Source organism: Streptomyces sp. NPDC093261, from assembly GCF_044753645.1.
Taxonomy (GTDB): Bacteria; Actinomycetota; Actinomycetes; order Streptomycetales; family Streptomycetaceae; genus Streptomyces.
Map to the genome: position 1 here is coordinate 128,836 of NZ_JBIVNO010000012.1, position 56,600 is coordinate 185,435.

The 56,600-nt window shown below is 70.7% G+C and carries 48 protein-coding genes and 2 pseudogenes (1 of these 50 running past the window's edge); 25 read left to right on the forward strand and 25 right to left on the reverse strand.

What is annotated here, in order from left to right:
- The 3 genes from ACIP94_RS24555 to ftsH form a co-directional block, all read left to right on the forward strand.
- Positions 1-2,767: Pls/PosA family non-ribosomal peptide synthetase (locus tag ACIP94_RS24555; RefSeq protein WP_402429435.1), on the forward strand; the 2,767-nt coding region annotated here is incomplete at its 5' end.
- Positions 2,764-3,450: a hypothetical protein gene (locus ACIP94_RS24560; RefSeq protein ID WP_402429438.1), complete on the forward strand. Its 687-nt coding sequence runs from the start codon at positions 2,764-2,766 to the stop codon at positions 3,448-3,450. The genes ACIP94_RS24555 and ACIP94_RS24560, both read left to right, overlap by 4 nt.
- Before the next feature lie 204 nt (positions 3,451-3,654).
- Positions 3,655-5,724 (forward strand): ATP-dependent zinc metalloprotease FtsH, encoded by a 2,070-nt coding sequence (gene ftsH / locus ACIP94_RS24565; protein WP_402429441.1) that lies wholly within the window; start codon positions 3,655-3,657, stop codon positions 5,722-5,724.
- Positions 5,725-5,813: 89 nt separating this feature from the next.
- Here ftsH and ACIP94_RS24570 read toward each other — a convergent pair.
- Positions 5,814-5,951 (reverse strand): annotated as a pseudogene (locus ACIP94_RS24570) (universal stress protein); the annotation flags it as partial.
- A 259-nt stretch (positions 5,952-6,210) separates the two neighbouring features.
- Between ACIP94_RS24570 and ACIP94_RS24575 the strand changes: the two are divergent.
- On the forward strand, positions 6,211-7,848 hold the full coding sequence (locus ACIP94_RS24575; RefSeq protein ID WP_402429444.1) for an APC family permease: 1,638 nt from the start codon (positions 6,211-6,213) through the stop codon (positions 7,846-7,848).
- Between the two features lie 75 nt (positions 7,849-7,923).
- Here ACIP94_RS24575 and ACIP94_RS24580 read toward each other — a convergent pair whose 3' ends face one another.
- A complete protein-coding gene (locus tag ACIP94_RS24580) occupies positions 7,924-8,253 on the reverse strand; it encodes an antibiotic biosynthesis monooxygenase family protein (protein ID WP_402429447.1) in 330 nt (109 codons plus the stop codon).
- Positions 8,254-8,402: 149 nt separating this feature from the next.
- Between ACIP94_RS24580 and ACIP94_RS24585 the strand changes: the two genes are divergently transcribed.
- Positions 8,403-8,627, forward strand: a complete 225-nt coding sequence (locus tag ACIP94_RS24585) for a hypothetical protein (protein ID WP_402429450.1) — start codon at positions 8,403-8,405, stop codon at positions 8,625-8,627.
- Between the two features lie 29 nt (positions 8,628-8,656).
- Here ACIP94_RS24585 and ACIP94_RS24590 read toward each other — a convergent pair whose 3' ends face one another.
- Complete coding sequence (locus ACIP94_RS24590; RefSeq protein ID WP_402429452.1) at positions 8,657-9,496, reverse strand: LLM class F420-dependent oxidoreductase; 840 nt, start codon at positions 9,494-9,496, stop codon at positions 8,657-8,659.
- Between the two features lie 367 nt (positions 9,497-9,863).
- Between ACIP94_RS24590 and ACIP94_RS24595 the strand changes: the two genes are divergently transcribed.
- Complete coding sequence (locus ACIP94_RS24595) at positions 9,864-11,780, forward strand: glycoside hydrolase family 5 protein (protein ID WP_402429455.1); 1,917 nt, start codon at positions 9,864-9,866, stop codon at positions 11,778-11,780.
- A gap of 130 nt (positions 11,781-11,910) precedes the next feature.
- Here the strand turns inward: ACIP94_RS24595 and ACIP94_RS24600 are convergent, their stop codons facing one another.
- A complete protein-coding gene (locus tag ACIP94_RS24600) occupies positions 11,911-12,756 on the reverse strand; it encodes an RNA polymerase sigma factor SigF (protein WP_402429700.1) in 846 nt (281 codons plus the stop codon).
- Between the two features lie 612 nt (positions 12,757-13,368).
- On the opposite strand from ACIP94_RS24600, the gene ACIP94_RS24605 reads away from it, so the two are divergent.
- From ACIP94_RS24605 to ACIP94_RS24615, 3 genes are all read left to right on the forward strand, one after another.
- Positions 13,369-14,301 (forward strand): NADP-dependent oxidoreductase, encoded by a 933-nt coding sequence (locus ACIP94_RS24605; protein WP_402429458.1) that lies wholly within the window; start codon positions 13,369-13,371, stop codon positions 14,299-14,301.
- Between the two features lie 195 nt (positions 14,302-14,496).
- Positions 14,497-15,264, forward strand: a complete 768-nt coding sequence (locus ACIP94_RS24610) for a DUF4328 domain-containing protein (RefSeq protein WP_402429461.1) — start codon at positions 14,497-14,499, stop codon at positions 15,262-15,264.
- 233 nt (positions 15,265-15,497) lie between these two features.
- Positions 15,498-16,334, forward strand: a complete 837-nt coding sequence (locus tag ACIP94_RS24615) for a maleylpyruvate isomerase family mycothiol-dependent enzyme (protein WP_402429463.1) — start codon at positions 15,498-15,500, stop codon at positions 16,332-16,334.
- A gap of 91 nt (positions 16,335-16,425) precedes the next feature.
- On the opposite strand, the gene ACIP94_RS24620 is transcribed toward ACIP94_RS24615, so the two are convergent.
- Complete coding sequence (locus ACIP94_RS24620; RefSeq protein WP_402429466.1) at positions 16,426-16,824, reverse strand: hypothetical protein; 399 nt, start codon at positions 16,822-16,824, stop codon at positions 16,426-16,428.
- A 748-nt stretch (positions 16,825-17,572) separates the two neighbouring features.
- On the opposite strand from ACIP94_RS24620, the gene ACIP94_RS24625 reads away from it, so the two are divergent.
- On the forward strand, positions 17,573-18,223 hold the full coding sequence (locus ACIP94_RS24625) for a hypothetical protein (RefSeq protein WP_402429469.1): 651 nt from the start codon (positions 17,573-17,575) through the stop codon (positions 18,221-18,223).
- 149 nt (positions 18,224-18,372) lie between these two features.
- On the forward strand, positions 18,373-19,548 hold the full coding sequence (locus ACIP94_RS24630; RefSeq protein ID WP_402429472.1) for a DUF6545 domain-containing protein: 1,176 nt from the start codon (positions 18,373-18,375) through the stop codon (positions 19,546-19,548).
- Between the two features lie 29 nt (positions 19,549-19,577).
- On the opposite strand, the gene ACIP94_RS24635 is transcribed toward ACIP94_RS24630, so the two are convergent.
- The gene (locus ACIP94_RS24635) at positions 19,578-20,417 is read right to left on the reverse strand and encodes an SDR family oxidoreductase (protein ID WP_402429475.1); all 840 of its coding nucleotides are present in this window, start codon (positions 20,415-20,417) and stop codon (positions 19,578-19,580) included.
- A 118-nt stretch (positions 20,418-20,535) separates the two neighbouring features.
- On the opposite strand from ACIP94_RS24635, the gene ACIP94_RS24640 reads away from it, so the two are divergent.
- Together ACIP94_RS24640 and ACIP94_RS24645 are read left to right on the forward strand one after the other, a co-directional pair.
- Entirely contained in the window at positions 20,536-20,967 is a 432-nt protein-coding gene (locus tag ACIP94_RS24640) for a MarR family winged helix-turn-helix transcriptional regulator (protein WP_402429477.1), read from the forward strand.
- 134 nt (positions 20,968-21,101) lie between these two features.
- Positions 21,102-21,237, forward strand: a pseudogene (locus ACIP94_RS24645) (SUMF1/EgtB/PvdO family nonheme iron enzyme); the annotation flags it as partial.
- Here the strand turns inward: ACIP94_RS24645 and ACIP94_RS24650 are convergent.
- The gene (locus tag ACIP94_RS24650) at positions 21,226-22,665 is read right to left on the reverse strand and encodes an NAD(P)/FAD-dependent oxidoreductase (RefSeq protein WP_402429480.1); all 1,440 of its coding nucleotides are present in this window, start codon (positions 22,663-22,665) and stop codon (positions 21,226-21,228) included. The pseudogene ACIP94_RS24645 and the gene ACIP94_RS24650 sit on opposite strands and share 12 nt — an antisense overlap.
- A gap of 409 nt (positions 22,666-23,074) precedes the next feature.
- On the opposite strand from ACIP94_RS24650, the gene ACIP94_RS24655 reads away from it, so the two are divergent.
- Positions 23,075-24,469 (forward strand): histidine-type phosphatase, encoded by a 1,395-nt coding sequence (locus tag ACIP94_RS24655; protein WP_402429483.1) that lies wholly within the window; start codon positions 23,075-23,077, stop codon positions 24,467-24,469.
- 60 nt (positions 24,470-24,529) lie between these two features.
- On the opposite strand, the gene ACIP94_RS24660 is transcribed toward ACIP94_RS24655, so the two are convergent.
- The gene (locus ACIP94_RS24660) at positions 24,530-24,883 is read right to left on the reverse strand and encodes a DUF805 domain-containing protein (RefSeq protein ID WP_402429486.1); all 354 of its coding nucleotides are present in this window, start codon (positions 24,881-24,883) and stop codon (positions 24,530-24,532) included.
- A 486-nt stretch (positions 24,884-25,369) separates the two neighbouring features.
- Between ACIP94_RS24660 and ACIP94_RS24665 the strand changes: the two genes are divergently transcribed.
- The 3 genes from ACIP94_RS24665 (at position 25,370) to ACIP94_RS24675 (ending at position 27,827) form a co-directional block, all read left to right on the forward strand.
- The gene (locus ACIP94_RS24665) at positions 25,370-25,558 is read left to right on the forward strand and encodes a hypothetical protein (RefSeq protein WP_402429703.1); all 189 of its coding nucleotides are present in this window, start codon (positions 25,370-25,372) and stop codon (positions 25,556-25,558) included.
- A gap of 170 nt (positions 25,559-25,728) precedes the next feature.
- A complete protein-coding gene (gene lexA / locus ACIP94_RS24670) occupies positions 25,729-26,400 on the forward strand; it encodes a transcriptional repressor LexA (RefSeq protein WP_402429488.1) in 672 nt (223 codons plus the stop codon).
- A 428-nt stretch (positions 26,401-26,828) separates the two neighbouring features.
- Positions 26,829-27,827 (forward strand): helix-turn-helix domain-containing protein, encoded by a 999-nt coding sequence (locus tag ACIP94_RS24675; RefSeq protein WP_402429492.1) that lies wholly within the window; start codon positions 26,829-26,831, stop codon positions 27,825-27,827.
- Between the two features lie 102 nt (positions 27,828-27,929).
- On the opposite strand, the gene ACIP94_RS24680 is transcribed toward ACIP94_RS24675, so the two are convergent.
- Positions 27,930-28,781 (reverse strand): NmrA/HSCARG family protein, encoded by an 852-nt coding sequence (locus ACIP94_RS24680; protein ID WP_402429495.1) that lies wholly within the window; start codon positions 28,779-28,781, stop codon positions 27,930-27,932.
- Positions 28,782-29,773: 992 nt separating this feature from the next.
- Here ACIP94_RS24680 and ACIP94_RS24685 point away from each other — a divergent pair.
- From ACIP94_RS24685 to ACIP94_RS24695, 3 genes are all read left to right on the forward strand, one after another.
- A complete protein-coding gene (locus ACIP94_RS24685; protein WP_402429498.1) occupies positions 29,774-30,991 on the forward strand; it encodes a hypothetical protein in 1,218 nt (405 codons plus the stop codon).
- Positions 30,988-33,072 (forward strand): tetratricopeptide repeat protein, encoded by a 2,085-nt coding sequence (locus ACIP94_RS24690; protein ID WP_402429501.1) that lies wholly within the window; start codon positions 30,988-30,990, stop codon positions 33,070-33,072. The genes ACIP94_RS24685 and ACIP94_RS24690 overlap by 4 nt, the downstream gene beginning before the upstream one ends.
- Positions 33,073-33,231: 159 nt before the next feature.
- Positions 33,232-33,705, forward strand: a complete 474-nt coding sequence (locus ACIP94_RS24695) for a GNAT family N-acetyltransferase (protein ID WP_402429504.1) — start codon at positions 33,232-33,234, stop codon at positions 33,703-33,705.
- Between the two features lie 82 nt (positions 33,706-33,787).
- On the opposite strand, the gene ACIP94_RS24700 is transcribed toward ACIP94_RS24695, so the two are convergent.
- From ACIP94_RS24700 to ACIP94_RS24725, 6 genes are all read right to left on the reverse strand, one after another.
- Positions 33,788-34,648 carry a hypothetical protein gene (locus tag ACIP94_RS24700; protein ID WP_402429507.1) on the reverse strand — a complete coding sequence of 287 codons (861 nt, stop codon included), beginning with the start codon at positions 34,646-34,648 and terminating at the stop codon, positions 33,788-33,790.
- Positions 34,649-34,968: 320 nt separating this feature from the next.
- Complete coding sequence (locus tag ACIP94_RS24705) at positions 34,969-36,027, reverse strand: medium chain dehydrogenase/reductase family protein (protein ID WP_402429510.1); 1,059 nt, start codon at positions 36,025-36,027, stop codon at positions 34,969-34,971.
- A 170-nt stretch (positions 36,028-36,197) separates the two neighbouring features.
- Positions 36,198-36,533 (reverse strand): macro domain-containing protein, encoded by a 336-nt coding sequence (locus tag ACIP94_RS24710; RefSeq protein WP_402429706.1) that lies wholly within the window; start codon positions 36,531-36,533, stop codon positions 36,198-36,200.
- Positions 36,530-36,943, reverse strand: coding sequence for an SRPBCC family protein (locus ACIP94_RS24715; protein ID WP_402429512.1), 414 nt, complete (start codon positions 36,941-36,943; stop codon positions 36,530-36,532). Before ACIP94_RS24715 ends, ACIP94_RS24710 begins: the two co-directional genes overlap by 4 nt.
- A 232-nt stretch (positions 36,944-37,175) precedes the next feature.
- Entirely contained in the window at positions 37,176-37,970 is a 795-nt protein-coding gene (locus tag ACIP94_RS24720; RefSeq protein WP_402429516.1) for a polysaccharide deacetylase family protein, read from the reverse strand.
- Positions 37,971-38,163: 193 nt separating this feature from the next.
- On the reverse strand, positions 38,164-38,508 hold the full coding sequence (locus tag ACIP94_RS24725) for a cupin domain-containing protein (RefSeq protein ID WP_402429519.1): 345 nt from the start codon (positions 38,506-38,508) through the stop codon (positions 38,164-38,166).
- 311 nt (positions 38,509-38,819) lie between these two features.
- On the opposite strand from ACIP94_RS24725, the gene ACIP94_RS24730 reads away from it, so the two are divergent.
- Positions 38,820-39,719 carry a polysaccharide deacetylase family protein gene (locus ACIP94_RS24730; protein WP_402429522.1) on the forward strand — a complete coding sequence of 300 codons (900 nt, stop codon included), beginning with the start codon at positions 38,820-38,822 and terminating at the stop codon, positions 39,717-39,719.
- 30 nt (positions 39,720-39,749) lie between these two features.
- Here ACIP94_RS24730 and ACIP94_RS24735 read toward each other — a convergent pair whose 3' ends face one another.
- Together ACIP94_RS24735 and ACIP94_RS24740 are read right to left on the reverse strand one after the other, a co-directional pair.
- Positions 39,750-40,139 carry a TraR/DksA family transcriptional regulator gene (locus ACIP94_RS24735; RefSeq protein ID WP_402429526.1) on the reverse strand — a complete coding sequence of 130 codons (390 nt, stop codon included), beginning with the start codon at positions 40,137-40,139 and terminating at the stop codon, positions 39,750-39,752.
- 248 nt (positions 40,140-40,387) lie between these two features.
- Positions 40,388-40,690: a hypothetical protein gene (locus ACIP94_RS24740; RefSeq protein ID WP_402429529.1), complete on the reverse strand. Its 303-nt coding sequence runs from the start codon at positions 40,688-40,690 to the stop codon at positions 40,388-40,390.
- Positions 40,691-41,151: 461 nt separating this feature from the next.
- On the opposite strand from ACIP94_RS24740, the gene ACIP94_RS24745 reads away from it, so the two are divergent.
- The 3 genes from ACIP94_RS24745 to ACIP94_RS24755 all read left to right on the forward strand — a co-directional run bounded on the left by ACIP94_RS24745 (position 41,152) and on the right by ACIP94_RS24755 (position 44,104).
- Positions 41,152-41,841, forward strand: coding sequence for a hypothetical protein (locus tag ACIP94_RS24745; RefSeq protein WP_402429532.1), 690 nt, complete (start codon positions 41,152-41,154; stop codon positions 41,839-41,841).
- Complete coding sequence (locus ACIP94_RS24750) at positions 41,838-43,346, forward strand: hypothetical protein (RefSeq protein WP_402429535.1); 1,509 nt, start codon at positions 41,838-41,840, stop codon at positions 43,344-43,346. The genes ACIP94_RS24745 and ACIP94_RS24750 overlap by 4 nt, the downstream gene beginning before the upstream one ends.
- A 407-nt stretch (positions 43,347-43,753) precedes the next feature.
- Entirely contained in the window at positions 43,754-44,104 is a 351-nt protein-coding gene (locus ACIP94_RS24755; RefSeq protein WP_402429537.1) for a DUF1330 domain-containing protein, read from the forward strand.
- A 132-nt stretch (positions 44,105-44,236) separates the two neighbouring features.
- Here the strand turns inward: ACIP94_RS24755 and ACIP94_RS24760 are convergent, their stop codons facing one another.
- The 3 genes from ACIP94_RS24760 to ACIP94_RS24770 form a co-directional block, all read right to left on the reverse strand.
- Positions 44,237-45,229, reverse strand: coding sequence for a phospholipase D-like domain-containing protein (locus tag ACIP94_RS24760; RefSeq protein ID WP_402429540.1), 993 nt, complete (start codon positions 45,227-45,229; stop codon positions 44,237-44,239).
- Between the two features lie 412 nt (positions 45,230-45,641).
- Complete coding sequence (locus tag ACIP94_RS24765; RefSeq protein WP_402429543.1) at positions 45,642-46,817, reverse strand: GDSL-type esterase/lipase family protein; 1,176 nt, start codon at positions 46,815-46,817, stop codon at positions 45,642-45,644.
- A 133-nt stretch (positions 46,818-46,950) separates the two neighbouring features.
- Complete coding sequence (locus ACIP94_RS24770; RefSeq protein ID WP_402429547.1) at positions 46,951-47,520, reverse strand: TetR/AcrR family transcriptional regulator; 570 nt, start codon at positions 47,518-47,520, stop codon at positions 46,951-46,953.
- A gap of 454 nt (positions 47,521-47,974) precedes the next feature.
- On the opposite strand from ACIP94_RS24770, the gene ACIP94_RS24775 reads away from it, so the two are divergent.
- A complete protein-coding gene (locus tag ACIP94_RS24775) occupies positions 47,975-48,754 on the forward strand; it encodes an Fpg/Nei family DNA glycosylase (RefSeq protein WP_402429550.1) in 780 nt (259 codons plus the stop codon).
- A gap of 77 nt (positions 48,755-48,831) precedes the next feature.
- Here ACIP94_RS24775 and ACIP94_RS24780 read toward each other — a convergent pair whose 3' ends face one another.
- The 5 genes from ACIP94_RS24780 to ACIP94_RS24800 all read right to left on the reverse strand — a co-directional run.
- Positions 48,832-49,941 (reverse strand): enolase C-terminal domain-like protein, encoded by a 1,110-nt coding sequence (locus ACIP94_RS24780; protein ID WP_402429553.1) that lies wholly within the window; start codon positions 49,939-49,941, stop codon positions 48,832-48,834.
- The gene (locus ACIP94_RS24785; protein WP_402429555.1) at positions 49,938-51,740 is read right to left on the reverse strand and encodes a thiamine pyrophosphate-requiring protein; all 1,803 of its coding nucleotides are present in this window, start codon (positions 51,738-51,740) and stop codon (positions 49,938-49,940) included. Before ACIP94_RS24785 ends, ACIP94_RS24780 begins: the two co-directional genes overlap by 4 nt.
- Before the next feature lie 30 nt (positions 51,741-51,770).
- Entirely contained in the window at positions 51,771-54,824 is a 3,054-nt protein-coding gene (locus ACIP94_RS24790) for an FAD-binding and (Fe-S)-binding domain-containing protein (protein ID WP_402429558.1), read from the reverse strand.
- Between the two features lie 239 nt (positions 54,825-55,063).
- Positions 55,064-55,633, reverse strand: coding sequence for a cysteine hydrolase family protein (locus tag ACIP94_RS24795; protein ID WP_402429562.1), 570 nt, complete (start codon positions 55,631-55,633; stop codon positions 55,064-55,066).
- 49 nt (positions 55,634-55,682) lie between these two features.
- A protein-coding gene (locus ACIP94_RS24800; RefSeq protein ID WP_402429565.1) for an LLM class F420-dependent oxidoreductase crosses the window boundary here: on the reverse strand, positions 55,683-56,600 show its 3' portion. It continues 39 nt past the right edge of the window; only the last 918 of its 957 coding nucleotides appear in the window; its start codon lies beyond the right edge, outside the window — the gene reads right to left on this strand; it ends in the stop codon at positions 55,683-55,685.

Genomic DNA, 56,600 nt, shown 5'->3' on the forward strand with positions numbered 1-56,600 from the left:
TACGGGCCGGGACGCGCCCGACGGTGAGCACGGCCAGGACGCGCACGACGACGGCGAGTACGGCAAGACCCTCGCCGCCTACGTCGTACCCGTCCCGGAGCCCCCCACCCCCGGCACCCCCGGCGACGACGGCCTCGCCGCGCGGCTGCACGAGCGCCTGCGCCGCACCCTGCCCGCCTACATGGTGCCGTCGTACCTGGACGTCCTCGACCGGCTTCCCGCCATGCCCAGCGGCAAGGTCGACCGCAGACGGCTGCCCGCCCCGACCGGCCGTCTGCTCGGGGGCACCGGGCCGGTGGCGCCCGCGCGCGGCGCATGGGAGACACGGGTGCGGGACGTCTGGGCGCAGGTGCTGGGCATTCCCCCCGACCAGCTGTCGGCCGAGGCGGACTTCTTCACCGACCTGGGCGGCCACTCCCTGCTGGCCGCCCGGGTCGTGTCGCTGCTGCGGGGCAGGGACGGCGAGGCCGGCCCCACGCTGCGCGACCTCTACGGACACCCCACCGTGCGGACGTTCGCGGCGCGGCTGCGCACCGCGGCCGCCACCGCACCCTCGGTCGCAGCGCCCCGGCCGGAACCCCTCCGCCACGGCGGCGGCCGGATCGCGCTGGCCGGGCTGGTCCAGATGGCGGCGCTCTACCTCGTGCTGCTCTTGTTCACTCTGCCGGTCGCCGTGTACGCCGCCGAGCACAACGGCATCTCGGAATGGTCGCCCGTGGAACTGGCCGGCATCGCGCTGGCCGGGTACGGCGTCGCGCGCTGGGTCGTGCCCTTCATCCTGGTGCGCCCGCTCGCGGCGGGCATCCGCCCGGGCCGCTACCCGCTGTGGGGAGCGACCTATCTGCGGCTGTGGGGAGTGAGCCTGCTGCTGGGCCTCAGCCCGCTGCGGACGCTCAGCGGCTCCCCGATGATGGCCCCCTGCCTGCGGCTGCTCGGAGCGCGTGTCGGAGCCCGCACCACCATCGCCACCGGCATGGTCCCGCTGCCGGGACTGCTGACCATCGGCAGTGACGCCGCCATCGGCTACGGGGCCTCGCTGCGCTCCTGGCAGGTCGCGGACGGATGGGTGACGGTCGCCCCGATCACGATCGGGCAGGGGGCGTTCGTCGGTGCCAACGCGGTGCTCGCACCCGGCGCCCGTATGGGAGCCCGGTCCGGGCTCGGTGAACAGTCCGTCCTCGCCCCGGACGAGGTGGTCCCCGACGGGGCGCGCCGGGCCGGATCCCCCGCACGCCCGGTCGAGGCCCTCGCGCCGGCCGTCGAGGCCATGCTGCGCGAACGCGGCGACACGGACCGATGGCGGCCTCGGCAACTGACCGCCGCGCTGCTCGGCCTCGTCCTCCTGGAGTCGGCCGTGCCGGCCATGGGTCTGCCGTGTCTGGCGCTGTTCTGGTTCGCGTGGGCGCACTGGGGCACGGGAGCGGTACCGGCGGCCATGGCGCTCGTGGGCCCGCTCTGGGTGGTGACGGTGTGCTGCGTGGTCGCCGTCGGCAAACGTGCGGTCCTGCCCGGGCTGCCCGTCGGCATCCATCCGGCCCGCTCCTCGCTCGGTGTGCGCAAGTGGATCGCGGACAAGCTGCTGGAGTCCAGTCTCGCCTTCACCAACTCCCTCTACGCCACCCTCTACACCGTGCCCTGGCTGCGGGTGCTCGGCGCGCGCGTCGGCCGGGGCGCCGAGGTCTCCACCGCCGCCCATATCGACCCGGACCTGCTCACGCTGGGGGAGAGCAGCTTCGTGGCGGACATGGCGAGCGTCGGCTCCGCCGCCTTCGCGGCCGACCGGGTGGCGTTCGGACCCACCGACGTGGGCAGCCGCGCCTTCGTCGGCAACGCGGCGCTCATCCCGGCGGGAACCGAGCTGGGGGCGGGCTCGCTGGTCGGCGTGGGGACCGTCCCGCCACCGGACCGGGTGCCCGACGGCACCACCTGGCTGGGCTCGCCCGCCCTGCGGTTGCCGGTGCGCCAGAGCAGCGGCTCGTACCCCGAGGAACTGACCTACCGGCCGACCCGCAGGGCGGTCCTGGTCCGCCTCGCCATCGAGTTCCTCCGCGCCACCGTGCCGCCCGCCGTGCTGGCGGCCGGCGTCTACCTCTATCTGACGGCGCTGTCCGCGGTGGCCCGGCGTGTGGGTCCGGCGGCGGTGCTCGTGTCGCCGTTCCTGGCCATGGCGGGGTCCCTCGCCGTCATCGCGTTCTGCGTGGTCGTCAAGCGCGTCGTCGTGGGCAGCTACCGGCCGCGTGTCGAGCCGCTGTGGAGCCTGTTCGTCCGGCGTACGGAGTTCGTCACGGGCGTCTTCGAGGCAGCCGCGGTCCCCGCCGGGGTGGGTACGCTGGTGGGCACACCGTTCCTGCCACCGGTGCTTCGTCTCTTCGGTGCCCGCATCGGCCGGCGCACCTGGATCGGCACCACCTACCTCACCGAGTTCGACCTGGTGGAGGTGGGTGACGACGCCATGATCGACACCAACGTCTCGCTGCAAACGCACCTGTTCGAGGACCGCGTCATGAAGATGTCCAAGGTGACCGTCCACGCCGGTGCGAGCATCGGAACGCGAGCGATCGTGCTCTACGACGCGGTGGTGGGCGAGGGCGTCCGGCTCGGACCGCTGTCGCTCGTCATGAAGGGCGAACGCCTGACGCCGGGCACGAGATGGCGCGGACTGCCCGCCGAGGGACTGGTCGAGCGTCCCACCACGGAGCCGCAGGAACGGCCGCCCGTCCGCGCGGGATGCGCGGAGCACGACGAAGGGGTGGCGAACAGGACATGACCCCCAACGAGAGTCCCGGCGGCGGGCAGCGCCCCCTCGCGCTCGTCTACCGGGGACCCGCCTCGCTGCCCGGCTGCCCCGAGGCGGTCGCCGCACTCCTCGCCGAGGGACCCTGGAACCTCGACGTGCGCTTCACCGGCCCCCACGAGGAGCTCCCGCTGTCGGCCGAGTCGCTGTCCCGGGCCCGGGTGTACGCCCAGCCGGGCGGCGGCACGCTCCGCCCGGCCTACTGGAGGCTGCGGCGACGGCGTGGCGCGATCCGTGACTTCGTCCAGGGCGGCGGCCGCTACCTGGGCTTCTGCCTGGGCGGCTATCTGGCCGGGGCGACCCCCGGATTCGGTCTGCTGCCCGGCGACACCGACCAGTACATCTCCTCGCCCGGGTCCTCGGTCCACGACGAGAGCAACACCCTGGTCGGGGTGGAGTGGCGTGGCCGGCCCCGCACCGTGTTCTTCCAGGACGGGCCGTACTTCGTCCTCGACAAGGACGCGGACGCCAGGGTCCTGGCCACCTACGACAACGGCACGCCCGCCGCGGTGGTGTCCCGGTTCGGCGCGGGGCGCGTCGGCGTCACCGGTCCCCACCCGGAGGCCACGGAGGACTGGTACACCGACTACGGCCTGCCGCTTCAGTACACCCTCGACCTGGCGCGGGACCTGGTGGAGTCGACCCTGGAGCCGTGACCGGGGCGTGCCGTGCCGAAGCGGGGACCCGGTCCCGAACCGGCGCCCGCGGGACACCTCGGCCACGGGAAGTCGGAGGGACCATGGGAGGAGGAGGCCGGGGGCGCGTGTGCCACGGACGGCCGATGGTGCCGGCCCGCCCCACCCCGGACCGGCGCCGCACGCCGGTGCCACGGGGAGGCCTCCCGAAGGAGGCGGTGCACGGTGATCACGCGAGTGCGGATGCCGCACCGGCATCTCACGCCGCCGGCCAAGTCCGGACCCCCACGGGTACCGCCGAGGCCGCCCACCCAGCCGCCCCGGGCGGGCTGGGCGTGGTGGATCATGCCGCTGGTCTGGGTGCTCTTCCTGGTCGTCCTCACGCTTGTCCGTGCCCCGTCCGGCACCCCGCCCGCCCACCTCACCTACAGCGACTTCGTCGGCAAGGTGGGCGTGGGCCAGGTGAAGGCCGTCGACATCAACGACAAGGGAGCGGTCAGCGGCACCCTGAAGAACGGCACCAAGTTCACCACCCAGCTTCCGACGGCGCTCGGCACCGGACCGCTCCAGCAGCAACTTCAGTCGCACCATGTGCAGATCACCGCGTCCCAGAGCAAAGGCGGCGGCAACGCGTTGACATCGATCCTGTCCGGGCTCCTGCCGGTGCTGCTCCTCATCGGCGTCTTCTTCTGGATCGGCCGCCGCGCCGCGCGTTCCATGACGGGCGGGCTCAGCGCCATAGGCCGCTCCCGAGCGAAGATCATCGAGGCGGAGCGCCCGACCACCCGGTTCGGCGATGTGGCCGGCTACGACGGCGTCAAGCAGGAGATCAGCGAGGTCGTCGACTTCCTCCGCAACCCGGCCCGCTACGCCGCCGCGGGTGCCAAGGGCCCGCGCGGTGTGATCATGGTGGGGCCGCCCGGCACCGGCAAGACGCTCTTCGCCCGCGCCGTCGCCGGAGAGGCCGATGTGCCGTTCCTGTCGGTGACCGGATCCGCCTTCGTCGAGATGTTCGTCGGGGTGGGCGCGTCCCGGGTGCGTGACCTGTTCGACGAGGCCCGCAAGCGTGCGCCGTCCATCGTCTTCATCGACGAGATCGACGCCGTCGGTGCCCGGCGTGCGGGCACCGGGCGGATCGGGGGCAACGACGAACGCGAACAGACCCTCAACCAGATGCTGGCCGAGATGGACGGCTTCGACCAGTCCACCGGGATCGTCGTCCTCGCCGCCACCAACCGGCCCGAGGCCCTCGACCCCGCGCTGCTGCGCCCGGGGCGCTTCGACCGCCAGGTCACCGTCCCGCTGCCCAACCAGGCGGAACGGGCCGCCATCCTCCGGGTCCACGCCCGAGGCAAGACCCTCGCCTCCGACGTCGACCTCGACATCGTCGCCCGGGCCACACCCGGATTCTCCGGCGCGGACCTCGCCAACCTCGTCAACGAGGCCGCCATCAACGCCGTCCGGGCCGACCGCACCCTCATCGAGCCCGACGACCTCGACGCCGCACGCGACCGCGTCCTGCTCGGCCGCCGCGAGGCCTCCAACGCCCTGCTGCCCGAGGAGCGCCACGCCGTCGCCGTACACGAGTCGGGTCACGCCCTGGTCGCCGCGCTGTGCGAGCACGCCGACCCCGTCGCCAAGGTCACCGTCCTGCCGTCGGGCATGACGCTCGGGGTGACCGAGCAACTGCCCGAGGCCGAGCGCCATCTGTACAGCGAGGGCTATCTCACCGACCTGCTCGCGGTCCGGCTCGGCGGCCGGGCCGCGGAACTCGTCGTCTTCGGCGAGGGGTCCAGCGGCGCGGCGAACGACCTGGCCGGCGCCACCCACATCGCCACGCGGATGGTCCGTGACTTCGGCCTCTCGCCCGCCGTCGGGCCGGTCGGCTACGCGACCGCTCATCCGAGCCAACTGGGCGAGACCGGCGAGGAGCCCGCCGCGCAGCCGTACTCGCAGCAGACGCAGCGGATCATCGACCAGGAAACCGCCCGTCTGCTCCGTGAGGCCGAGGAGCGGGCCATGGGACTGCTGCGGGAACACCGCCGGGCCCTGGACCGGCTCAGCGATCTGCTCGTCGTACGGGAGACCGTCGACGGCTCCGCGGTCCTCGACGTGCTCCGGCAGGAGGAGCGGGAGCGGCGGGACGCCAACGGCGGACCCGGTGACCATGCCTCCGGTGACCTGCGGCCCCTGCCGCCACGGGCCCGCGTCCCCGGCGAGGAGGACCGCTCCGCCGGAGCGGCGGCGGACCACGAGGCACCGGGCGCCGACGGCTCACCGCACGGTTCGGCCTGACGGCCCGAGGGGACCGCGGGCTTCCGGCCCGCCCTCGGCCATGCCCCGGCCGGCACCTCCCAGCAGCGCAGCTCGGTCGTGGGCACGCTCTCGACGTGGACCAGACGCAGTGGAATCCCGCGCCGTTCGGCCTCGTCGGCCGCCCAGGCCAGCACCGTCCGCCGCGCTGGGTCGGGGTCGACACCGACCACGATCGGCCGGCGGGCATCCGATCGGGACATCGTCATCTCCAGCGGTTCGGGCTCCGTGCGTCGAGATTTCCGACGGTCCGTTGCCGCAGACAGCTTGTCTTACACTCTTCTAACATTCCGCAACTGAATAGAGACATTCTGTCACCCCGGATGACCTGCGCAAAGAGTATGCAAAGGAAGCATCTGTGAAAGGGTCAAATTTCGGCCATCGCTCTTCTGCTGGAGCCTCTCGATTCCTAGTGTGAGCCGCCATTGAGCGTTAATTCGGTGTTCAGATAGTGAGAGGCCCCTTGACATGGCGAAACTCGACCATGCCGTCCCCGATGTCACACGGGACCGTACCGCGCTACGGCGAGATGTCGGTCTCATCGGACTGATGTGGGCCTCGGTCGGTTCCATCATCGGATCCGGCTGGCTCTACGGCGCCGAGAAGGCCGTTGTGGCGGCCGGCCCCGCAGCGATCATCTCCTGGCTGATCGGCACGGTGGCCATCGTTCTCCTGGCACTCGTGCACGCCGAACTCGGCGGCATGTTCCCGGTGGCGGGCGGCACGGCCCGCTACCCGCACTACGCCTTCGGTGGCCTGGCCGGTATGTCCTTCGGCTGGTTCTCCTGGCTGCAGGCCGCCACCGTGGCCCCGATCGAGGTCGAGGCCATGATCGGCTACGCCGGCCACTGGCAGTGGGCCAAGGGGCTGCAGCACAGCGACAGCACGCTGACCACCAGCGGCTTCCTCGTCGCGGTCTTCCTGATGGCCGTCTTCGTCGTGGTCAACTTCCTAGGCGTCCGCGTCCTCGCCCACACCAACAGCGCGGCCACCTGGTGGAAGATAGCCGTCCCGCTGGCCGCCATCTTCATCATCGCGGTGGGCAACTTCCACCCGCACAACTTCACCGCCCACGGCTTCGCCCCGTTCGGCGCGAAGGGCGTCCTCGGCGCCATCAGCGGCAGCGGCATCATCTTCGCCCTGCTCGGCTTCGAGCAGGCGATCCAGCTGGCCGGCGAGAGCCGCAACCCCAAGCGTGACCTGCCGCGCGCCACGCTCGGCTCGGTCGCCATCGGCGCGGCCATCTACGTGCTCCTTCAGGTCGTCTTCATCGGCGCGCTGCCGCTCAGCTCCTTCGCCCACGGCTGGGACAAGCTCGACTTCCCGGGCATCAGCGGTCCCTGGGCGGGCCTCGCGACGCTGGTGGGCCTCGGCTGGCTGGGCGTGGTGCTGTACATCGACGCGGTGATCTCCCCCGGAGGCACCGGCCTGATCTACACCACCGCGACCTCGCGCGTCTCCTACGGCCTGTCCAGGAACGGCTACGCGCCCAAGCTCTTCGAGAAGACCGACGCCCGTGGCGTGCCGTGGTTCGGTCTCGCCATCTCGTTCGTCACCGGCGTGATCTGCTTCCTGCCCTTCCCGAGCTGGCAGGAGCTGGTCGGCTTCATCACCTCCGCCAGTGTCCTGATGTACGCCGGCGCGCCGCTGGCCTACGGCGTCTTCGCCGACCGGCTGCCGCAGCTCGAGCGCCCCTACCGCCTGCCCGCCGGCAAGACGATCGCGCCGCTGTCCTTCGTCGTCGCCAACCTCATCATCTACTGGGCCGGCTGGGACACGCTGTGGCGCCTGGGCGTGGCGATCATCCTCGGCTATGTGCTCCTCGGCGGCTACGCCTGGTACGCCACCGCCAAGAACCTGCCGGACGCTCCCCGGATGGACTGGAGGGCCGCCCAGTGGCTGCCCGCCTATCTGGTGGGGCTGGGCCTGATCTCCTGGCAGGGCGGCTTCGGCGGCCAGGGCCACATCGGCCTGTGGTGGGACATGCTGGTCATCGCGGCCTTCTCCCTGGTCATCTACTACTGGGCCAAGGCCACCGCGTCGCGTCCCCAGGAGATCGAGCGGAGCATCGAGGAGGTCGCCGTCACCGACGCACCCGCCCACTGACCCCGATCCCCGAGGTGTCCCGTCAGCCGCGGCCGTCCGGCCGTGGCCGACGGGACACCGTCATGTCCGGGCCCGCTACGCGGTCTTCGGCGCCGCCTGCTGCACGACCTCGAAGGACCACAGCGTGGACGCGCTCGCCGCCGGCTTGGGGCGCTCGCCGCTCTCCGTGCCACCGCCCTGGTGGGCCGCCTTCATGGGACCCTCCATCCACGCCTGGAAGGACTCCTCGTCACGCCACCGCGTGTACACGAGGTAGGCGTCGGTCCCTTCGACCGGCCTGAGGAGTTCGAACCACTCGAACCCGTCGGAGCCCTCCACGGCGTGGGCCCGGGAGGCGAAGCGCTTTTCCAGCGTCTCCCGCTGCTCGGCAGGAACGCTCAGTACGTTGATCTTGACTACGCTCATGGACCCATCCTGCCGCACACCGGACGGCGCGCAGCGAGCGGCTCGTCCCACGCGCGGCCGCACGGCCGCCCCGGTCGGCGGCCCGGGGGCGCGGAGCGACGGCCATGGCCCGACGTGCGCGGACCCGTCCCGGGCGAGAGGGTGAAGGTATGAGCGACCCGCGCGTGATCGTGTCCGCGCCCTCGGAGACCGGTGGCCGACGCGTCCGGTCCGACGGCGAGATCCTCGGGATGGCGTACAGCCTGCATGACGTGGCCGTGCTGCTGCAACGGGCCGGCCTGGAGGGCTGGGACGAGGTGGACGTGGCCGAGTCACCGTTGATCGAGTGGCACGGCGGGGGACCGGAGGTCTGGCCCAGGAACCGCCCGGGCTAGCGACCGGCGGGGCTGCCCGCGGGGCTCGCTCACGACCGCGCAGTGTGCCCGTAGCGGCGCGCCACGTCGGCCAGCCGGTCGAGTTCCTTCAGCGTGGCGTCTTCCGGCGTCGTGGGCAGATAGAACAGCAGCCGTTCGATCCCCAGCGCCATGTATCCCTCGATCTGCTCGGGATCGGCGGGCGCCGCGTACACCGTCACAGGAACGTCCCGGCCGGCCAGGGAGCGCAGCCGCTCCATCTGCGGGCCGAGCTCGTCGGGCGGCATGCTGTTCGCCAGCCATGCGTCGCCCAGCCCGGCCACCCGGGGGAACGCCGCCTCGCCTCCGCCGACGTAGATCGGCGGATGGGGCTGCTGGACGGGCTTCGGCCAGGAGAAGACTGGATCGAAGTCCACGAACTCGCCGTGGAACTCGGCCTTCTCCTTCGTCCACAGCTCCCGTATGGCGCGCAGCCGCTCATCGGTGAGCCGGCCGCGGGTGGAGGGATCGGCGCCGTGGTTCCTCATCTCCTCACGGTTCCAGCCGACGCCGATGCCGAAGATCGCACGACCGCCCGAGACCAGATCCAGTGAGGCCACCTCCTTGGCCGTGAGGATCGGGTCGCGCTGGGGGATCAGCGCGATGCCGGTCCCCAGCAGCAACCGCTCGGTCACCTGGCTGATCGCGCTCAGGGCCACGAACGGGTCGAGGGTGCGGTAGTAGATCTCCGGCAACTCACCGCCGCCCGGATACGGGGACTCGCGGTTCACCGGTATGTGCGAGTGCTCGGCGATGAACAGCGAGTCGAAGGCTCGCTCCTCCAGCGCCTTGCCGAGAGGGGCCGGGCGGATGCCCTGGTCGGTGATGAAGGTGGCGATTCCGAATTTCACGGCGACTCCGTCGGGGTTCATATGGGGCGGACACCGGGTGGTACGAACCTCACGGGTACCCAGCCCGGGCGATGCCAACGAACGCGACGGGCGCCGTCGAGCCCGCCCACCCGGCGGGTGGCGGAGCCCGGACCGGCGCCCTCTCTCGCGGAGACCCCACGTCCAAGCGGCAGTGTCCGCTCGCTCGCACCGGTTTTCGCGTACGAGGAGCCGGCGACGGCCGTTCCTCCGTACACTGACGGCCGTCGCCCGCCGACGGCCGAGTCCGGCCGCCCTGCGGGATCCGCCGACGGGCACCCCGCACTGCGGCGTCCGCCGGCCGCGCCACCCCCCATCCGCGCACCACCGCTCATCCACAGAGGGCCGTATGCCGACCATGAGACTTGTCCGGAACCTGACAGGAGCGGCCGCGGTGCTCCTCCTGCTGCCGGCGGCGCCCGGAGCGGTCGCCGCCGGCCCGGAGCCCGCGGCCCGCACCGCTGCCGCCACCGCCCCGGCGGCCGGTACCTGGCAACCGCCGCTGTCCACCCGCGGCCGGTACATCGTCGACGCCACGGGCAACCGCTTCCGGCTGAAGTCGGCCAACTGGGATGGCGCGCAGGGGTCCTGGACGGGCAGCGGCAGCATCGACGATCCCGCCGAACACCACGCCGGCCAGAACTCCTACGGCATCCCCCTCGGCCTGGACCGGGTCGCGCTGCCCGAACTGCTCGCCGACTTCCACGCCCTTGGGATCAACAGCATCCGGCTGCCGTTCTCCAACGAGATGATCCACACGACGGCTCCCGTGCCCGACGCCGCCGTCACCGCCAACCCGCAGCTGCGGGGCAAGACGCCGTTGCAGATCTACGACGCCGTGGTGGCCGCGCTCACCGGCGACGGCTTCGCGGTCATCCTCAACAACCACACCAACACCTCCCGTTGGTGCTGCGGCATCGACGGCAACGAGCGGTGGAACAGCAGGCAGTCCACCCAGCAGTGGGCCGACGACTGGGTCTTCATGGCGCGCCGCTACGCCTCCGACCCGCGCGTGGTGGGAGCCGACCTCTACAACGAGGTACGGCGCGACCTCATGGACGACCCCAACTGGGGCCTGGGCGACGACCACGACTGGTACGCCGCCGCCCAGCTCGCCGCGGACCGCATTCTCACCGAGGCCAACCCCAACCTCCTCATCGTCATCGAGGGGATCAACTGGACCGGCCTGCCCGTCGACGGGCTGCCGCACGGCCGCCCCACCCTCACCCCCGCGCGCACGCTCTCGCACACCCTCGTGGACACCCACAAACTGGTCTACTCCGCGCACTTCTACGGCTACACGGGCCCCCATCACAGCGGTGCCACCGGCCTCGGGGAGACACACGACCCCCGCTACCAGGACCTCACCCGCGACGAGCTGTACCAAGCCCTGACCGACGAGGCGTTCTTCGTGTCCGAGGACGGCGGCCGGCACTACACGGCACCGCTGTGGATCAGCGAGTTCGGCATCGGAGCGGGTGAGACGGGCACCGCCGCCCGCGCCTGGTTCGGCAACATCACGGACTACTTCGCCGACCACGACGCCGACTTCGCCTACTGGCCGCTGGTCGGCTGGGAAGGCCACGACGACTGGTCCCTGCTGCGCTATGACACCGCGGGTCACCGATACGGCATCCTCGACCAGTCCGACTGGCGCGGCAGCGCGTGGAACCACCTCATGACCGCGCCCACGCGCACCGGGCCCGTGGCGGAGGTGCCCTCATGGCGCATGCTCGCCACCGACCACGGCGACCGGGTCCAGTCACTCCGGGTGCGTGCCACCGGCGACTGGGACTCGGGTGCCTCCAAGGCGGCATGTCCCGACGGCCTGCGGCTGATCGGCCTCGGTCACACGGCCGGCCGCGCACTGTGCACCGACATCACCGCCGGTGACCTGCGCGCCGAGGGCAGCACCCAGACGGTCGTGACCGACGAACGCCATGTTGCGCAGGGCGGAGACTGGGCCTCGGGCTACACCAAACTCCAGTGCCCCGCCGGCGACTTCCTGATCGGCTACAGCCACCGCGGCGGCCGGGTGTCCGCGGCACTCTGCGTTCCCGCCCGGGGTCAACTGGGCGTCACGGGCCGGACCGTGTGGTTCGACCGGTCCGACAACCGCCCCGCCGACGCCTCCGGCGGAGACTTCGCCTACGGCGACTACAAGGGCCAGTGCGCCGACGACGAGTACGCCGCCGGGATCGCCTTCACCACACGGCTGGGCAGCACGGCAGGCCCTGCCGCCCTGCTGTGCCGCAAGCTGTCTTGAAGAGTGGGTGACTGATCAAGGCCGACGGCAGGCAGGCCGCCGTCAACGGCGGCGGCAAGAGCGTCTTTACGCGCGACAGCGCCCCGGGCCGGCCGCACGGCACGCCCCGGGGCGCTGTCTCACGGGTGGGTCAGTGGGAGGTGAGCAGTCCTTCCCGCAGCCGGGCCAGCATGCGCGACAGCAGCCGCGAGACATGCATCTGGGAGACCCCGAGGCGCTCACCGATCTGTGCCTGGGTGAGTTCCTCGACGAATCGCATGTGGATGATCTGGCGGTCCCGTTCGTCCAACTCGGCGATCATCGGGGCCAGTGCGTGGAAGTCCTCCACCAGCTCCAGTGCCTCGTCCTCGGCACCGATGAAGTCCGCCAGCGCGGTCTCGCCGTCCTCGCTGGTGCTGATCGCGGCGTCCAGGGAGGAGGAGTTGTACCCGTTGGAGGCCAGCCTCGCCTCGATGACCTCTTCCTCCGAGAGGCACATCAGCTCCGCCAGCTCCTTGGTGGTGGGGGTACGGCCCAGCCGGGTGCGCAGTTCCTCCGTGGCCTTCGCCAGCTGCACCCGCGCCTCCTGGAGCCTGCGCGGCACATGCACGGCCCAGGAGGTGTCGCGGAAGAACCGCTTGATCTCGCCGACGATGTACGGCACGGCGAACGAGGTGAACTCCACCTCGCGCGAGAGCTCGAACCGGTCGATGGCCTTGATCAGCCCGATCATGCCGACCTGGACGATGTCCTCCATCTCCTCAGGCCCCCGGCTGCGGAACCGGGCGGCCGCGAAGCGGACCAGGGACATGTTCATCTCGATCAGAGTGTTGCGCGCGTACTGGTACTCGTGTGTGCCCTCGTCCAGTGTGGCCAGCTCGTCGAAGAAGAGCCTCGACAACTCGCGCGCGTCCCGCGGCGCCACCCGCGACGGGTCGGCGACCTCCGGCAGTGCAGCTGTGACCGCCTCCGCCGCCGCTGTCGTCATCGCCGACATCATGATTCCCTCCCGGATCGACTACGTGCCCGTCATCTCGCTGTGAGCTGACGACACACCGCCTGCCCCGAAGACGGGAGGGTATGCACACCGATTCGTGCCGCCGCCCGTCGGCCACCCCGGCCACCGGGACGGCCGTCGAACGGGCGACTACAGCAGGTGAGGCGGGCGAGGGGGCCGTGTCCCCGGCTCGCTGTGGTGTCGCCGCAGCGGCGGTCCGCATGCTGCGGCCGCGACCTGTCGCTCAGTCTGCGGTACCGGGGGCTTCGCATCGCCTGACGGCCGGGCGGCCGCTGCCGGGAAGCCCGAGCGGCCCGGCCGGCGGCCGGCCGATCGACCACCCGCGGAACCGGCCCGCGTTCGGCTGGCGGCTTCTGCCGAATCGCTCAGTTTCCGCGACCGAGCCTCGGCAGCACATGCCCGTAAAGGATGCCCGGCCCCATCAACTCATCGACCAGAGGCGAGTCCATGCCGGCACGGCCGTCGCCGGGGGTGGTGGCCACGCCGGGACGGTGACCGAACGGGCGGTTGCGCGCGTCGAGTTCGGGCACTCGTACGGACGGCCCGTGAGGGGTGCGGTGCGGATGCGGTGGGGGGATTACCATGTCCGGTATGCATGCAATTAGCACTAATCGCTACGGTGGTCCGGAGACCCTGGAACTGACGGAGGTCGACGACCCCAAGGTCGGCCCCGACTCGGTGCTGGTACGGGTGAAGGCCGCGGGGGTCAACCCGGTCGACTGGAAGATCGTCGCCGGATACCTGGACCCGATCATGTACATCCACTTCCCCCTCGTCCCCGGCTGGGACGTTGCGGGCGTCGTCGAGGCGGTCGGCCTGGACGCCCCCGAGTTCTCGGTGGGCGACGAGGTCTTCGGCTATGTCCGCAAGGACGAAGTGCAGCACGGCACCTACGCGGAACTCGTCGCCGCCCCCGTACGCACCCTCGCCCGCAAACCCACGTCGCTGAACTGGCAGCAGGCGGCCGGCGTGCCGCTGGCAGGGCTCACCGCCTGGCAGTCGCTGGCCCGGGTGGGCGTCGCCTCGGGTGACACGGTCCTGGTCCATGCGGCGGCCGGCGGCGTGGGAACACTCGCCGTGCAGATCGCGGTGGCCAAGGGAGCCAGGGTGATCGGCACGGCGAGCGAACGCAACCATGACTTCCTCCGCTCCCTGGGCGCCGAACCCGTCACCTACGGTGAGGGTCTGGCCGACCGGGTGCGCGCGCTCGCGCCGGCGGGCATCGACGCGGCGGTGGACTACGTGGGCGGTGACGCGGTCGCCGTGTCCCAGGAACTGCTGAAGGACCGCTCCCGGGTCGCCTCGATCGTCGACTCCGAGGTCACCGAGCGCGGCGGTCACCATGTGTGGGTCCGTCCGGACGCCGCGGACCTCGCGGAACTGGCCCGACTCGCCGACGCCGGCAAGCTCCGCGTCCATGTCGAGCACGCCCTGCCGCTGGCCGAGGCCGCCGAGGCGTTCCGCCTCAGCAAGAGCGGGCGGATCCGCGGCAAGATCGTGCTCGAGGTCGGAGGCGGCGGCTGAGGACACGGCCGGCCCGTTGCCGAGGGCCGGTGGGGAGACCCGGCGCCTGTCGACCAGGGGAACCCCCGCCGGCCGCCGGGCGTCAACGAAGTGGACTACGGGCCTGGTGGAACGTATGTTTCCCATGCCGCGCGTGAGGTTCCGGGGAGGAACGGCGCCCGGCGTTTCGACCACACCTCGGGGGGACGTTCCACCATGATCTGTTCGCGCTGCCATCATTTCGCCGCCGCTCCGGACGGCACCTTGTGCGCCCAGTGCACCACCGCTCCCACGCCGACGACCCAGCCGCCGACGGCTGTGCCGCAGGCCTTCCTGCGCTCGCCCGTCGGTCTGGGCCGCGCGACCGCCGTCCTGCTCGGACTGGTCGCCGTCACCGACCTGTTCGCGATCGGGGCGGACCTCGTCATGTACAACGTGTCGGGCGATCTGGCTCACGGCGCCTTCGGGGGCGCCGTGAGCCGTCGGGCCGACCGCGCGGACGCGCTCTACGCCGCAGCAGGCATCGCCCAGACGACCGCGTTGCTCGCCTGCATGATCGTCTTCCTGTGCTGGTTCTACCGAGTGCGGGTCAACGCCGAGGCGTTCGATCCCTACGGGCACCAGAAGGGGCGTGGCTGGGCGATCGGCGGCTGGTTCACGCCGTTCGCGAACCTCTGGTTCCCACGCCGGATCACCCTGGACATCTGGGACGCCAGCAGCCCCTCGGATGCGCCCCGGCCGCACGGCCTCGTCAACACCTGGTGGACGCTGTGGATCATCTCGCTCCTGGCCGAGCGGGTCGGCTTCTCCGCCTACCGTCGAGCCCACACCGCTCCGGAGATTCACAGCGCGGTCCCGCAGGTGCTCTTCGCGGACGCCACCGACGCCGCGGCCGCGCTGCTCGCGATCCTCGTCGTGCTGCGGCTGACCCGTATGCAGCACGAGAAGGCGCTCCACGGAGCGATGCCGCCGGTCGCCGTCTGACGTCCCGAGTCGCCAAGTCGCCAAGGCGCCAAGTCGCCGGTACGCCACGTCGCCAAGGCGCCACGTCGCCAAGCCGCTCAATCGACAGCCGGTTGATGTCGTCCAAACCGTTGTCACCGGCCGCTCCCGCCTGGTTGGGTATCCCGCCGGCACATGACGGGCAAGGCAGGCCCCAAGGACGGGCGTGGCGGCGTGCCGGGCGTGGCGGCTCGATGACGGAATGAGTGGGTGGCATGGCGGCGGAGATGCGGTCAGTGGACGACGGGAAGACCCTGCCCGACGGGCTCGGACAGGCGATCCGTGAGACCGCCGGGGACATCGCGGAGCTGCTGCGAGCGGCGGCCGACACGACGGTGCCCGTGCCAGGCTCGGAATGGACCGTGGGCGAGGCGGCGGCCCATCTGGCGTTGGCCAACGAGCTGATGGCCGACCTCGCGGCGGGGCGCGAGCGCCCTTACGGGGACGGCACGCCGCAGAGCCTGGCCGCGGCCAACGCGCGGTCGCTGGCCGCGTTCCGGGAGCGCCGGGCGGAGCCGCTGGCGGCGATGATCGTGGCACAGGCGGACGGCTTCCTCGACGCCGTCGTCAGGGTCACGGCGGACAAGGCCGCGGACCCGGCGCTTGTCACACCGCTCGGCCCCATGGACCGGTCCGTTCTCGCCTCGTACCTGCTGACCCACATGCTGGGCCATGGTTACGACCTGGCCCGCGCGCTCGGCCGGCCGCATATGATCGACCGCGCTCGGGTCGTACTGTGCCTGCCGTTCCTGCTGACCGTCATGCCGCGGGTCGTCAACGCCACCGTCGGTGCCGGCGTCACGGCCCGGTACAGGCTCCGTGTGCGGGGCGGGCCGGAGTTCGGCGTCACCTTCACCGACGGCGCCGTGAACGTGACGTCCGCGCCACCGGACCGTGCGGACTGCACCATCCTCACGGAGCCGGTCACGTTCCTGCTCATCGCCCTGGGGCGCTGCAATCCATGGGGAGCCATGGCGCGTGGCCGGGTGCTCGCCTGGGGGCGCAAGCCCTGGCTCGCACCGCGCTTTCCGGCGCTTTTCACGGCGCCCTGACCGCAATCACGGCCCCGCGTCGGGGAGGTCGTCCGCATGGCGCCCTGACCGGCATCGCGCTCCCGCGCCAGGGAAAGGCGTCGGCCGCGCCTCAGCGACCGCTGTCCGCCGCGTCGAAGAAGTGATCGAGTGGCGCATGGTATGCCGCAGGATGGAAACCCAGCTCCCATTGGGAATGGCCGGCCCATTCCATGAAGGCGACCCAGCGCAGCAACCATCCCAGTGCGTTCGCGGTGGCGTTCTGCTCGGCGTCGCCTTCGCCGCCCGTCATCTCGCGCAGGGCCAGCCATTCCTCGAACAGTTCCGTGGCGCTGGCCGCAGTCCGGCGTTCGGCCGCGTTGCCGCACAGTTCGGCATCGGCGAGCCGTCCACCGAAGAACCGGGCGAACCGCTGGTCTCGCGCGTGGGCCCATCGATCGTCCGCTGCCTCGTACGCGCGATCCGCCTGGGCGCGGTACGGAAGTGCGGGTTCGGGCTGGGGGGCGGTCATGACAGGCCCGGAACGCGAGACGGTGCCGCTGTGGCCAGGGGTGCGGGTCTATGGGCCGCGCGGGGCGCGAGCCGGGGAGGGAGAAGCGCAGGGACGGCCGTCACGTAATCCTCCGACAAGGAGCGGGGTGGGGGCGTAAGCCCCGGCGGCATGGCTGGTTGCGCCGTCTGCCCACGCCTGGACCGGCCGGGACGCGGTGAGCGGATCCCATGGCGGTCGGCCGGGGTCGCGGGCGGGGGAGGCGGAGCGACGCGTCATCTCTACGGTGGGCGCCTGGGGACCGCAGCCAAGATGACTGGTCCGAGAGGTGCGGACGGCACGGCCCGACGTGCACGGTTCTGTCCTCCCCATGTCCGAGTGCCCGGGTGGTCCGCGTCGGCTCCACGACCACCGGCCATCCGGCTCGTGCGGTCGGCACGTCGTGTCCGTTCCCGCCGAGGCAGGGCCTTCGGGGCGCACCTGAGCACCACTGAAGCGTGCGGGGAAGTGGCCCGGATCCGCGCACGCCGACGCGAGCGCAGGCGCGACCGGATTCCGCGACCACGGAGCGAACGCGACTGTGCGCGAGAGGTGCTGACCGATAGTCAGTCACCTGGTGATGCTGCAATCCCCGAGCACGTGATGTCAACCGTTGTATCCGGCCTTGGATACTGGAGTATCGCTTTACCTGGTTGCCCTGCGGGGGAGCGGTTATCGTCTCGTCATCAATGCGCAGTCCGCGCCCCACCGGACGTGAGGAGATGCGGCGGTGAGAGATCCGCGTCAATCGCTCGCCGAGACCCTCCGGCAGATCGACTCGCTCCTGGGTGACGGGCGGGGCCGTGACGAGGTCCTCGACGTGCAGCAGCTGTCCATCGACTGCGGCGTGCCGCAAGGTGTCGTGGAGATGCTTCTGAAGGGCAGGCGGCCTCCCGCCGAGGACATCATCGACCGGATCATCCGCCGCATCGCCCATCTGCGGGAGACGCGACGACGCCCCGACGGTTCGCGTCACTCCTACGACGAGATCGCCTCCTCGTTCGGGGCCACCCGGGCATCCCTGTCCAACCTCGTCAACGGCCGCAGGAGCCCTCGCGGGCCCGCGCAGCCGGCCCCGGAAGCGAGGCGGCGCCCGGCGCGCTCAGGAGGCCCCCTGGCCTCCACTCAGGCGGGCGTCGAGCGCTTCTTCTTCGGGGAGCCCAACGGATGGCTCAGCGCCGAGCCGGAGTCGGCCCTCAACGCGGCGCTTCAGCCCGTGCTCGCCGGGCTGCGCACGACCGCCGGCTCGGACTGCCAGGACAGTCGCGCCATGGCGCTGCGCACGGCCGCGTCCCTGCCGGACGACGAGTGGGAACTGGTCGAACGCTTCATCAACACCCTGGTGCGGCAGGTCCGTGAGGAACGCGGTCGTCACGGCTGACCCGGGCCGCATCCGCCGAGGACGGGCCGCCGTCGCGATGCGGCGCTCAAGGGCACACCCGCGAGGCGTCCGCGATAGCCTGCCTCAGCGAGTGCGCCCAGCGACGTCCCGGAGGCCGTGCCCATTCCATGAACGGTGACTTACCGCCGTTGGACGGCGACTTACCCTTCTATGTCTCCAGCGGACTGATGTTCCTGGCCTGTCTGATGAAGCTGCCGGCACTCGTCCGTGCCCGAGGCCGGGACTGGCTGCTCTCGTCCATCTGTGCCCTGCTCTTCCTCGGCGCGGGGGTCCTGTTCACCACCGCCCAGACCACGATCGCCCTCGTCAACCGCGGCACCGGTGTGCCCAACATCGCCGCCCCGATCGTCTATATGCTGCTGGTCGCGTTCTCGGGCGCCTCGATCGTGCTCGTCCTGAACTGGCGGGGCGAAACCGGCACGGCCCGGCCCCGCCACCTCTCCCGTATCACGATCGCCGCATACGCGGTGGCCGTCGTCCTCCTCGCGGTCCTCTTCGCGCTGGGCGACGCGCCGGTCGAGCAACGGACCCGGTTCGACCTCTACTACGCCACCGCGCCCTTCATCAGGGAGATGATCCTTCTCTATCTCACCGCGCACGCCGTGGCCTCCCTGACCGTCGGCCACCTGTGCCGACGCTGGGCGGGGGAGGTGCACGGCACGCTGCGCACCGGGCTGCGCGTACTGGCCACCGCCTATCTGATGCACTTCGTCGGCTACGACATCATGACGGCCGCGGCGGTGATCGGGCGCTGGACCGGCCACACCTGGGACGTCCTCATCGTGATCGCGCGCACGGTGATCGCGCCCAGCGCGGTCCTGGGAGCGGCAGGCTTCGTGCTCCCCCTCATCGGCCGGAGCACCGCCGTCCGCTACTGGCAGTTGGCACCGCTCGCCCGAACGGTGCGCCCCGTGCGGGGCGCACCGGGACCCACACCCCTGCCTCTGCCCTGGTGGAAGCCCAGCGTCCATCTGCGATTGACGAGACGTCAGACGTATATCTCCGACCGGATCCTGGCCTGCCGTGACCACTCCGATCCGTGGATCCGGGACGAGGCGCACCGGCTCGCACTGGCCCGCAACGCCACCGGGGAGGAAGCCGCCGCCATAGCCGAGGCCGCGCTGATCGTGGCGGCGGTCGAGGTCCACTACGCTCGCGGCGGCCATGGCCTGCCTCCTCGGCGCTGCGTGAACGCAGACGAGCGTACGGCCTCCAGCAGCGACCTGGTCCATATCTCCCGGGCTCTGCGCTCCCGTATCGTCAAGGACGTCCGCACGCGGACCCGGAGCCGTCGACGGCCCTGACACGAGCGGCCGGCTTCACCCGGGCGTGGTCAGCCGAGATAGGCGTCCGTGAGCGTGAGGACGGCCGAGCCGTCGTGGTCGGCGAGCTTGGTGCCGGTGAAGGTGCGTGCCCACTCGGAGGTCTGCAGCCGGAACGGGGGCCGCTCGGCGGTGAGTGCGTCGATCACGGTGACAGCGACCTGCTCCGGTGTCTGCGCGGCATTGGCGAACTGTCCCTGGGTGCGGGCCACATAGTTCCGCAGCGGCTCAGCGTACTCGCCCGCTGCGGCGAACAACTGCTCGGGGTCGAGGCCGATATTGGTGACGAACTCGGTGGCCACGGCGCCGGGCTCGACGACGGAGACGGTCACACCGAGCCTGCCCACCACCGGGGCGAGGCTCTCCATGAAGCCCTCGACCGCGAACTTGGCCGCGCAGTAGGCCTCGTTGAAGGGCTGGCCGACGACCCCGCCGACCGATGTGACGGTGATCAGCCTGCCGCCGGAGGCGCGCAGGTGCGGCAGGGCGGCCTTGGTGGCCGCCACGACGCCGAAGAAGTTGACCTCCATGACCCGGCGCACATCCTCGACCGACTCGTTCTCGATGGTGCCGACGTGGCCGGCGCCCGCGTTGTTGATCAGGGCGTCGAGCCGGCCGTGGTCGGCGAGGGTGCCCTCGATCGCGGCGCTCACCGAGGCAGGGTCGGTGACGTCGAGCTGTCGGATGTCGAGCGTGACGCCGGCCCGGTCGGCGGCGTCGCGCAGGGCGTCGGCCCGGTTCGGATCGCGGAGGGTGGCGACGGTGGTCCATCCGGCGCGGGCGGCGGCGATGGCGGATTCCAGGCCGATCCCGGATGAGGTGCCGGTGATCAGGACGACCTTGGCGGACATGGATCTGCCTTTCGACGGAAGGACCCTTCAGGGGCTTGTACTGATTGAAAATAGTTATGGACTACCACCATATTTGTCAACCATGGTGGTGGCTGAGGGGCTGGCCTACACTGCGGTCATGGACGCCCCGGACCGGCTCACCGCAGAGGTGGTCAGCCTCTTCGCCAAGATCACCGCTCTTTACAGCCGTGAGTACGAGACCGCCTCCGCCCACCACGGCCTCACACCCCAGCAGGCCAAGGTGCTGCTCGCGCTGGACGAACCGCTCCCCATGCGGCGGATCGCCGAGCGCGTGGGCGCCGACCCCTCCAACCTCACCGGGATGGTGGACCGGCTGCAGAGCCGCGGCCTCGTCGAACGCGTTTCCGACCCCGCCGACCGGCGGATCAAACGCATCGCCGCCACCGAGGCCGGCCGGGCCGCCGCGCAGGACCTCCGCGCCCGCCTCCGCTTCGCGAGCGACCCCCTGATCGCCCTCGACGGGGACCAGCGACGCGGCCTGCGGGACCTGCTCCAGCTGATGGTCGACTCCCAGCACCCCGGCCCCTGACCGCGGCAGCACGCCTCTCCGCCGTGCCCGGTGCCGACAGGGGGGCCTGTCATGGACGTGAGCGCCGGAAACGAGTGGTGTCCGTCCCACGGGGCGGATGACGCTCTCTGCCGGGACGCCTACGACGCCGGGGTGGCACCTACCGGGTGCTCCGTGGCGGCGGTTGGTCCGACGAGCACGGGAGCTGCCGGGCCTCGGTGCGGCGCCGCAGCCCACCCGACCTTCCGCATCGCCGACGTGGGGTTCCGCGTGGCGCGCTCAGCCCGATGAGCCGGGGCGACCGTCCGCCCCGGGCACTCCTCCACCCGTCCGGTCGAGACCGTGGAGGACCGCGCGCTCGGGCGCCGTCAGGGGCGGACCGGCCAGCGGAGGCAGAACCGGACCGGTCAACGTGGCGAGCAGCAGCGAGGGGCGCAGCAGCCGGCTTCCCTCCTCCTGCAATGTGGTGACGTTGCACATGGCGGCGGACACCCGGTAGGAGCTGGTGGCCACCCTCGTCATACGCCGGACATAGCGCGTGAGCACACGGTCGGCGAGCGTGGGCCGGTCCCCGAGCACTCCCGGGAACCACCGGTCCTGCGAGCTGCTCAGTGACCACGCCGCGTCCACCGCCTTTGCGGCGGCGCACTGGATCCGGCGCGCCACGCCCGGCCCTGCCGCATCGGCCCCGCCCAGCTCCCGGCGAAGCGCCTGCGCGCCCAGCGCCGCCACCGACATGCCCTGCCCGTAGACCGGGTTGAAGGCGGCGGCGGCATCACCCAGCACCACGAAGCCCTCGGGCCAGATGGCGGCGCCCTCGAAGTGGCGGCGGACGTTGCGGGTGCTCCGGCTGAGCGCCACTTCGGACAGGGGCTCGGCACCCGAGATGAGCCGGCCGACCAGAGGATGCCGTAGACCGAGGGCGAAGCGGACGAAATCCGCGGGGTCATCCGTCGGCTCACCACCGCGGGTGCCACTCAGACTGACCAGCCATCGCCCGCCCTCGATGGGGACAAGGGCCGCCGCACGACCGGGCGTTGGGTCCAGAGGGTCGGGCTGCACCAGGATCAGGGGGAACTTCTCCGCCCCGTCAGGCATCCGGTAGACGCGGCTCGCGTACACGACCCCCGAGTCGACGACCTCCTCACGGATCCCTGTGATGCCGAGCGCGCCGAGCCACCGCACGGCACGTGATCCGCGCCCGCCGGCATCGACGACCAGGTCCGCGTGCAGGTCCTCCTCTGCGCCCTGTGCGTCGGCGATGCGTACACCCGTGACACGGTCCGCCGATCCCAGCAGGGAGACGGCCTGCGCACGGCGCAGTGCGATGGGGGGACGGTCCAGGATCGCCTCCCGCAGGATCGCGTCCAGGAGATCCCTGCTACAGGTGAGCATGGGGTGGCTGTCGTGGCGCCAGCGCCGGAACCACCCCTCCGGACCCAGCATCACCGCACCCGAGGTGAGCGAGATCTCGCGGCCACCCGCGGCGAGCACCCGCTGACGCAGCCTCAGGCCGGGCAGAAGAGCCTCGATCGCGTTCAGCCCGCTGGTCAACAGAATGTGGGCATGCCGACTCTGGGGTAAGCCCTTGCGCGGAGCAGGCCCGTCCGGCAGTACATCGCGCTCGAGTACGGTCACCTCATCGCCCGCGTCGGTCAAGGCCGCGGCGGCCAGCAGCCCGGCCACGCTCGCACCCACGACGATCGCTCTACGCGACATCCGTCCCCCGATCGCAGCCCCGGCTGCCCTCACCGTACCGCCGGCCCCGGCGATCACCACAGGAGATCAGGTCAGAAACGGCGCGATGATACGGCGGTCACCCACTTCGTACCCACCAGACGCCGCATCAGGACTCCTCAGCCCTCGCCCAGCACCGTCCCCATCTCATGCCGCGTGGGCGGACCCGTTCGCGGCGGACTCGGCAGACATGACATTCGCGCATCACCTGGACGATCCGTCCGGTCCGTCAGCCGTCGCCCGGCGTCCGAACGGGCGGCAGAGCCGGCGGACTTGCCGCAGGCCAGGCGCGGCCCGGGACGTGGCCGGAAGGGCGCCCCTGGCCCCGTGGCCCTGGCCACCCTTCGGTCATCGCCTGTTCACGCCCGCCGACCAGCATGGGCTTATGCCCATGACCATCTCAGCAAGGCGAGCCGCCCCGGCTCTCGCCCTCGCTCTGTCCAGCCTGTTCACGGCCTCCGTGCCCGCCCGATCCGCGCCCGCGCATGCCGCGGACGGCGTCGCCGAGCGGATCCGCGACAGCTACGGCACCAAGGCGTCGTACGAGCCCCAGCAGGATCCGTGGACGTATCAGCGAGCCCCCCGGGGCTTCGTGCCCGTCTTCACCGAGAACGTCTCCCGCCACGGATCCCGTGCGGCCACCGACAGCGAGGACGGCGACCTGATCCTCCGGTTGTGGGACCAGGCCCGCCAGGACGGACAACTCACCCGCCTCGGCCAGGACTTCGGCCCGGACGTGCGTGCCCTGCTCGCCGCCATGGAGAAGACCGGGTACGGCAACCTCAGCGGACGTGGCAAGCGGGAGTTGCAGGGGACGGCCGTACGGATGGCCCATCGGCTGCCGGGACTGTTCGAGACCATCGCCAGGGACGGCGAGCCCATCGACGTGGTCAGCTCCGGGCAGGGACGAGTCGTCGACAGCGGGACCGTCTTCACCGACGCCCTCACCCAGACCGATCCGGAGCTCAAGCCGCAGGTCGGGCCCGCCCGCGTCGACAAGGACCTCCTCTACTTCCACAAGTCCGCCGGCGGCGCGGCCTACCGGGACTGGCTCGCGCATGACCAGCGCCTGGCCGACACCCTCAAGGACATCGCCGGCCGGCCCGCCACCCACCGTGCCGCCCGCCGTGTCCTGGCGAAGATCTTCAAGCCGGCGTTCGTACAGCGTGTCGTCGACGGGGAGTTCTCCTCCCTCGCGGACGACGTCGCCGCAGCCCAGGCCGTCTACAACCTGTACGGCATCGCGCCGGCCATGAGCGACGAGAGCCCGACCGGCCGAGGCCGGCGCATGGGCCGGTACATCGCGCCGCGTGACGCCGCCTGGTTCGGATACCTCAGCGACGTCGAGGACTTCTACGAGAAGGGTCCGAGCTTCGCGGACGGCGACATCACCTACAAGATGGCGGACGTTCTCCTCGACGACTTCTTCAAGCAGATCGAGGCCAAGCGGGACGGAACCAGCAAGCTGGGCGCCGAACTGCGGTTCACCCACGCAGAGGAAATCATTCCGCTCGCCGCGCTGATGCGGCTGCCCGGCAGCACCGAGGGAGCCACGTCCGAGCGGCCCTACGCCTACGACAGCAACGCATGGCGCGGCGCGTCGGTTTCCCCCATGGCCGCGAACATCCAATGGGACGTCTTCCGCAAGAGGGACACCTATCTCGTGCGGATGCTCTACAACGAGAAGGAGACCCCGTTCAGGCAGGGCTGCCGGCCGATCGCCAAGGGCAGCTCTTTCTACGACCTCGATGAACTGGAGCGCTGCTTCGGCCGAACGGCCGGGTGAGCCGATGAAAAGGCCCGCCGGAACGTTCCGGCGGGCCTCTGATCTGACGCTGTGGCCGGCTCAGACGGCAGGGGTCAGCTTGGGGTTCGTGCCGTACTGGTTGGGCTCGGGCGTGCCCTCGGTGGCGAAGAAGACGATCAGGATGATCCCGCCCACCAGGGGGATGAGGCCGATCAGGAGCCACCAGCCGGACTTGCCCGTGTCGTGCAGACGGCGGACGGCGACACCGAGGGCGGGAAGCAGGACGGCCAGGGTGTAGAGGAGGCCGAGGATGCTCGTGTTCAGAGCGAAGTCGACGATGGCCAGCACGACGCTGATGATCACGTTGAACAGGACGAACATCCAGTATTCCTGCCGACGGGCGCGCCCGTTGAAAACCGCGTACTTCTTCAGTACGTCCACGTACCAGTTCATTTTCGTCCCCCCAGGGATTCGACTGTGCTTGATCCCCATCAGATCAGGCCAACTGGCCGGAATCTATTGAGTTGGCGTGTGCGGGTCAACCTGTTACCGCGTCGCAGCCGTTCAGTGATCAACTCATCCGGCACGGATCATCTCGGGGAGGCGTGGGCGCCGGTGTCGGGCCGCCCGGGCTCCGAGCCCATGACACGGCGGCCGACTCCAGGGGCGCGGTGAGTCGGCCGCCGTATGGGTCCCTGCTCACCTGTGACGGGGCGGGGCGCTCCACCTGCTTCCAGCATGCACGGAGCGTCAGGTCACGGCGACCCGGATGCCGCCGTGCCGGTGAGCGTCTGCCGACCGCGGGTGGTGTGGTCGGCCGCGCGGCCCTCGTCGTCGGCGGTGCCGTGCCCTCGGCGTGGGGCCCATCGCCCTGCACTCCGCCATCGCGTGGGTAGGGTCCGCCTCATGAAACGCAAGCAGATCGCGCCCGAGACGCCGATGCCGGCGGTGGAGTTCCTGGCCTCGCAGGAAATCACCCAGACGCAGTGCCGCAAATGCGGCAGCGAGGTTTCCGGGGTGAACGGCCGATACGCCTGCGGAGTGTGCGGATGGGTCAACCACTGGAGCGAGGGACACAACGATCTGCCGACCGCCGCGGACGACGATATCGACGGTATCGAGGAGTGAAGCGAACAAAGCGCCGGGGGTGCTCCCCGAGCCCGGGAGAACGCGATTGCGGACGACCCTGAGCCTGCCGTCCGCCGCCTCCCGGGTGACGGAAGCGAATGAGTGTTTCATTTTCCGGGGTCGGCGGGTTATGGTCTCGCTCTGCGAGATCTTGTACGGAGGTGCCCGGAATGGAGAACAGTGAGCCGGTACGCCGAGGGCGGCCGCCGGGCATCCGGACGGCCGAGGGCGGGCTGACCGGCCGCCAGCAGGACATCGTGCGGTTCATCTCCGACACGGTCCGGCGGCAGGGTTACCCGCCGTCGATGCGGGAGATCGGCCAGGCGGTGCACCTCGCAAGCACCTCCTCCGTCGCCCATCAGCTGATGGCGCTGGAACGCAAGGGCGTCCTGTACCGCGATCCCAACCGTCCGCGCGCCTATCGCGTACGCGCCTCCTGGGCCCCCGACCTGGATCGCAGCCCGACCGCCGCGGTGGACGTGCCGCTCATCGGCCGGATCGCCGCGGGCGCGCCCCTGCTCGCGCAGGAGATGGTCGAGGACGTCTACACGCTGCCGCGCCAGCTCGTCGGCGACGGCGACCTGTTCGCCCTCACCGTGTCCGGGGACAGCATGATCGAGGCGGCGATCTGTGACGGCGACATCGTCACCGTCCGTCGCCAGGACAGCGCGGACCACGGCGACATCGTCGCCGCCCTCCTCGAGGACGAGGCCACCGTCAAGCAGCTTCGCCGGCAGGACGGTCAGGTGTGGCTCATGCCCCGCAACCGGGCGTACGAGCCGATCCCCGGCGAGCAGGCGAAGATTCTCGGCAAGGTCGTGGGAGTTCTGCGCGCGCTCTGAGGGTGCCGCGCGTGATGCGGATCACGTAGGGGGTGCGGAGCGGAGCGCGCGAAGGCGCCCACGCTCCAGGGCCGGGAGGAGCCCGAGGATCTCCCCCTGGATTCCTCGGGCTCCGCCCGGCCGGTGCGGGAGGTCCGCGGTCGCCCCCGCGGTCCTCCCGATGTCGCCGACGGGTCCCATCCTCGCCGCCCGGCACTGCGCGGGTCATTGACGGACAGCGCAGGAACGGTTGACGTTCCGCGCACCCCGCAGGCGAGTTCCTCATCGTTATCGGCCCGGGGGCGCCCCCGGCGGCCGTCGTGCGCGCCATGGCTGTCCTTGACGCATAAACCACTTCCCGGACCGCCCCCGGCGCACGACCATGCACAGGCGGCGCGATCAGCACCTCGCCACCCTGCTGTGGCGGCTGCCAAGACGGGAGGGGCCGCATGGTGGTCACGCTCTCCAGCCGGGACCTGCCGGCACCGGAGCGGTTCGGCTGGTTCTGCGACCTGGTGGCCCGCGACATGGCACCGCACGACATCGTCACCGAGCACGTCCCGGACTTTCGCGCCTCGGCGAGGCTGCTGTCGCTGGGCGACCGGATCGGAGTCTCCAGCGTCGCCTTTCCCACCATGCAGTCGATCCGTACCCGACGCCTCATCCGGCGTTCCGACCCGGAACTGTGGGCGCTGGCCCTGGTCGTCCGCGGCACCATGCAACGGGAGCAGGGCGGCAACCGAGTCGACCCACGCCCGGGAGACCTGGTCCTCTACGACACCTCGCAGCCGTACTGGGCATCGGTCGCCACCGACGACGTGGCACAGTCCATCGTGCTGCATCTGCCCCGCCAGGCGGTGCCCGTTCCGGAGCAGAGGCTGCGTCGGCTGGTGGCCACCGAACTGCCGTCCAGGACGGGCACCGGTGCTCTGCTGAGCGACCTGCTCACAGGGCTCGTCAAGCAGGGGCCGAAGGTCGAGGCGGGTCACATCCCCCGGCTCGCATCGGCCGTGTTCGACCTGACCACCGCGTTCCTGGCCGGTCTGTGCGAGGCCGACGGAGCCCGCACCGGTGCGGCGCGAAGGGTGGCGCAACTGCATCAGATCAAGTGCTTCATCCGGGCCCGGCTCGGCGAGCAGGAGCTCACTCCCACGGCCGTGGCCGCCGCCCACCACATCTCGCTGCGCGCCTTGCAGTACCTGTTCCGGGAGGACGGCAGGACCGTCGCGGGATTCATCCGCGAGCAACGCCTGGAGCGCTGCCGAGCCGATCTCACCGACCCACTGCTGGCCGGCCGGAGCGTCGCCGCGATCGCCTTTCGCGCCGGATTCTCCGATGCCGCCGCCTTCAGCCGGGCCTTCAAGGCACGCTACGGAATGCCGCCCGGCGCATACCGCCGAAGTCAGGGAGAGCCGCAGCCGGGGAACCCGCCGAGGCGACCGGAGTGAGACTCGACTTCTCGCCGGCGCCCCGGGGCCGATGGGTACAGGCGCCTACGCCGGCCGGGGCGCGTGACCTGTGTACGGTGGCGCGTGGCCTCCCGAGCCGCGTCAGCGGGCGCCCGCGAACGTGCCCTGTGCCCAGTCGGCGAAGCTCGTCCAGTGGATCTCCGGATGGGCGCCGTGCAGAGCGGGGATGTCGACGCGATACCCGGGCCCGTTCAGAAACGCCCACATCGCATGCATGTCCGGATTCCCGATCGCCGCCAGAGGCACCTGCTCATGGCGAACCTCACGCCCCAGGACCTCGCTCAGCGTGGCTGCCATGCGGGCGGGGGTGGGCGCATCGCCGGCCAGTTCGATGCGCCGGCCCACGTACGCACCGGGGTTGAGCAGGACCTCGGCGGCGAAAGCACCGAGGTCGGGCCGGGCGAGCTGTTGCAGGGGCCGATCGGGTGGCAACGGCAGCTCGAGCGCCCCGCCGAGGATGCGTTCCGCTCCGCCAAGGGCGTTGTCGAAGAAATACGTCGGCCCCAGAATCGTGTACGGCACATCGCCCGAGGTCAGTTCGGCCTCCACACGCGCCTTGCTCTCGAAATGCGGTACCCCGCTGTCCTGGTCGGCCCCGGCCACCGAGCTGAACACGAGATGCGGTACGCGCTCCCCGCGCGCGGCGGTCAGGATCGCCCGGCCCTGGGCCACCTCGGCCTCCACGCCGGACTCGAAGGGCGTCGTGAACGCGAACACTCCCGCCACCCCGGTCATCGCCGCGGCAAGCGACTCGGGATCATCGAAGGACCCCGCCACGACCTCGACGCCCCCATCGGCCAGTTCGCGCGCGGCCGGCCGACCGGGATCCCGCACCAGTGCCCGGACCCGGACCCCGCGGTCCAGCAAGGCGTCGGTCACGGCCCTGCCCTGTCCGCCCGTTGCCGCAAGCACCAGGATCGGCTCGTCGACCACCGTGGAACTCCTCTCCTTGCCGGGAAACGTGACAAGCGATCATCAGCGTACTCACCGCTGTCGCTCCCGGGACCGACCGAAGGCAACCGCGCCGCGCGCCCCGACCAGCGCAGCCAGTGCCAGGACCGTCACTTCCGGCCACGCCACACCAAGCCGCCCCACGAGCCATCCGAAGAGCGGGGCCGCCCCATCCGGAGAACCGAAGCCCTCATGGGCCGCCGCCCCATGTCCGCCCACCGGTGGTGCGGTCATCACCTGACAACGCCACAGTTGCCGCGGGGACATGACCATGTGGCGGCTTTCGCCGGAAGATCCCCTCCGGCCTGTGCCACGGAGGAGCGCGGGCGCCCGCATTCCCATTGCCGCCATCGAATACCTTTGCATCACGGCTCGGTCGTCGTCTCATGAATGGTCGATCATTGGATCAGCCCTTTCCGGAGGTGGTATCCGCGACAAACGGAATGCGGTGACGATGCGCTCTGTAGCGGCACGGTGAGCGGATTCTCGGCTTCCGCACCGGCTCAGTCGTCCTCTGATGTGGGAAGAGAGTCGGCCTCGAGTACTGGCAACGATGTCGGCGGCAGGAAGGCGACGGAATCCGTCGTCCCCCGCGACATTCCTTCCCGGCAAGGTCGTTGAATCGTTTCCCGGCATCGTTGTCTTCCATGGAGAACATGTCGCACGTGCCGAATGGCTCGAACACGACCTTGTATTTGGTGGCCGGGGGCAACACTTTTGATTGCCGTCGACCGCCGGTCGGCGAACATCCGATGAGAGGGGATCTGAGATGAAGTCCACTGTCGCCATGGGCAAGAAGGCCGGAGTCAAGAAGATTGCCGTGCGCCGCGCCGGCGATGTGCGCCTGACGTCGGCCGCCTGTCAGTGCCCGTACAGCGCCGCCGCGTAACACGCTCGACGCTCCAGGAGTTGCGCTCGGGTGCGCCGGATGGCGGCGCACCCGGGTCGCCTGCGCCGATCGTAGGGGAGGGGTTGTGGCCGATGGCGGCCTGTTGCTGCACGAGTTGAGTTTCGTACCCGAAGGCGATGACGTCGTGGTCGGCCGTCTCGACACCGGCTCCTACGCGGTCTTCCCGGCCGACGGAGCGGAGCTGCTGAAACGGCTTGCGCAGGGCATGCCGCTGAGCGCCGCTGCCGACTGGTACGCATCGGCTTTCCACGAGCCGGTCGACCTGGACGACTTCGTGGCCACGTTGCAGGAGCTCGGCTTCGTCCGCGAGGGAGAGGAACAGCCGGAGGGCGCTCCACCCGCGCCGGTGCGCCTGCGCCGACTGGGCCGCGCCGCCTTCTCCCTGCCGGCGTGGGCGTGTTACCTGGCCGTGGTCGGCGGCTGGACCTGGGCCGTCGGCCGCCACACGGACCTGGCCCCGCACCCGTCCCAGATCTTCTTCGTGCACTCCCTCCTCGTGGTCCAGCTGGTGATCACCTTCGGTCAGGTCCCCCTTCTGCTGCTTCACGAGGGATTCCACATCCTCGCCGGACGCCGCCTGGGGCTGCCGACCCGGCTGCGGCTGAGCAACCGCCTGACCTACATCGTGGCCGAGACGCAGATCAACGGGCTGCTCAGCGTTCCGCGTGCGAAACGCTACCTCCCGTTTCTCGCGGGCATCGTCTGCGACGGCGTGGTCCTGGGCGCGCTCGGACTCGTCGCCGACGCGACACGCGATCCCGACGGTTCCTTCTCCCTGACCGCCCGGGTCTGTCTCGCCCTGGCGTTCACGGTGGTGGTCCGCGTTCTCTGGCAGTTCCAGCTCTATTTGCGTACCGACCTCTACTACGTGGCGGCCACCGCATGGAACTGTTATGACCTGCACGACGCCGGAATGACGCTCCTGAAGAACCGTCTGTGGCGTCTGTCGGGGCGCTCCAACCGTGTCGTGGACGAGGAGCAGTGGACACCGCGGGACCGGCGGATCGGAAAATTCTACGGCCCTTTCATCGTGCTCGGATACGGCACGCTGGCCGGCATCACCGTTTTCGTCAGTATCCCGGTGACGATCCAGTATTTCAGCATCGCCCGGCAGGCCATCACCTCCGGTCACGTCAATGCGGCTTTCTGGGACGCCGTGCTGTCCCTGTGTATGAACGCCGCCCAGGTGGCTGCACTCGTCGTGCTGTCCAGGAAAAAGCGCCGGGAGAAAAAGCTCTCCACACCCCAGACATCCCCTTCGGCGGAGGTTGAACTCGCATGATGGGCCATCTCCGGATCGTGGGCGACCGGCGCGCGGACCGCCTCCGCCTCATCCGAAACCGTACCGGCAAGGCACTGGTGGTCCGCTGTCACCAGCGTCTGCGCGGCCCCTACACCGGCATCGACACCGTGCTGCGGTCCGTGCTGCCCGAGGCCCGACGACGCTGGCCCGAGCTGGTCGAATCCCACCGGGTGGAACTCCTCTACGGCATGCCCGAGTTGGCGCAGCTCATCGGTCCGCCCCCGCGTACGCTGGCCGACGAGGCCTCGTTCAAGGAGCGCACCCGTTTCTTCGGCTCCGGCATGATCCGCTGTATGAGCCAGGGCGTCGTCACCTTCCTCCTCGACTATGCGCACCGGATCCAAGCCGACACCGGCTGCGCCCTGGAGCTGGCCTTCGAGGAGGTCCACGCCGCGGAGGCGACCACCCAGGAGCTGCTGGCCCTGCTGCTGCGCCGGGCGGATCCGCGCCTGCTGCGGGTGGTGATCTCCACGACCGCCGACACACTGTCCGACGAACTGGAGGCCGCGCTCGCCGCAACGGCCGGCACTCTCCGGGCTCCCGCGAGCGACCCGGCCCCGGAGGTGCACCGCAGCGCTCTCGAATGGGCGGCGCTGTACGTCGACAGTGACTGCACCGACGACGACCCGCGAGCGCTGCGCGGATACCAGGAGGCCGACCGGCGGGCAGTCGCCCGCCTGCACGACCGACGCGCCGACAGCCTGGAGGCAACGGCGAGTTGGGGCGTGCGGATGGGCGCGATCGCGTACCACCGCGAGCGTGGCGGCGACCCCGCGGGAGCGGGACGGTCCGCCCTGCTCGCGGCCCAGCGCCATGCGGTCGCCACCGGCTTCTCCGCAGCCGTGGTGGACCTGGGCCTGCGCGGCCGGGGCGTCAGCGATCCCGTCAGCCAGGAGCACGACTACTGGGAGTTCACCCGGGAGGCGGCAGCGGCGTGCATCCCGATCGGGCGGCTGGCCCAGTCCATGGAGCTGTACCAGGACCTGCTGCGCCGCTTCACCAACCCCAAGATCCACATGATGACCAGCTATGCGATCGCCATGCTGCACACCCGCTTCCTGCGGCCACGTGACCACGAACTCGCGTTGCAGTGGCAGCACAACGCCGTCGCCATCGCGGGTATCCTGCCGGACCCGGCCGAACGCCTGACCTTCACTGTCTTCCACGACAACGGCCTGGCCCTGGTCGAGATGCACCGCGGCAACCGGACCCGCGCCCTTGATCTCGTGGAGTCGTGCATCACCCGGCTCGACAAGGAGATGGACGACGACCAGTGGGTCCTGCACCGCTCCCAACTGCTCTACAACCGGGCCCGTCTGCTGGTCGCACTGGGACGGCTGGACGACGCCTATGCCGACTACACCCGGCTCGTCGACCTCGACCCCTATTACACCGACTATCTCTCCGAACGAGCCAGGATCTCCCGCGAGCGCGGTGACTTCGACGCGGCCCTCGCCGACTACGACCGGGCCGTGCAACTCGCGCCCCCCTTCCCTGAGTTGTACTACAACCGGGGCACGGCCCGGGTCCAGACCGGCGACCTCCGGGGCGCGCTCGACGACTTCACCTATGTGCTGGAGATGGAGCCCGGGGACCTCGACTCCCGGGTCGCCCGGGCGGAACTCCGGCTGGAGTCGGGCGACCTGGACGGCGCCGAGGCCGACGCGGACACCGGCCTGGTGGTCCACCCCGGCGAAGTGCAACTGCTGTGCCTCAAGGGCACCGTGCTCCTTCAGCGGGAGAACTACGACCAGGCCCTCACAGCGTTCGACGCCGCCCTGGAACGAGACCCCCGCTACCCCGCCGCACTGATCAACCGGGCCGTTGTGCACTTCCACCAGTCCCGGAACAGCAGGGCCGTCGCGGACCTGACCACCGCACTCGACATCGTCGGCGACGACCCGGACGTCCTGCTCAACCGGGGCATCGCCCATCTCGCCGACGGCCGTAGGGACCTGGCACGCGCGGACTTCGACCGCGCACTCACACTCCCCGACGCCGACATCCCCGAACTCCGCCGCCACCGGGAACTGTGCGATACGTCGGCAGCACCCCTGTAGCCCTGCGGGCGGGGGACGGCACGACGAGTCCGTACGCCACAGCACTGTGCGGGGGCTTGGGCCACTGCCTGTCGCCCACCTGCCCGCCACCCACGGCGGGCCACCGAACGACCTGGTATGTCGCTCGATCGCGGGCCGGATGCCCTGTACCTTCCCGCCGTGAGTGATGACAACAGTGTCCGGATCCGCCCGGCGACCACGGCGGACGCGGCGGTGGTCGCACGCGTGCACATGACGTCGCGTGCGGCCGCCATGCCGTATCTCCCTCCCCAGACACGCGATCACCAGCAGGTGACCCGATGGATCGAGGAAGTGGTGCTGAGGACGTGCCGTGTGTGGGTGGCCGTGCGGGAGACCGGGATCGTCGGCTATGCCGCCCTGGAGGGCGACACGCTGGAACATCTCTATCTCCGGCCGGACATGCGACGGCAGGGCATCGGGACGGCCCTGCTCGACGAGGTCAGACGGCACAGCCCGGACGGGGTGTCCCTGCATGTCTTTCAGCAGAACACCGAGGCGCGCACGTTCTACGAGCGTCACGGCTTCCGCGTCCTCGCCACCGGCGACGGCCGCGGAAACATGGAGAACCTGCCCGACATGACCCTGCGGTGGACACCGGACCGTCCGCGGTGAACCGGGAGGCCGCGGCCGCTGTCGCTCCTTGGGGGATGACAGTGCCCGCGGCCGTATGGCTGCCGAGCGAGGGGTGAGCCGGTCAGGCCCCCGTGACGCCGGAGGCGTTGCGGCGGCGCAGCATATAGGCGCCCGCCCCCAGGCCGGCCAGCAGCAGGATCGATCCTGCTGCCAGACCGCTGGTGCTGGTGGACTGGGCCAGGCCACCGCCGCCGGTGCGGATGCCGCCTTGGGGCGCCTGCCGGGCCCCTTGGCCGGCTTCCTGCCCGCCTGCCTCCTGGTGGCTGCCGCCTTGCTCGCCATGCTCGGAGTTGCCGTCCTCGGCGCCGCCCAGGGCCGGGGCGTCGCTGTCAGCCTCGGGTCCGCCCTGCCCCTCCTCCGGAGATCCGCCACCCTGCGCGTCCTCCTGAGGCCCGCCACCCTGAGCGTCCTCCTGGGGTCCGCCCTGCGCGGCGTCTCCCTGGGCGTCCGCACCCTCCTCGTGGTGCTTGCCTCCCTGCTTGTCGCCGTGGTGGTCCCTGGCCAGGGCGAGGAACCCGCCGCCGGCGCGGACACCGCCGCGAGGCGCCTGCCGGGCCCCCTGGCCGGCTTCCTGCCCGCCTGCCTGCTGGCCGGCTTCCTGCCCGCCGGCCTCGTGGTGGCTGCCGCCCTGCTCGGCGTGCTCGGAGGTGCCGTCCTCGGCGCCGCCCTGGGCCGAGGCGTCGCTGTCGGCCTCGGATCCGCCCTGCGCGTCGCCCTGGGCCTCGCCCTGGGCGTCCTCGCCCTCGTCGTGGTGCCTGCCGCCATGGCGGTCCCCGCCGGGGTCGTGCTCATGGCTGCCGTAGGAAGTACCGCCGTCCGCAACCCGAAGCCCGGCCGGCGACATGGCGTGCGCGGCGGGAGCGGAAAACGCGACGGCCGCGGCAACTGCCGCGGAGGCGAACATGGTCCGGGTCACTCGCATGAGGTAGTCCTTTCGCCGCCGCCGCGAAGGCCGGCACCACGCCGGCACAGCGGGAGCGCAGCGGCAACGTCATCACCCTCAACCCGACCCCCGCCCCGCACCACCGCACGACACGGCAAGGGAGCGAGACCGTACTCCCTCCGGGTGCCTCCAGACTGAAAAGTAACCCGGTCGGCCCCGCCCCGATCACCACGCCGGCCGGCTCCTGCGTCCACGCTCCGGTCGGCATCGCCACCACCTGCCTGACGGTCAGTGAAGTGATCCCGAGTCAAACGGCGGCGAAGCGCAGATCTCTGCGGATGACGGGCCCAGCGAGCGCGTCACTGGGCGGAACCGCTGCTCCGCCCGGCGCCGGGGGCGATGACGACCTTGCCGACGGCCTGGCCGGATTCGGCGTACCGGAGTGCTGCGGCGGCCTCCTCCAGCGGATAGACCCGGTCGATCCGCGCGGTGATGCTTCCGGCGCGCAGGAGTGCGAAGACCTCGGCGAGGTCGTCGCGCAGCTGGGCGCGGTACTGCTGGGGGTGGCGGCTCCTGCCTGCCCACAGGTTGAAGAAGTGGGCGTTGCGGCCGTTGGGAAGAAGGTTCCACAGCGTCAGCCGGGCGACGAGCTTGAGGACGGTGAGGGTGCCGTTGCCGGACTGGTCGCGGGTCGAGGCGCTGCCGTAGGACACGAGCGTGCCTCCGGGGGCGAGCATGCGCCAGGAGTCCTCGATGCCCTTGCCGCCAACGTGGTCGAACACGGCGGCCACGCCGTCGGGGGCCAGCTCGCGGGCCCGGGCGGGGATATCGCCGCGGTAGTCCACGGGGACGGCGCCCAGAGCGCGGACGGCTTCCTGGTTGCGGGCCGAGGCGGTGCCGATCACATGGATGCCGCCCGCGCGGGCCAGTTGCACCAGCACGCTGCCCACGCCCCCGTTGGCACCGTGGACGACCACCGTGTCGCCGGGCTTCACGTTCGCGGTGCGGTGCAGCATGCGCCAGGCGGTGGCGCCGTTGGTGACCAGGGTCTCGGCGTCGGCGGCGGTCACACCGTCAGGGACGGGCACGAGGTCGGCGGCGTCGAGCAGGACGTAATCGGCCCAACCGCCGGTCTTCGTCAGGGCGGCGACCCGCTGCCCGACCGCGAGCCGGGTCTCGCCCGGAACCGGAGCGCCGAGCCCTTCGACGACGCCGACCAGGTCGTAACCGGGAACGAAGGGGAAGGCGGGCATGTCGTAGTACTTGCCGCGCCGCATCTGCTGTTCGGCGAACGTGACCCCGCTGGCCTCCACGCGAACCAGCGCCTGACCGGGCCCCGGCTCGGGCAGCTGCCGCACGCGGACCTGAAGGGACTCGGGCTCGCCGACGGAGGGAAGGACCATCTCGGTGGTCTGCATGGCTGGCTCCTAGGTGGTGTGAGGCGTTCACCGGAGGTGAGTGATTAGCCGCTCAGTGAGGTTATGAGTAATTAACCACTCACACTTTGGGCTGTCAACCCGCCGACAACCCCGAATCCGCACGCCCGGCAGCCGCCCGTGGCATGACCGAGGACGCGCGGGTGCGCCAGTCAAGGGGCTTCGGCCAAGGCACTCACATAGGCCGCCCGGTCGGGAGCGGGACGCGGCGGCCGGCGCGTGTTCGTGCGGCGGGCGCACGGGACCGTCGACGACGGGGCCGACGGTGTGCAGGTCACAGCGGCCGGGAGGGGGTAGCCGGGGGTGAGCTTGGCCGTGCCGACCGGTTCCGGCGCGTTCTGCCGGCTCATGACGGTGAGACAGTCCTCGCGCGGACGCGGGCCCGCGGCGTTGTGAGTGGCGTTGTCGACGCACGGATGCCCGGGGCGAGGCAGCCCGGCAGGGCGCTGTCGGTGGTGGGCTCGGTGCCTGCCGGCCCGTCGCCTCAGCCGGCCGCGTTCTCGGTGCGCAGCCGCACCAGTTCCTCCAGGCGCTGCAGACTGCTGTCGAGGGCCTCGGTCACGGGCCGCTCACCGGGGTCGTGACGATCGTCGAAGAACGACAGGTGCACGGTCACCTCGCTGGCCCCGCTGCCGAGGCCGGCGACCTGGAGCCACCCGGCATAGGAACCCTCGTCGCGGGTGCCCCACTCGATCCGCATCTGGTCCGGGCGGGCGCTGAGCAGCGCGGACATGTCCTGCTCGGCGTGATCGTCATGCACGGTGACCGCAGGCGGGGTCTCGGCGCGCACGTGCAGTGCGCTCGGCAGCCAGCCATCGAGCTGGTCGATGTTGGCGGCCTGGTCGAAGACGTGCTCGGGCAGCGCCGGCATGGTGCGCGAACGCTCGTACTCGGTCATCTGGTACCTCCTCGCCTCGGCGGTGTACACGTGGCGTCCACAGGGACGGGTGCCCGTTTTGCGCCCCATGAAGTTTGGGAGGGTGGGCGGTCGAGCGGACCGCGGAGCCGGCCGCCGACGGGGCCCATGGCCGGGCCGGGCCGCCCGCGGTGGTGTCGCCCCGCGCCCGTCTCTGCGTCGTACCGCCCGGCGAGTCGGGCGGTACGGGTCGTTCCCGCCGTTCGAGTCGCGGTCAGCGCACGGGGAAGCCGAAGGAGTACCCCTGCTGCCTCAGCCACGGCAGGACCTCGCGCAGGGCGGCCACAGTCTGGGAGCGGTCGCCGCCGGCGTCGTGGAAAAGGACGGTCGGGCCGTTCGAGATCTCGTTCTGCACCGTGGCGACGACGGCGTTCGTACCGGGCCGCTGGAAGTCCTTGGAGTCGACGTTCCAGCCCAGCGGACGCATTCCGTGGGAGGCGGCGAGCCGGCGGCTGTACGGGGTGAAGGCACCGCCCGGCGCCCGGTAGTAGAGCGGCCGCACGCCCCCTGAGGCTTCGGTGATCATGCGTGCGGCGTCCAGGATCTGCTGTGCCTGGTAGGAGTCGGACTTCTTGTCCATGGTGGTGTCGTGCGACACCGTGTGGTCGCACAGCCGGTGCCCGGCCGCCACGACCGCCTTGACCAGGTCCGGGTGGGCCTGGGCCTGCGGCCCCACCATGCAGAACGTGGCCTTCACGCCGTTGTCCCGCAGCACCTGCAGCATCCGCGGCGTCCAGACGGGGTCCGGGCCGTCATCGATGGTGATGTTGACGCCCCGGGCGCCGCGGTCCGAGGCATGGGCGATGGCCGCCGAGAGCGGCACCCCCGCCCGGCCCTGGGAACGGGCGCCGGGTGCGGCGGAGGGCGCGGAGACGCCCGCGCGGGCCTGCGGAGTCCCGACGGGGCCGGCCTGCGCGGACCACACCGACGTGGCGGCGGCCACCGCCGTCACGCCGACCGCCGCCGCGAGAACCCGGCCGTGCCATCCCTGTCGTCCACGCCACACCATGTCAGCCCCGTTCCTTGCCGTCTCCGTGGGTTCCGTGCACCCGTCAGGACGGAGGAAGGTGACCGGGGGATGCGTCCGTTACCGTTCGCGGACAATTCCGCGGGGATTCAGCGACAGCAGGGGGCCGCATGGCGGCACGGCAGGGCCACCAGCCCTCATCGGGCCGGCGGCCGAGGGGAGGGATTCCCGCCGTTCACAGGCTGATCGCGTACGCCTTGCGGAGTGTCTCGTGCACCGTCCAGGTCGTACGGTCGCCCTCGCGCAGCACCGCCATGTCGCCCGGCCCGACGCGCAGCGTGAGGCCTCCCTCGACCTCTATCGTCGCGGAACCACTGATCACGACGAACAGTTCGTTCGCCTCGGTGTCGGTCACGACGCCGGATGTGATCTGCCAGATGCCCCGCACCTGTCGGCCGTCCTCCGACTCCCAGATCACCTTGCCGGTCACCTCCGGCGTACCGGACACGATCTGCGCCGGGTCGAGCGGCTCTGGTTCGAGCTCTGCGTCGGGGATGTGGACTACGAAGCTGTGGGCCATGGCGCGACCCTAGCGGGGCTCTCCGCGCCCCATCCGCCGACACTGTGTCGGCTGTCGGCCCGGATCGGCGGACACATCGCCGGGCGTCGAACCCCGTTGACCGGGTTCGGCCCGCAGCCGAACGGCAGCCCGGCGGCACGAGGAGAAGACGTCGGGATCCATGGCGTCGCGAACGGCACAGCAAATGATCCACAAAGGATCGTTGGGGATCTCTTGTCCGTCGCCTGCCCGGTCACGGCATCTCCACCCCGTACGGTGGCCGAGGCGGGTGTGGACTCCCGTCGATCAACCTCGACCAGGTGGGGGAGTGGATGACACCCAGGCGCCGGGCGCTGCTGGCCGCCCTGGCGGGCAGCGTGCTCGCGGGCTGTTCGGGCCCGGGGAAGAACACGAAGAGCACATCGGGCGACACCGTCCCGGCCTCCGGTTCGCCTTCGGCCCCCACCGCCCCCGCGGCGCCCGCCACGGGCTCCCCCTCCTCCGGCCCGTCCCGGACGGCACCCGTGGTCACCCGCGCGGAGATCGTCGCCCGATACGGCCACGCGGTACCCCACACCTGGGGCTTCGAGGCGCCCGGAGTGGTGCGCGCGCTCCCCGCCGGCAAACGCGCCATCGCGCTGACCTTCGACGCCTGCGGCGGACCGGGCGGCAGTGGCTACGACCGGGCGCTGATCGACTTCCTCCGCGAGCGGAAGGTACCGGCGACCCTCTTCCTCAACTCCCGCTGGATCGACGCCAACCCATCGGTCTTCCACCAGTTGGCCGCCGACCCGCTGTTCGAGATCGCCAACCACGGCACCCGTCACCGCCCGCTGTCGGTGACCGGTCGTTCCGCCTACGGCATCCCCGGCACCCGCAACGCCGCCGAGGTGTACGACGAGATCGCCGGCAACCAGGCCAAACTCACCCGGCTGCTGGGCTCTCCGCCGCGCTTCTTCCGGTCCGGCACCGCGTACTGCGACGACGTCGCGGCACGGATCGTGACCGACCTCGACGAGCGCTTCGTCAGCTTCTCCGTCAACGGTGACGGGGGCGCCACCTTCACCCCGGAACAGGTCCATACCACCGTCGCGTCAGCCCATGACGGATCCATCGTGCTGTGCCATATGAACCACCCCGGAGGGGGCACCGCCCGGGGCATCGCAGCCGCGGTGCCCCACCTGCTGGCCACCGGCCACACCTTCGTCCGCCTCTCGGACGCGTTGTCCTGACGGAAGCCCACCCGTCCGCCGAAGCGTCACTCAACGAGACGGGGACGTCGCGCAGCGCACACAGGTACGGGCCGCCGGGCGGACTTCGAGGCGCTCCCGGGGGATCGGCTCGCCGCACCCCTCGCACCGTCCGTACTCGCCTCGCTCCAGGCGTTCCAGTGCGCGGTCCAGATCGGCCACGTGCTCACGAGCCTGCGCCAGCAGAGCGGCGACATGGGCCCGTTCGAAGGCGGTGCTCGAGCCCTCCGGATCGTGCTCGTCATCGACTGCCACGAGGGCGTTAGCCGCGACGATCCCGTCGAACTCGCGGCTCAGCGCGTCGATCTGCGCGAGCGTGTCGGCGCGTTCCGCCGCGAGCAGCTCACGGGCCGCTTCGGGTTCGAAGGCAGGGAATGCGACATTACTGAACGGATCACTCATATGTATGTAAACGTTCCGTCCCCGGCGCGGATTCCGCTCCGGTGTCATCCTTCAAGCGCCCGATACAGGCGAGTGCCCCGAGGCCGGTAGCCGAGGCGTTCGCAGACCCGGCGGAACCCCTCACCCGAGTATTCCAGCCAGGCCGATCGTGCGCCTCGGGCGAGCACGGCCTCGGTCAGTGCGGCCGTGTCCGAGGCGGCGATGCCCCGCCCGCGCCCGCTTGTGGTGTCGGCCCCGCCATGGCGTCGTCACCCCGAAGCGACGACCCCGGTGGCCGGTGCGCTCGTCCAGGTGGCTTCCCGCACACCGGCGGCGATCACCGCGCACGTGAACAGGATCGCAGGGGCACTCCACTCCCACGAGGCGAGCCCGATCACCGGCACGACGAACATCGAGTGGACGGCGGAGACGGCAAACGCCGCACGAGCCCAGCCTCCGCCGGTCATCAGCCGACGTACGGTTGCCCAGTGGCGCCACCACAGTCCGGCGGCCACCGCCGCAATGCCGGCCATCACGGCAGCGCCCAGCCGGGCCATGTCGGCATCGGTCACACTGTCAGGTTCCAGTGCGGCCGAGCCGGTCGTGTGCACGCTCAGTGCGACCACAGTCCATCCGAGGGCCGCCGCACTCAGCAAGGAAGCCAGAACCGCCGTGCGCCGCCGGGACCAACTCGTTTCAGGATGCCGTGAGTTCGGTTTCATGCCTTATCCTAGCCAGCGCTCGTCCGTGCGTTCGGGGCGCGGCACGACGGCAGGTGCGGCATCCGGCGCGAACCCCCACCGGGGCTTGCGGCCGCGCTCTCGGAACGCCGCGATCAGCGCGGTGACATCCCCGCCGTCGGGTCGGGCGCCGGAGCCGGCCCCGGTGTTCCCGCCCGCTCCGGCAGGCGAGGTGGCCGAGTGGCAGCAGGGAAGTTCCCCGGCGACTCCGTACGAAGAGCGGCTATGGTGCTCAACAGGGGTGCGGTGAGGGCCCGTTGGAGTGCATGGTGCTCGACGCTACGGGGGAGCGAATGTACGTACTGTCCCTGGCGGCTCTGATCGAGGAAGCCGCGGCGGACGTCCGGAACCAGACCGGCAACATCCGGGCCCTGAACGAGCTGCTACGGCCGGAGAACCTGCGGCGGCTGCGGGAGTTCGCCCGGGCGTACTGCTTCCTGGCGTTCCACAGCCGCGACGTCGAGGTCGCCGACTATGTGCGCGCCGGTACGCTGGCCGACGACAGCGGCCCCGACGTGCTGGTGCTGTTCACGCTCGACGAACCTGCGCCCATCGCGGTACCGGTGGGTGCTGACTCGCTGCGCTCCTGGGTGGATCTGGACGTCGGTGTCCACCCCTCGTACCGGATGGTCCGGGCCCTGTTCGACGGACGACCGATGCCACCACTCCCGGGCCTGGTCGTCCTGGACGACCTGGCCGAGGAGTGCGAGGCGCTGTACCTGCCCCTCGGCGAGCTGGACAACGAACGCGCGGTACGGCAGCGCCTGCGCCGGGTGCTGGCACTGATCGGCCATGTCAGCGCCACGGCCAAACCAGGCAAGTACCTGGACGACCTGGGTCTGGAGCTGTACCGGCAGGGGATCGAGCATGTGCGCACCGATCGGATCTCGGCGCGGGAATGGCTGCTGCGGGCGTTCGACACCACGCGTGCCAACCTCGGTGACATCGTCACCACCATCGGCCTGACGGGACTGGCCTCTTGAGCGGCCCCAGACTGGTCACCTCCCCGGCGCCGGGCGCCGGGCCGCTGCTGGAGATCATCGACATACTGCTCGCGGAGGCACTGCTCGCCGGGCGGCAGGCAGCGGCCCTCGACTACCACCGGATGACCCCGCCCTCGACCGGCTACCAGCGGCGCCGGAACCGCGTCCTGCTGGCGGTGACCCTGCTGGCCGAGCAGGGCATCGGGCTACGCTTCGGGCCGGACCTCCCGTTCATCGTCTCCGGGCCGGCCGCGCAGGCCGGAGCACCGTTCGCCGGATACACGGCGCGATGGCCGCAGCTCACGCCGAGCCAGTGGGTCAGCGAGCTTTTCCTCCGCTGGCAGACCTCCGGCCCCGGCGAGGACGCGGAGGAGACCCCGGAGCAGGCCGCGGGGCGGCGGGCCGCGCTGATCGACCGGCTCCTGCGTGCGGCGTTGTGGCACTGCGTCGCCACCGACGCGCAGGACGCCGTACCGGCCGCGGTACGGCTCGTCGTCGAGCTGGCCACCACAGGGCAGGTGGTGGACGTGTCCGCCGCCGGCGACGCCGTGGCGCTGCTGCTGCGAGCGGCAGGGGAGGACACGTTGTCCGCCGGTGCTCTGACCCGGGTCTTCACCAGTGAGGCACTGCCCGCCTCGCCCGACCAGTGGGTGCGCGGTCCCCTCGACTGGCCCGAGGAGCCCGTACCGACGCTCAGCCGTCCTGCCCAGCGCGCGGTCAACTGGCTGCTGACGTACGCGCATGCACGGCTCGACGAGGTCCGCGCCGCCACCGACTTCGACTCCTGGTCGACGGCGCTGGCCGCGGTCACCTGCGCCGGCAGCGCCTGTCTGAGCGGACTGCGGCATGCGGTGGTGCGGCTCCCGCTCGGGTTGAAGACGGTATGCGCGCAGTTCGAGGAGCTGCACGCGGACTTCCCGACGCTGTGGACCGCACTGGAACTCGGCGGTATGGGCCAGGCGGTGAACTACACGCGCGATCTGGAGGAGGAATTCCGTCGACGCGGAGACACCACCGGCAGCCGCTTCGCCCGTGAACGGGCCTTGCTCCCGGAGTCGTTGAGGAACGCGCCCCGGGTTCCGGCGGTGTGGCTGCGGCCGAGCTGGCGCACGGTGACCGCACTGGTCGACCCCTGGCCCACGCTCCGCAGGGTGGACGACCCGGCCGCCTACCGGACGACGCCCATCACCGACAAGGAGCTGTGGGCCCACCTCGCACAGGGCCCGCGCGCTCCGGACCTGAGGGCTCTGGACGAGATGCTCGGCCGCTACCCCTGGCTGGACTTCGCGCACGGGCTGCGGGCGGAGACGTTGGCCGCCCAGGTAGGCGTCGAGTCCGCGCTGACCGCGCTGCTCCCCGCCCTGGTTCTGGCCCCGGAGCAGGCCGGGGGCTGGGATCTGCTGAGCCGTCTGCTCGGCCGCCAGGGACACACCGCCGCCGCGGACACCGCCCTGCGGATCTGCCGGACGGTCGAGCGGATGCGGGACCGGCTGCACGAGGCATGAGGCCGAAGAGGTCAGTGCCTCGGTCGCTGACGGCGTCAGCGACCGTCGCCGCCGTCCCGACCACGAGCGGCAGAACCATCACCGCGAACAGCGACCAGGGCACGTGGGAACAGGCGTGGAAGGCCACTGGGGCCCGCAGACGGCGACGAAGGCGGTGCCGATGCACAGGTCGAGCCACAGCAGGGTCCGTACGATCCGGCGTGCGGAGGCGCGGCCGCGCGTGCGTGCAGCACGTCGCGGCGCAGGGTGTCCTGGCTGTGGGACGTCCCCCCACTGGTCCCGTCTGATGGGCGGTCGCACAGCGAGACTTCTCCGCCGGTCACCCTTACCTGACAGGTCATCGACCGAGGCATGGCTGCGTGCCACGATCGTCGGCGTACGGAGCCCGACCGACCGGAGGGAACATCATGCCTGCCTACGCCATAGCGCACCTTCAGGAGGCCGCGCCGCACCCGGAGATCGCCGAGTACATCGAGCGCATCACCGTCACGTTCGAGCCCTACGGCGGCCGTTTCCTCGTCCATGGCACGCGGCACGAGGTGAAGGAGGGCAGTTGGCCCGGGCATGTCGTGGTGATCGGCTTCCCGGGGATCGCCGAGGCGCGAGCCTGGTGGGAGTCATCCGCGTACCAGGAGATCGCACCCCTGCGCTCACGGCACATCGGGGGCGACATCATCCTGGTCGAAGGCGTCCCGGAGGGGTACGACCCGGCCGTCACCGCGAAAACCATACGGGAGTCCACGCCCACCGAGCGGTGAACTTGGGGGCTTCCGGCTTCGGCCGGCTGCGCGCGAGTCGATCAGGCGGGCGCACTGACGCCGCGGGGCGCCCGGCCCCGATGCGGCAGCAGCCGGGTGCTGCCGCATCGGGGCACGACCGCCGGCTTCACGTCACGCGCGAGTGCCACCCGCGTAGTCGCTGTTGAAGGTGGTCTCGATGGTGGTGGCCACGGCCTCGGCCACCCCGGTGCCGGTGAGGATGAGTCCCAACTCACGGTTGTTGCTCAGCGAGTTGCTGCTGATGTTCATGGAACCCGCCTCCACCTGCTGGGTGGACAGGCCGTAGTCGGCGACCATCGCTTTGGCATGGATGTAGAAGCCGTTGGGGTCGGAGTATCCGACGACAGTGCCGCCGGCCGCCTTGATCGCGGACACCTCGCTCGAGTAACTGGACGGGCTCTCCAGGACCACCCGTACGGCCACGCCCGCCTTCGCCCGCGCCACGATGGCGTTGACGACCGTGCTGTCGCTGAGTTCCAGTTCCTCCACGTCGAGCTTCGCGGTGGCGCTGTTGATCACGGACAGCAGGCGGTTGCGGGAGTCGGTGGGGGACCAGAGCAGATGGTCGCCGTCGGTCGGGGTGATGGAGGTGCCGGCGTAGTCGGCGTTGAAGACCTTCTCGATCGAGGCGACGTCCCGGCTGTCGTCGTCGAACACGCCGTAGTCACGGCTGGTCGTGTAGTACTGGGAGGTGAGGTTGCCGGTCAGGATCAGCGACTTGGTGTCGTCCACCGTGATGGTCTTCTGGTGGGTGTAGACGAAGGCGGACGGAGACCACGTCACTCCCACGCCCGCGTTCTTCAGGGAGTTGTACGCCGAGCTGTTGGCGCTCTGGTGCTGGCGATCCAGGATGACCCGCACGGTGACGCCCTTGTTCCTCAGGGCTATGAGGTCGTTGACGGCCGTGGTGTCCTCCAGCTCGTACATGGTCATGTCGAGGGAAGTGGCGGCCGAGTTGATGAAGTCGTAGATGGCGGGCTGGCTGCCGGTCTGCGAGAAGGCGAACGCGGAGTATTCGGCGGCGTTCGCGGGGACGGCGGTGGTGAGTACGGCGGCACTGGCGGCCAGGGCGACACCTGCACGCCCGAGGACCTTCCACAGCATGGGTGACTCCTCGTCAAGGGGACGCTCACCGGGGCTTGGGCTGGTGAGCGCGTGCATGACACCACGCGCGTAGAACGCTGGGAAAGGACAGTGCGGTGAACTCGACGTGACTGGTGAACCAGGGAACCGGGCATAGCGGACACCGTGCAGGTGGGAGCCGGTTCGAGTGATTCCCGTGAATCGGCAAAGGCTTTGTATCGACCGGCCCCGGAAGTGGCGGGCGGCCTCTCGTGGTCTGCCCCCGGGCGCGCCCGCCGACTTGGCCGGGCGCCGCTTCCCCGGCTCTGAGGGAGCCGGGAAGCGCATCGGCCGGCGGCGTGGACGGCCGGGGTGGCCGCCGCGCCCGACGTCGGGTGTGGGCGGTCTCAACCTCCCTCAGGCGGAGGTGCTTCGGGCCGAGAGGCGCTTGCGGTCAGCCGGTAGTGGTGGCGAAGGGGCCGCCGGCGCCGAAGACGAGCCGCGCGAAGTTCTCACCGATGCGGCGGTGTCCCGCGGCATCGGGATGGACCGCGTCGGGCAGCGGCAGTTCGGCGTAGTCCGCCTCGCCGTAGAGGTCGCGCCCGTCGAGGTAGTGCAGATGCGGGTCGTCGGCCGCCCGTTGCTCGACGAGCCGCGCGAGTTCGTCGCGGATGACGTTGAGGGTCAGGCGTCCGGCGGCGCGTTCGGCCGCATCGCCCATGGCCTTGAACCGCACGGTCCCGCCGTCGAAGTCGGGCGCGAGGGGGCCGGGGGTGTCCTCCTGGACGGGGCACAGGATGGCGGAGACGACCAGCAGCGGCGTGGCCGGATGCCCCTCGCGGAGAGTGTCGAGGAAGCCGTGGACAGCGGGGGTGAAGGCGCGCAGACGCATCACATCGCCGTTGACGATGTTGATGCCGAGCTTGACGCTGATCAGATCCGCGGGGGTGTCCCGCATGGCGCGGGCGGTGAACGGGTCGAGGAGCGCACTGCCGCTGAAGCCTAGATTGACCAGTTCCACCCCGCCCTGCGCGGCGGCCAGCGCGGGCCAGATCGCCGTCGGATGGGTGGCGTTCGAGCCATGGCTGATGGAACTGCCGTGGTGCAGCCACACCTTGCGCCCGCTGTCCTGCGCCGGCTCGATGGGGGCGTCGCTGCGCAGGGCGATCAACTCGGTGATCTCCGTGTGAGGAAGCCAAATCTCGACGTCCTTGTCGCGCGCGGGCAGATCGGTGAACCGGGCGGTGCCGGGAGGCCCTTCGCGCAGTTCGGCGGACTGGGTGGCCATGTCGATCGTGCGGATCCTGCCACCGGGCACCGTTGCCTGGGCGGCGAGACGGCCGTCGACCAGAAGGTCGTATATGCCGTCCGCCGGGGTCGGGAAGCCTCGGTAGGCCCGCTTGGTGGGCAGCGTGTCCAGTTCGATGGCGGTGGCCCGGGTGCGGAAGACCAACCGCACGCCGGAGGGCTGGGCCTCGGCCATGGCCAGTTGGTCGTCGGGGATCTGTCGCCGAGCCCTCGCGGTCAGCCGGTGCGGCAGCAGGCCGTGCGCCGTGCGTTCCACGTCGAGGGCACCGCGCAGGAGGGCCGGGGTGACGGGTGTGGTGATCCAGTCGTGCTCGGTGTTCATTGCCTCAAGGGGTGATCGGGAGTCCGGATGGTTCGGGTGCCCTGGTATGCGGTGCGGGATGCCCGGTGTGTGCGCTCAGTGGTGCGAGGTGCGCGGTGTGGGGTGACCGTCTGCGGCAGTGCGGTGCCGACCGTCAGGCTGTGGTCCGGTTCCGCAGCAAGGCGTCGAGGGAATCCACGATCCAGGACCAGGATTCCTGTGAGTCGACGGCGGTGTGGCTGAAGCTTCCGCTCATCTCCAGGCTGACGTAGCCGTGGAAGACGCTGCCCAGCATCCGGACCGCATGCGTCTGGTCCGGCTCCGTCAGGTCGTAGCCGCGGAGGATCGCCCGCGTCATCTGCGCATGCCTGACGCCGGCGCTGGCGGCCGCCGTTTCGGGGTCGAGTCTGAACCGGGCGGCGGCGTATCGGCCCGGGTGCTCCCGGGCGTAGTCGCGGTAGGCGTCGGCGAAGGCGGCCAGGGCGTCCTTGCCCGCGCGTCCTGCCAGGGCGTCGGCGACCCGGTCGGCGAGTTCCTCCAGGGCGAACAGGGCGATCCTGGTCTTGAGGTCCTGGGAGTTCTTCAGATGCGAGTACAGACTCGCGACCTTGACGTCGAAGCGGCGGGCGAGCGCCGAGACGGTCACCTGGTCGAAACCGACCTCGTCGGCCAGTTCCGCCCCTGCCAGGGTCAGACGTTCGGTGGTCAGTCCTGCCCGAACCATAGCTCTCCTCCCATTCGGCGACACCCATTATGCATTTACCTAAAAGCTTTAGGCAAATGGGGAGGGAGGCTGGACGGCTGAGGAGGTTGCGTGGAGACCGGAGCACAGCAGGTCGAACGCCAGACCTGCCGCCAAGGCCACCGCGTCGCGGGCCTGCTCGGGGTACTCGCCGGACATGGTGCGTCGTCGCAGCTCGCGCTCGGCTGCCCGTATGTCGAACTCGTCTCCCTGGACCGCCTCACCGACATTCTCAGGGCACGATCGCCGACTTGTGTTCCTGAGCCCACGGCCGGCCCCGGGCCCTCATCCGGTACGGTGCCGGCCCCGGGCCCTCATCCGGTACGGTCCCGCACCCGGACCCTCGTCCGGTACGGACCCGTAGTTCCGGATGCGATCAGCGCAGTGGCGCGGTGCGATGGACGTGTGTCACACGACGGGAGACCGGGAAGCACTCATGCCCGAACTGCCGGATGTCGAAGGATTCCGCGAGGTGCTGATGAGCTGCGGCCGGCGCCCGTGCATCACGGACATCGAGGTGCGGGACGCCGGCGTTCTGCGGGGTGTCACCGTGAATCGGCTGCGGAGGGAAGTGAAGGGCAGGCGGCTCGGGAAGGCATGGCGGCACGGGAAGTGGTTGTTCGTGCCGACGGACGGCGGCCCCACGCTCGTCTTTCATTTCGGCATGACAGGGTCGCTGCTGTGCTGTTCCCCGGACGATCCGATCGCCCCACATGACCGCGTCCTGCTGACCCTCGGCCATACGCGGGGCCTGCGCTACCGCGATCAACGCAAGCTGCAGGGCGTGCGGTTGGCCGGTGACTGTGACATCGCACGCATCACAGACCGCCTGGGCCCCGACGCTTCGACCGTGAGCGGACCGGAATTCGGGGAACTGCTGTCGGAGCGACGCGGCAGCGTCAAGAGCGCCCTGATGGACCAGTCCGTGATCGCGGGCCTCGGGAATCTCCTGTGCGACGAGATCCTCTGGCGGGCTCGCGTTGATCCCCGGACCCCGGCGCGGAACCTGAGCGAGACGGAGCTTCGGCGTATCCATACGACGATGGGCCGCGTCCTCGAAGCGTCCGTGCGCGCCGGGTGCGTGCCGCCGCGCCGCTCCTGGCTCACCGGGCGCAGGGACGACAGCGAGCCGCTGTGTCCCCGCTGCCGTCGGTCCCTGTGCTCGACTCGTGTGGCCGGACGCCGCACGGTCTGGTGCCCGGGGTGCCAGGCCTGAACGATCGGCCCTCGCGCAGGCGCCGCCTCGGTGTCGCTCACGAACCCGGGGCGAGCAGACGCGCAGGTGATGTGCTGTCAGCCGGTTCTGAAGGGGTGAGCCCGCTCGGCATTGACGCTCAGCCCCAGCCCGGTTCCTCCGTCGAGGCCTATGCGCAGGGCACCCCCATGAGGATCCAGCCCGCCGTCGAAGAGGAGGCGTTCGATGCGGACGTGGTCGTGGAACCACTCCAGGTGCCGCAGGTTGGGCACCGAGGCCGCAGCGTGGGCGTGCGCGTGCGGGGCGCAGTGTCCCGAGATCTCCAGGCCGTGGCTCAGCGCCAGCGCGGCGACGCGCAGCCAGACGGTGATGCCGCCGCAGCGGGTGACGTCGGCCTGGAGACAGTCCACGGCGTCGGCGGCGAGCATGCGCTCGAAGTAGGGCAGCGTGTAGCCGTACTCCCCGGCCGCGACGTCCGCGGTGACACGGCTGCGGATCGCGGCGAGGGAGCCGAGACGGTCGGAGGAGACGGGCTCCTCGAACCAGGTGACGCCCTCGTCGTGGAGTGCGTCGGCCATGCGCAGGGCCTGCTTGGCGGTGTAGCCGCCGTTGGCGTCCACATACAACTCGGCCGCCTCGCCGATGCTCTTGCGGGCCTGGGCCACGCGCCGTCTGTCGCGTGCCTCGCAGCGGCCCCAGGACTCGCCGATCTTGATCTTGACTCGCGGAATGCCCTCGTCCTCGGTCCAGCCGCGCAGTTGCCGGTCCTGCCGCTGGTCGTCGTAGGTGGTGAAGCCGCCGCTGCCGTAGACCGGCACGTCGTCGCGGGCGGCGCCCAGGAGCCGGCCGAGGGGGAGGCCGAGCAGGCGTGCCTTGGCGTCCCACAGGGCGATGTCGACGGCGGAGACCGCCTGGGCCGCGATGCCGGGCAGGCCGGCGTTGCGTACGGCGCGTTGCATGGCCTCGTTCGCGCGTGGGATGTCGAAGGCGGAGGTGCCGGTCACCACATCGGCGACCAGGTCGTCGATGACACGCGCGGTCGCCGCCGGAGCGTAGGTGTAGCCGAGTCCGGTGACGTCCCCGCTGCGGACGGTGGCCAGGACGAGCGTGGTGCTGTCCCAGGCCAGGGTTCCGTCCGCCTCGGGGGCGTCGGTGGGAACGGTGTAGACGGCGCTGTCCACCCGTTCCACGACCTGCTCTTCGGTCATCGCTGTCCCACACGGTGGCGGTGCGGCAGGAACTCCTGGACCTTGGCCTTGAGGCCCTGGCGGACCATGGCCGCGCGGTCGCTGTCGCCCTTGAGGACGGAGGCCGCGGCGGCCTCGATCTGGTCGAAGGTGGCGTGCGGCGGGATGGGCGGTACGGCGGGATCGGTGACGAAGTCGAGCACACACGGCCGGTCGGCGGCGAGCGCGGTCCTCCAGGCGCCCGCCACATCGTCCGGCTTCTCGATGCGCATGCCGGTCAGCCCGAGGGAGCGGGCGAAGTCGGCGTAGGCGACATCGGGAATCGACTGCGAGGGCAGGAACTGCGGGGCTCCTTCCATGGCCCGCATCTCCCAGGTGACCTGGTTCAGGTCGCGGTTGTTGAAGACGGCGACGATCAGGCGCGGGTCCTCCCACTCCTGCCAGTACTTGGCGATCGTGATCAGTTCGGCCATACCGTTCATCTGCATCGCGCCGTCACCCACCAGGGCGATGGCCGGCCGGTCGCCGTGTGCGAACTTGGCGCCGATGGCGTACGGGACGCCGGGCCCCATGGTGGCGAGCGTGCCCGACAGCGAGCCGCGCATGGCGCCGCGCAGCTTCAGATGACGGGCGTACCAGTTGGCGGCCGACCCGGAGTCCGCGCTCAGGATCACGTTCTCCGGAAGTACACCGCTCAGCGCGTGGGCGACGTACTCGGGGTTGATCGGATCGGCCTCGACGGCGGCCCGCCGCTCCATGACCTTCCACCAGTGGGCGACGTTGTCCTCGATCTGCTTGCGCCAGGAGGGGTTCTCGACCTGCTCCAGCAGGGGCAGCAGCCGGCGCAGTGTCCGGGCGGCGTCGCCGACGAGGTTGACCTCGAAGGGATAGCGCAGGCCGACCATGTGCGGGTCGATGTCGATCTGCACGGCCCGCGCCTTGCCGAACTCCGGCAGGAACTGCGTGTAGGGGAAGGACGAGCCGATGACGAGGAGTGTGTCGCAGTCGCGCATCATCTCGTACGACGGCCGGGTGCCCAACAGGCCGATCGCGCCGGTCACATAGGGCAGGTCGTCGTCCAGGGCGTCCTTGCCCAGGAGCGCCTTCGCGACCCCGGCGCCGAGGCGCTCGGCGACCGCCGTCACCTCCGACCGGGCTGCCCGCGCGCCCTGCCCGATCAGTATGGCGGTCTTCGCCCCGGAGTTGAGCACGTCGGCGGCCCGTTGCAGGTCGTCGTCGTCCGGGACCGGTGCGTAGTGGGGCAGGCCGAGGCTGGAGGGCACCATCTTGAAGGCGTGCTTGGGCGGTGAGTAGTCGAGTTCCTGTACGTCGGCCGGGACGATCATGGCCGTCACCGAGCGTCGCGCGACAGCGGTGCGCAGGGCACGGTCGAGTACGTTGGGCAGCTGCTCGGGGACGGTGACCAGCTCGCAGAAGTCCGAGGCGACGTCCTTGTACAGGCTGACGAGATCGACTTCCTGCTGGTACGAGCCGCCCATGGCGCTGCGGTTGGTCTGCCCCACGATCGCGACCACGGGAACATGGTCGAGCTTGGCGTCGTACAAGCCGTTGAGGAGGTGGATGGCGCCGGGCCCGGAGGTCGCCGCGCAGACGCCCACGCGGCCGGAGAACTTGGCGTAGCCGACGGCTTCGAATGCGGACATCTCCTCGTGGCGCGACTGGATGAAACGGGGCTTGTTCTCCGCCCGTCCCCACGCCGCGAGGAGACCGTTGATGCCGTCTCCGGGATAGGCGAAGACGTACTCCACATCCCACTCGCGCAGTCGCTGGAGAATGTAGTCGGATACCTTCGTCGACATGTTCTGATCCTTTCCGCACGTGGCGTGCGACTACGGGTGGCGTGAATGCCGCAGGGCGCTCCGGCCCACCGCTGCCACCGCCGTTGCCGCGAGAGCGGTGGTGGCCCAGCGGGCCGTACGAGAGGGGGTTTCCGGCCGCCGGGCCAGACGTTCGGGCCGGTCGCTCGGCAGGGGGCCGTTCAGGCCGAGGGCGAGAGCCTCGGCCAGGTGCAGGGCGCGCCGGCCGGTGCCGCCCTGTTCGATCTGGGTACGGCAGCTGAATCCGTCGGCCAGCACCAGGGTGCCGGGGGCGGCACCGCGGACGGACGGCAGGACGCCGAGCTCTCCGACCGTCAACGAGACCTCGTGGTGGCCGCGTTCGAAGCCGAAGTTCCCGGCCAGTCCGCAACAGCCCTCGTCGAGGACGTCGGCGTCCAGGTGTGCGCGGCGCATGAGTTCGCGGTCGGCCTCGGACTTGAGGACCGCGTGCTGGTGGCAGTGGGTCTGCACGGTCGCCTGCCGCGCCAGTTGCGGCGGCCGCCAGTCGTCGGGGGCATGGTGGACGAGCTGCTCCGCGAAGGTGCGCACCTGCCCGGACAGCCGTCGTACGTCCGTGTCGTCCGGAAGCAGCTCGGGTGCGTCGGAGCGGAAGACGGCCGTGCAGGACGGTTCCAGGCCGATGATGGGCGTGCCGGCCTCCAGGTAGGGGCGCAGCACATCGACAGTGCGCCGCAAGACCCTTTTGGCCACGGTCAGTTGCCCTGTGGAGATCCAGGTCAGGCCGCAGCACACGGGCGTGGTCGGTACGGCGACGCGGAAGCCGGCGTCCTCGAGGACCCGTACGGCGGAGATCGCCACCGACGGATGGAAGGAGTTGCTGAAGGTGTCCGGCCACACCACCACGGCCGCCGGATCCGACGGGTCCGGCTGCTTGGCGGCGCGGTCGCGCCACCACCGTACGAAGGACTTCCCGGCGAACACCGGCGGCTGACGGGCGGTGTCCACCCCGGCGAGCCGTTGCCCGGCCCGGCCGAGGACCGGAGCGTGCAGCGCGCCGTTCACCAAGGCCGGTGCGTGGCTCGCGAGGTTGGCCCACAGAGGCAGCCAGCCCATCGAGTAGTGCGCGGCGGGGCGCAGCCGCCCGGCGTAGTGGTGGGCCAGGAACTCCGCCTTGTACGTGGCCATGTCCACGCCCGTCGGACAGTCCGACTTGCAGCCCTTGCAGGCCAGGCAGAGATCGAGGGCGTCGTTGACCTCCTTCGACCGCCAGCCGTCGGTGACCGCCGAGTCGGGGTGTCCGTCGAGCATCTCGAACAGCAGCCGGGCGCGACCGCGGGTGGAGTGCTCCTCCTCCTTCGTGGCCCGGTACGAGGGGCACATCACCCCGCCCTGGTGGGTGCGGCAGTTGCCGATGCCCACACAGCGCAGCACCGCCCGGGTGAAGGAGTGGTCGTCCTCCGGATAGCCGAAGTGGGTGTCGGAGGTCGTGGGCCGCCAGGCGGGCCCCAGACGCAGTTGCCCATCGACCGGATTGGGGTTCACGGACTTGCCCGGGTTCATGCGATTGGCCGGATCGAACAGGGACTTCAGCTCACCGAAGGCGGCCACCAGCCGCTCACCGAACATCCGGGTCAGCAACTCGCCCCGGGCCTGGCCGTCCCCATGCTCACCGGACAGCGAGCCGCCGTAGGAGGTGACGAGGTCGGCGGCACGTTCCAGGAAGCGGCGGAAGTCCGCGACACCCTGCGCCGTGGTCAGCCCGAACGGGATCCGGGTGTGCACGCACCCCTGCCCGAAGTGGCCGTAGAGGGATGGGTGGTCGTAGTCGAACTCCTCGAACAGCCGCTTGAGGTCGCGGAGATAGTCGCCGAGTCGCGCGGGCGGGACGGCGGAGTCCTCCCATCCTTCCCAGGTCTCCCGGCCGTCAGGCGGGCGCGCGGTCACGCCCAGGCCCGCCTCCCGGGCACGGAGCATCTTCTGCTCGCGCTCGGGGTCGTCGGAGAAGGCGACCGAGGCCTCCCGCTCGGCCCGGCCGATCGCCTTGAGCAGTGCGTGCGCCCGCTCGTCGACGTCCTCCTGGCTGTCACCGGAGAACTGCACGAGCAGCCAGCTGTCGCCCTCGGGCAGGCTGTGGAGTGAGTCGAGGTAGGCGTGCTCCTCGCGCATCAGCTGCGCCATCCGCCCGTCCAGGGCCTCCAGCTGGCTGGGGGAGCAGTGCTCCAGTACGCGGGGGACGTCGTCCGCGGCACGGCAGATGTCCTCGTATCCCAGGACCAGCAGCGACTGGTAGCGCGGCACGGGGACGAGATCGAGTTCGGCTCGCAGAACGGTGACGAGGGTGCCCTCACTGCCGACCAGGGCTCTGGCGACATCGAAGCCGTTCTCCGGCAGCAGCGAGTCGAGGTTGTAGCCGGACACCCGGCGCGGGATCTTGGGGAAGCCCTGCCGGATGTCCCCCAGGTAGGCGGAGGCTATGCGGTCCAGACCGTCGTAGATCTCGGCCCGTCGCCCGCCCTCGGCGGCGATGCGGGCCCGCTCCGCCCGGGAGGTGGGCCCCACCCACATGCGCAGACCGTCGTAGGTGAGCACCTCCAGCCGCCGCACGTTGTCCACGGTCTTGCCGTACGCCTGCGCGGACGCCCCGCACGAGTTGTTGCCGATCATGCCGCCCAGCGCACAGTGGCTGTGGGTGGACGGTTTCGGACCGAACTGAAGACGGTGGTCCGCGAGCCGCCGGTTGAGTTCGTCCAGAACGATGCCCGGCTCCACCACACAGGTACGAGCCTCGGGATCGACGGCGACCAGGGCGTGGCAGTACTTGGTCCAGTCGATCACCACGGCCGCGTTCGTCGTCTGACCGGCGAGGCTCGTGCCGCCTCCTCGCGACAGCACGGGCACGTCGAAACGGGCGCACACCTCCACCGCGCGGGCACCGGCCTCGACGCTGCGGGGTACGACCACGCCGAAGGGGACCTGCCGGTAGTTGGATCCATCCGTGGAGTAGGCGCCCCTGCTGCCGGGGTCGAAGCGGACCTCGGCATCGCTCTCGGCGCGCAGGGCCCTGACCAGGGCGTCGAGGGGCTCTCCGTGGACGGTTGTGCTCATGGTCGGCCTCCGGGCTGGTGCGAACCTCTGTCCGGTGAGGGCGACCGGGTACCCCTTCATCGCCGAGGCATTGGTCCCGGATCGGCTGCGTCAGGCGGCCGAAGGGGTGAATCAGCCGGTTCCGAAGGGGTGGATCAGCCGGCCGAAGGGGCGGATCAGGCGGCCGAAGTGGCGGATCAGGCGGCCGAAGTGGCGGATCAGGCGGCCGAAGGGGTGGATCAGTCGGCCGAAGGGGTGGATCAGCCGGCCGAACGGGTGAAGTCCACCTGCTTCGCCATGACGATGCGGGCTCCCATGTTGCGCTCCATCATTTCCAGAGCGGCGGCCTCCAAGTGGGGGTGGATGGAGGCGACGGCGTCCCTCGGCACCGTGACCTCCAGATGCCGGATGTGGGCGTCCAGGGCCGAGTAGAGGACGCACTGTTCGGTGACCTGGCCGCAGAGCACCACCTTGCCGACCTCCAGCTGCCACAGCAGATAGGACATCGGTGTCTCGTAGAAGATCGAATGGCGTGCCTTCACCACGAAGAGCGAGTCCTCGTCGGGCTTGATCGGCTCGATCAGGTCGGCGTGGGGGCGCGACAGCGCGGTCTCCAGCAGTTCTCCGTGGTGGGAACGCCACAGCCCGAAGTTGTCGTTCGCGTAGATCACCGGAACGCCCGCCTCGCGGGCCCGGCCGATCAGATCCGCCACTACAGGCACCGCCCGGCCGGCGGAGGGCACGAGCAACTCGGCGTCCTCGTGATCGTAGGTGTTGATCATGTCGATCACGATGAGCGCCTGGCCCCCGTGCCCTCCGGGTATGTGCACCCTCTCCACCACCTTGCGCCTTGCGCCTTGTGCTTTGTGCTTTGCGTCGTCAGTCGCGCAGGTGCGGCAGGACCTTGGTGCGGTAGAAGTCGAAGAAGCCCTGCTGGTCCTTGCCGATCTGATTGACGTAGACGGTGTCGAATCCCGCGTCGACGAATGCGGCCAGCGCCTCGACGTGCGCGTCCGGGTCATCGCCGCAGGGTACTGATGCCGCCACCTGCTCCTCGGTGACCAGCTCCGACGCCTGTTCGAAATGGCGTGGGGTCGGCAGGATCTGCGGGAGTTCTCCGGGCAACTGCTCATTGGCCCACAGGTGGTGCGCGGTGCGGACCGCCTCCTGCCGGTCCGCGCCCCAGCACACCTTGAGTCCGCCGTACACGGGCTTGGTGCCGCCGCCACCGCGCCGGAACCGCTCGACCATCGCGGCGTCGGGCATCATCGTGATCAGACCGTCGCCGATGCGCGCGGCGACCGCGGCCGCATGCGGGCCGAAGGCCGAGACGTCGATGGGCACCGGGTCGTCGGGCAGGGTGTACAGGCGGGCGTTCTCCACCGTGTAGTGCTTGCCGTGATGGCTGACCTGCTCGCCGGTGAACAGCTTCCGGATGAGCTGGAGCGCCTCCTCCAGCATCTCCAGGCGCACTGACGCCTCCGGCCACGCACCGCCCAGGATGTGCTCATTGAGTGCCTCGCCGGTGCCGACCCCCAGCCGGAACCGGCCGCCCAGCAGCGCCGCGCTGGTGGCGGCAGCCTGGGCGACCACGGCGGGATGCGTACGCACCAGAGGGCAGGTCACCGCCGTCTCGACCGGTAGCGAGACAGCCTGGGACAGCGCACCGATGACCGTCCAGACGAACGGGCTCTGGCCCTGGCGGTCGTTCCACGGGTGGTAATGGTCCGAGATCCACAGGGAGCTGAAACCGGCCTGCTCGGCCATCCGGGCCTGCTCGACAAGCTCGGCCGGGCT

What these genes read in the sequence shown, in the direction of transcription:
- ACIP94_RS24560 (WP_402429438.1), top strand. Translation starts at nt 2,764, where the DNA reads ATGACCCCCAACGAGAGTCCCGGCGGCGGGCAGCGCCCCCTCGCGCTC.
- ACIP94_RS24575 (WP_402429444.1), top strand. Translation starts at nt 6,211, where the DNA reads ATGGCGAAACTCGACCATGCCGTCCCCGATGTCACACGGGACCGTACC.
- ACIP94_RS24580 (WP_402429447.1), bottom strand. Translation starts at nt 8,253, where the DNA reads ATGAGCGTAGTCAAGATCAACGTACTGAGCGTTCCTGCCGAGCAGCGG.
- ACIP94_RS24585 (WP_402429450.1), top strand. Translation starts at nt 8,403, where the DNA reads ATGAGCGACCCGCGCGTGATCGTGTCCGCGCCCTCGGAGACCGGTGGC.
- ACIP94_RS24595 (WP_402429455.1), top strand. Translation starts at nt 9,864, where the DNA reads ATGCCGACCATGAGACTTGTCCGGAACCTGACAGGAGCGGCCGCGGTG.
- ACIP94_RS24600 (WP_402429700.1), bottom strand. Translation starts at nt 12,756, where the DNA reads ATGTCGGCGATGACGACAGCGGCGGCGGAGGCGGTCACAGCTGCACTG.
- ACIP94_RS24605 (WP_402429458.1), top strand. Translation starts at nt 13,369, where the DNA reads ATGCATGCAATTAGCACTAATCGCTACGGTGGTCCGGAGACCCTGGAA.
- ACIP94_RS24610 (WP_402429461.1), top strand. Translation starts at nt 14,497, where the DNA reads ATGATCTGTTCGCGCTGCCATCATTTCGCCGCCGCTCCGGACGGCACC.
- ACIP94_RS24615 (WP_402429463.1), top strand. Translation starts at nt 15,498, where the DNA reads ATGGCGGCGGAGATGCGGTCAGTGGACGACGGGAAGACCCTGCCCGAC.
- ACIP94_RS24620 (WP_402429466.1), bottom strand. Translation starts at nt 16,824, where the DNA reads ATGACCGCCCCCCAGCCCGAACCCGCACTTCCGTACCGCGCCCAGGCG.
- ACIP94_RS24635 (WP_402429475.1), bottom strand. Translation starts at nt 20,417, where the DNA reads ATGTCCGCCAAGGTCGTCCTGATCACCGGCACCTCATCCGGGATCGGC.
- ACIP94_RS24640 (WP_402429477.1), top strand. Translation starts at nt 20,536, where the DNA reads ATGGACGCCCCGGACCGGCTCACCGCAGAGGTGGTCAGCCTCTTCGCC.
- ACIP94_RS24650 (WP_402429480.1), bottom strand. Translation starts at nt 22,665, where the DNA reads ATGTCGCGTAGAGCGATCGTCGTGGGTGCGAGCGTGGCCGGGCTGCTG.
- ACIP94_RS24655 (WP_402429483.1), top strand. Translation starts at nt 23,075, where the DNA reads ATGACCATCTCAGCAAGGCGAGCCGCCCCGGCTCTCGCCCTCGCTCTG.
- ACIP94_RS24660 (WP_402429486.1), bottom strand. Translation starts at nt 24,883, where the DNA reads ATGAACTGGTACGTGGACGTACTGAAGAAGTACGCGGTTTTCAACGGG.
- ACIP94_RS24665 (WP_402429703.1), top strand. Translation starts at nt 25,370, where the DNA reads ATGCCGGCGGTGGAGTTCCTGGCCTCGCAGGAAATCACCCAGACGCAG.
- lexA (WP_402429488.1), top strand. Translation starts at nt 25,729, where the DNA reads ATGGAGAACAGTGAGCCGGTACGCCGAGGGCGGCCGCCGGGCATCCGG.
- ACIP94_RS24675 (WP_402429492.1), top strand. Translation starts at nt 26,829, where the DNA reads ATGGTGGTCACGCTCTCCAGCCGGGACCTGCCGGCACCGGAGCGGTTC.
- ACIP94_RS24690 (WP_402429501.1), top strand. Translation starts at nt 30,988, where the DNA reads ATGATGGGCCATCTCCGGATCGTGGGCGACCGGCGCGCGGACCGCCTC.
- ACIP94_RS24700 (WP_402429507.1), bottom strand. Translation starts at nt 34,648, where the DNA reads ATGCGAGTGACCCGGACCATGTTCGCCTCCGCGGCAGTTGCCGCGGCC.
- ACIP94_RS24705 (WP_402429510.1), bottom strand. Translation starts at nt 36,027, where the DNA reads ATGCAGACCACCGAGATGGTCCTTCCCTCCGTCGGCGAGCCCGAGTCC.
- ACIP94_RS24715 (WP_402429512.1), bottom strand. Translation starts at nt 36,943, where the DNA reads ATGACCGAGTACGAGCGTTCGCGCACCATGCCGGCGCTGCCCGAGCAC.
- ACIP94_RS24720 (WP_402429516.1), bottom strand. Translation starts at nt 37,970, where the DNA reads ATGGTGTGGCGTGGACGACAGGGATGGCACGGCCGGGTTCTCGCGGCG.
- ACIP94_RS24725 (WP_402429519.1), bottom strand. Translation starts at nt 38,508, where the DNA reads ATGGCCCACAGCTTCGTAGTCCACATCCCCGACGCAGAGCTCGAACCA.
- ACIP94_RS24730 (WP_402429522.1), top strand. Translation starts at nt 38,820, where the DNA reads ATGACACCCAGGCGCCGGGCGCTGCTGGCCGCCCTGGCGGGCAGCGTG.
- ACIP94_RS24735 (WP_402429526.1), bottom strand. Translation starts at nt 40,139, where the DNA reads ATGAGTGATCCGTTCAGTAATGTCGCATTCCCTGCCTTCGAACCCGAA.
- ACIP94_RS24745 (WP_402429532.1), top strand. Translation starts at nt 41,152, where the DNA reads ATGTACGTACTGTCCCTGGCGGCTCTGATCGAGGAAGCCGCGGCGGAC.
- ACIP94_RS24755 (WP_402429537.1), top strand. Translation starts at nt 43,754, where the DNA reads ATGCCTGCCTACGCCATAGCGCACCTTCAGGAGGCCGCGCCGCACCCG.
- ACIP94_RS24760 (WP_402429540.1), bottom strand. Translation starts at nt 45,229, where the DNA reads ATGCTGTGGAAGGTCCTCGGGCGTGCAGGTGTCGCCCTGGCCGCCAGT.
- ACIP94_RS24765 (WP_402429543.1), bottom strand. Translation starts at nt 46,817, where the DNA reads ATGAACACCGAGCACGACTGGATCACCACACCCGTCACCCCGGCCCTC.
- ACIP94_RS24770 (WP_402429547.1), bottom strand. Translation starts at nt 47,520, where the DNA reads ATGGTTCGGGCAGGACTGACCACCGAACGTCTGACCCTGGCAGGGGCG.
- ACIP94_RS24775 (WP_402429550.1), top strand. Translation starts at nt 47,975, where the DNA reads ATGCCCGAACTGCCGGATGTCGAAGGATTCCGCGAGGTGCTGATGAGC.
- ACIP94_RS24780 (WP_402429553.1), bottom strand. Translation starts at nt 49,941, where the DNA reads ATGACCGAAGAGCAGGTCGTGGAACGGGTGGACAGCGCCGTCTACACC.
- ACIP94_RS24785 (WP_402429555.1), bottom strand. Translation starts at nt 51,740, where the DNA reads ATGTCGACGAAGGTATCCGACTACATTCTCCAGCGACTGCGCGAGTGG.
- ACIP94_RS24790 (WP_402429558.1), bottom strand. Translation starts at nt 54,824, where the DNA reads ATGAGCACAACCGTCCACGGAGAGCCCCTCGACGCCCTGGTCAGGGCC.